Origin of the sequence: Paenibacillus ihumii (assembly GCF_001403875.1) — a bacterium.
Taxonomy (GTDB): Bacteria; Bacillota; Bacilli; order Paenibacillales; family Paenibacillaceae; genus Fontibacillus; species Fontibacillus ihumii.
In genome coordinates, this window is sequence record NZ_LN884299.1 from 1,502,501 (window position 1) to 1,559,479 (window position 56,979).

The 56,979-nt window shown below is 49.4% G+C and carries 54 protein-coding genes and 4 pseudogenes (2 of these 58 only partly in view); 37 read left to right on the top strand and 21 right to left on the bottom strand.

Annotated features, from left to right (window positions below; genetic code table 11):
- The 4 genes from pknB to spoVM form a co-directional block, all read left to right on the top strand.
- Positions 1-610 carry the 3' portion of a Stk1 family PASTA domain-containing Ser/Thr kinase gene (gene pknB, locus BN2762_RS14185; RefSeq protein ID WP_055107593.1) on the top strand. Its footprint begins 1,550 nt before the window's first position, so 610 of the gene's 2,160 nt are visible here — the last part of the coding sequence; the start codon falls outside the window, past its left edge; it ends in the stop codon at positions 608-610.
- 49 nt (positions 611-659) lie between these two features.
- Positions 660-1,568, top strand: coding sequence for a ribosome small subunit-dependent GTPase A (gene rsgA, locus BN2762_RS14190; RefSeq protein ID WP_055107594.1), 909 nt, complete (start codon positions 660-662; stop codon positions 1,566-1,568).
- Positions 1,569-1,572: 4 nt separating this feature from the next.
- Positions 1,573-2,241: a ribulose-phosphate 3-epimerase gene (gene rpe / locus BN2762_RS14195; RefSeq protein ID WP_055107595.1), complete on the top strand. Its 669-nt coding sequence runs from the start codon at positions 1,573-1,575 to the stop codon at positions 2,239-2,241.
- Positions 2,242-2,404: 163 nt separating this feature from the next.
- Positions 2,405-2,485, top strand: a complete 81-nt coding sequence (gene spoVM / locus BN2762_RS14200; protein ID WP_055107596.1) for a stage V sporulation protein SpoVM — start codon at positions 2,405-2,407, stop codon at positions 2,483-2,485.
- Between the two features lie 393 nt (positions 2,486-2,878).
- Here spoVM and rpmB read toward each other — a convergent pair whose 3' ends face one another.
- On the bottom strand, positions 2,879-3,067 hold the full coding sequence (gene rpmB / locus BN2762_RS14205; RefSeq protein ID WP_019639081.1) for a 50S ribosomal protein L28: 189 nt from the start codon (positions 3,065-3,067) through the stop codon (positions 2,879-2,881).
- A 191-nt stretch (positions 3,068-3,258) separates the two neighbouring features.
- Between rpmB and BN2762_RS14210 the strand changes: the two genes are divergently transcribed.
- The 8 genes from BN2762_RS14210 (at position 3,259) to BN2762_RS14245 (ending at position 12,294) form a co-directional block, all read left to right on the top strand.
- Positions 3,259-3,618 carry an Asp23/Gls24 family envelope stress response protein gene (locus BN2762_RS14210; protein WP_055107597.1) on the top strand — a complete coding sequence of 120 codons (360 nt, stop codon included), beginning with the start codon at positions 3,259-3,261 and terminating at the stop codon, positions 3,616-3,618.
- A 15-nt stretch (positions 3,619-3,633) separates the two neighbouring features.
- On the top strand, positions 3,634-5,400 hold the full coding sequence (locus BN2762_RS14215; protein ID WP_055107598.1) for a DAK2 domain-containing protein: 1,767 nt from the start codon (positions 3,634-3,636) through the stop codon (positions 5,398-5,400).
- Between the two features lie 44 nt (positions 5,401-5,444).
- Positions 5,445-6,314: a DegV family protein gene (locus BN2762_RS14220; protein WP_055107599.1), complete on the top strand. Its 870-nt coding sequence runs from the start codon at positions 5,445-5,447 to the stop codon at positions 6,312-6,314.
- A 13-nt stretch (positions 6,315-6,327) separates the two neighbouring features.
- On the top strand, positions 6,328-8,379 hold the full coding sequence (gene recG, locus BN2762_RS14225; protein WP_055107600.1) for an ATP-dependent DNA helicase RecG: 2,052 nt from the start codon (positions 6,328-6,330) through the stop codon (positions 8,377-8,379).
- Positions 8,380-8,590: 211 nt separating this feature from the next.
- Complete coding sequence (gene murQ, locus BN2762_RS14230) at positions 8,591-9,484, top strand: N-acetylmuramic acid 6-phosphate etherase (RefSeq protein ID WP_055107601.1); 894 nt, start codon at positions 8,591-8,593, stop codon at positions 9,482-9,484.
- Positions 9,485-9,549: 65 nt separating this feature from the next.
- Positions 9,550-11,031 carry a PTS transporter subunit EIIC gene (locus BN2762_RS14235; protein ID WP_083484933.1) on the top strand — a complete coding sequence of 494 codons (1,482 nt, stop codon included), beginning with the start codon at positions 9,550-9,552 and terminating at the stop codon, positions 11,029-11,031.
- 27 nt (positions 11,032-11,058) lie between these two features.
- Positions 11,059-11,904, top strand: coding sequence for a MurR/RpiR family transcriptional regulator (locus tag BN2762_RS14240; protein WP_055107602.1), 846 nt, complete (start codon positions 11,059-11,061; stop codon positions 11,902-11,904).
- A gap of 102 nt (positions 11,905-12,006) precedes the next feature.
- A complete protein-coding gene (locus BN2762_RS14245) occupies positions 12,007-12,294 on the top strand; it encodes a stage VI sporulation protein F (protein ID WP_055107603.1) in 288 nt (95 codons plus the stop codon).
- 150 nt (positions 12,295-12,444) lie between these two features.
- On the opposite strand, the gene BN2762_RS14250 is transcribed toward BN2762_RS14245, so the two are convergent.
- The 3 genes and pseudogenes from BN2762_RS14250 to BN2762_RS14260 all read right to left on the bottom strand — a co-directional run.
- Positions 12,445-13,128: a succinylglutamate desuccinylase/aspartoacylase family protein gene (locus tag BN2762_RS14250; RefSeq protein ID WP_055107604.1), complete on the bottom strand. Its 684-nt coding sequence runs from the start codon at positions 13,126-13,128 to the stop codon at positions 12,445-12,447.
- Positions 13,129-13,244: 116 nt separating this feature from the next.
- Positions 13,245-13,748: a YhjD family protein gene (locus tag BN2762_RS27300; protein WP_055107605.1), complete on the bottom strand. Its 504-nt coding sequence runs from the start codon at positions 13,746-13,748 to the stop codon at positions 13,245-13,247.
- Positions 13,745-14,170, bottom strand: a pseudogene (locus BN2762_RS14260) (DinB/UmuC family translesion DNA polymerase); the annotation flags it as partial. The pseudogene BN2762_RS14260 and the gene BN2762_RS27300, both read right to left, overlap by 4 nt.
- 204 nt (positions 14,171-14,374) lie before the next feature.
- Here BN2762_RS14260 and BN2762_RS14265 point away from each other — a divergent pair.
- From BN2762_RS14265 to BN2762_RS14280, 4 genes are read left to right on the top strand one after another with little or no spacing between them, the layout of a single operon-like run.
- Entirely contained in the window at positions 14,375-15,634 is a 1,260-nt protein-coding gene (locus BN2762_RS14265; protein ID WP_055107607.1) for a site-specific integrase, read from the top strand.
- A gap of 20 nt (positions 15,635-15,654) precedes the next feature.
- A complete protein-coding gene (locus BN2762_RS14270) occupies positions 15,655-18,147 on the top strand; it encodes a helix-turn-helix domain-containing protein (RefSeq protein ID WP_055107608.1) in 2,493 nt (830 codons plus the stop codon).
- Entirely contained in the window at positions 18,147-19,778 is a 1,632-nt protein-coding gene (locus tag BN2762_RS14275; RefSeq protein ID WP_055107609.1) for a site-specific integrase, read from the top strand. Before BN2762_RS14270 ends, BN2762_RS14275 begins: the two co-directional genes overlap by 1 nt.
- Positions 19,775-20,359, top strand: a complete 585-nt coding sequence (locus BN2762_RS14280) for a hypothetical protein (RefSeq protein WP_055107610.1) — start codon at positions 19,775-19,777, stop codon at positions 20,357-20,359. Before BN2762_RS14275 ends, BN2762_RS14280 begins: the two co-directional genes overlap by 4 nt.
- Before the next feature lie 729 nt (positions 20,360-21,088).
- Here BN2762_RS14280 and BN2762_RS14285 read toward each other — a convergent pair.
- Entirely contained in the window at positions 21,089-21,358 is a 270-nt protein-coding gene (locus tag BN2762_RS14285) for a hypothetical protein (protein ID WP_055107611.1), read from the bottom strand.
- A 304-nt stretch (positions 21,359-21,662) separates the two neighbouring features.
- Here BN2762_RS14285 and BN2762_RS27770 point away from each other — a divergent pair.
- The 4 genes and pseudogenes from BN2762_RS27770 to BN2762_RS26130 form a co-directional block, all read left to right on the top strand.
- Positions 21,663-21,995: pseudogene (locus BN2762_RS27770) on the top strand (transposase); the annotation flags it as partial.
- A gap of 19 nt (positions 21,996-22,014) precedes the next feature.
- Positions 22,015-22,386: a hypothetical protein gene (locus BN2762_RS14290; protein ID WP_055107612.1), complete on the top strand. Its 372-nt coding sequence runs from the start codon at positions 22,015-22,017 to the stop codon at positions 22,384-22,386.
- A gap of 21 nt (positions 22,387-22,407) precedes the next feature.
- The gene (locus BN2762_RS14295) at positions 22,408-22,608 is read left to right on the top strand and encodes a hypothetical protein (protein WP_055107613.1); all 201 of its coding nucleotides are present in this window, start codon (positions 22,408-22,410) and stop codon (positions 22,606-22,608) included.
- Between the two features lie 56 nt (positions 22,609-22,664).
- Positions 22,665-22,922, top strand: a complete 258-nt coding sequence (locus BN2762_RS26130; protein ID WP_262362847.1) for a zinc-binding dehydrogenase — start codon at positions 22,665-22,667, stop codon at positions 22,920-22,922.
- Here BN2762_RS26130 and BN2762_RS27775 read toward each other — a convergent pair.
- From BN2762_RS27775 to BN2762_RS27780, 3 genes and pseudogenes are all read right to left on the bottom strand, one after another.
- Entirely contained in the window at positions 22,912-23,109 is a 198-nt protein-coding gene (locus BN2762_RS27775) for a hypothetical protein (protein ID WP_055107614.1), read from the bottom strand. The two genes, BN2762_RS26130 and BN2762_RS27775, sit on opposite strands and share 11 nt — an antisense overlap.
- Before the next feature lie 29 nt (positions 23,110-23,138).
- Complete coding sequence (locus tag BN2762_RS27305) at positions 23,139-23,300, bottom strand: hypothetical protein (protein ID WP_187386527.1); 162 nt, start codon at positions 23,298-23,300, stop codon at positions 23,139-23,141.
- A 915-nt stretch (positions 23,301-24,215) separates the two neighbouring features.
- Positions 24,216-24,455, bottom strand: a pseudogene (locus BN2762_RS27780) (group II intron reverse transcriptase/maturase); the annotation flags it as partial.
- 41 nt (positions 24,456-24,496) lie between these two features.
- Between BN2762_RS27780 and BN2762_RS14305 the strand changes: the two are divergent.
- The 3 genes from BN2762_RS14305 (at position 24,497) to BN2762_RS14315 (ending at position 26,498) form a co-directional block, all read left to right on the top strand.
- A complete protein-coding gene (locus BN2762_RS14305) occupies positions 24,497-25,024 on the top strand; it encodes an ExeA family protein (RefSeq protein WP_262362848.1) in 528 nt (175 codons plus the stop codon).
- Positions 25,025-25,113: 89 nt separating this feature from the next.
- Entirely contained in the window at positions 25,114-25,449 is a 336-nt protein-coding gene (locus BN2762_RS14310; protein WP_055107615.1) for a helix-turn-helix domain-containing protein, read from the top strand.
- Entirely contained in the window at positions 25,446-26,498 is a 1,053-nt protein-coding gene (locus BN2762_RS14315) for a DNA cytosine methyltransferase (RefSeq protein WP_055107616.1), read from the top strand. The genes BN2762_RS14310 and BN2762_RS14315 overlap by 4 nt, the downstream gene beginning before the upstream one ends.
- A 49-nt stretch (positions 26,499-26,547) precedes the next feature.
- On the opposite strand, the gene BN2762_RS14320 is transcribed toward BN2762_RS14315, so the two are convergent.
- From BN2762_RS14320 to BN2762_RS14330, 3 genes are read right to left on the bottom strand one after another with little or no spacing between them, the layout of a single operon-like run.
- Positions 26,548-27,504, bottom strand: a complete 957-nt coding sequence (locus BN2762_RS14320) for a restriction endonuclease PLD domain-containing protein (protein WP_055107617.1) — start codon at positions 27,502-27,504, stop codon at positions 26,548-26,550.
- A gap of 15 nt (positions 27,505-27,519) precedes the next feature.
- Positions 27,520-29,379: a Z1 domain-containing protein gene (locus BN2762_RS14325; protein WP_055107618.1), complete on the bottom strand. Its 1,860-nt coding sequence runs from the start codon at positions 29,377-29,379 to the stop codon at positions 27,520-27,522.
- Positions 29,380-29,390: 11 nt separating this feature from the next.
- Positions 29,391-30,542: a restriction endonuclease PLD domain-containing protein gene (locus BN2762_RS14330; protein WP_055107619.1), complete on the bottom strand. Its 1,152-nt coding sequence runs from the start codon at positions 30,540-30,542 to the stop codon at positions 29,391-29,393.
- Between the two features lie 516 nt (positions 30,543-31,058).
- On the opposite strand from BN2762_RS14330, the gene BN2762_RS14335 reads away from it, so the two are divergent.
- The gene (locus tag BN2762_RS14335) at positions 31,059-31,478 is read left to right on the top strand and encodes a very short patch repair endonuclease (RefSeq protein WP_055107620.1); all 420 of its coding nucleotides are present in this window, start codon (positions 31,059-31,061) and stop codon (positions 31,476-31,478) included.
- A 598-nt stretch (positions 31,479-32,076) separates the two neighbouring features.
- Here BN2762_RS14335 and BN2762_RS14340 read toward each other — a convergent pair.
- From BN2762_RS14340 to BN2762_RS14360, 5 genes and pseudogenes are all read right to left on the bottom strand, one after another.
- A complete protein-coding gene (locus BN2762_RS14340; RefSeq protein ID WP_055107621.1) occupies positions 32,077-32,412 on the bottom strand; it encodes a YolD-like family protein in 336 nt (111 codons plus the stop codon).
- Positions 32,409-33,653, bottom strand: a complete 1,245-nt coding sequence (locus BN2762_RS14345) for a DNA polymerase IV (protein ID WP_055107622.1) — start codon at positions 33,651-33,653, stop codon at positions 32,409-32,411. Before BN2762_RS14345 ends, BN2762_RS14340 begins: the two co-directional genes overlap by 4 nt.
- Positions 33,650-34,027 carry a YhjD family protein gene (locus BN2762_RS14350; protein ID WP_055107623.1) on the bottom strand — a complete coding sequence of 126 codons (378 nt, stop codon included), beginning with the start codon at positions 34,025-34,027 and terminating at the stop codon, positions 33,650-33,652. The genes BN2762_RS14345 and BN2762_RS14350 overlap by 4 nt, the downstream gene beginning before the upstream one ends.
- Positions 34,028-34,165: 138 nt before the next feature.
- Positions 34,166-35,059: pseudogene (locus BN2762_RS14355) on the bottom strand (DNA polymerase IV); the annotation flags it as partial.
- Positions 35,056-35,427, bottom strand: coding sequence for a YhjD family protein (locus BN2762_RS14360; protein WP_055107625.1), 372 nt, complete (start codon positions 35,425-35,427; stop codon positions 35,056-35,058). The gene BN2762_RS14360 and the pseudogene BN2762_RS14355, both read right to left, overlap by 4 nt.
- Positions 35,428-36,157: 730 nt before the next feature.
- Between BN2762_RS14360 and BN2762_RS14365 the strand changes: the two genes are divergently transcribed.
- The 7 genes from BN2762_RS14365 (at position 36,158) to BN2762_RS14395 (ending at position 46,435) form a co-directional block, all read left to right on the top strand.
- The gene (locus BN2762_RS14365) at positions 36,158-38,389 is read left to right on the top strand and encodes a hypothetical protein (protein ID WP_055107626.1); all 2,232 of its coding nucleotides are present in this window, start codon (positions 36,158-36,160) and stop codon (positions 38,387-38,389) included.
- 36 nt (positions 38,390-38,425) lie between these two features.
- The gene (locus BN2762_RS14370; RefSeq protein WP_055107627.1) at positions 38,426-39,619 is read left to right on the top strand and encodes a HEAT repeat domain-containing protein; all 1,194 of its coding nucleotides are present in this window, start codon (positions 38,426-38,428) and stop codon (positions 39,617-39,619) included.
- Between the two features lie 43 nt (positions 39,620-39,662).
- Complete coding sequence (locus BN2762_RS14375) at positions 39,663-41,039, top strand: glycosyltransferase family 2 protein (protein WP_187386601.1); 1,377 nt, start codon at positions 39,663-39,665, stop codon at positions 41,037-41,039.
- A gap of 105 nt (positions 41,040-41,144) precedes the next feature.
- Positions 41,145-41,954, top strand: coding sequence for a response regulator transcription factor (locus BN2762_RS14380; RefSeq protein ID WP_055107628.1), 810 nt, complete (start codon positions 41,145-41,147; stop codon positions 41,952-41,954).
- Positions 41,955-42,000: 46 nt separating this feature from the next.
- Entirely contained in the window at positions 42,001-43,362 is a 1,362-nt protein-coding gene (locus tag BN2762_RS14385) for a nucleotide sugar dehydrogenase (RefSeq protein WP_055107629.1), read from the top strand.
- Between the two features lie 257 nt (positions 43,363-43,619).
- Complete coding sequence (locus tag BN2762_RS14390) at positions 43,620-44,579, top strand: hypothetical protein (protein ID WP_055107630.1); 960 nt, start codon at positions 43,620-43,622, stop codon at positions 44,577-44,579.
- 1,352 nt (positions 44,580-45,931) lie between these two features.
- Positions 45,932-46,435 (top strand): Crp/Fnr family transcriptional regulator, encoded by a 504-nt coding sequence (locus BN2762_RS14395; RefSeq protein ID WP_055107631.1) that lies wholly within the window; start codon positions 45,932-45,934, stop codon positions 46,433-46,435.
- A 99-nt stretch (positions 46,436-46,534) separates the two neighbouring features.
- Here BN2762_RS14395 and hmpA read toward each other — a convergent pair whose 3' ends face one another.
- The gene (hmpA, locus tag BN2762_RS14400; protein WP_055107632.1) at positions 46,535-47,737 is read right to left on the bottom strand and encodes an NO-inducible flavohemoprotein; all 1,203 of its coding nucleotides are present in this window, start codon (positions 47,735-47,737) and stop codon (positions 46,535-46,537) included.
- Between the two features lie 458 nt (positions 47,738-48,195).
- Here hmpA and BN2762_RS14405 point away from each other — a divergent pair, with 458 nt between their 5' ends.
- Positions 48,196-48,861, top strand: a complete 666-nt coding sequence (locus BN2762_RS14405; protein ID WP_055107633.1) for a YitT family protein — start codon at positions 48,196-48,198, stop codon at positions 48,859-48,861.
- Between the two features lie 95 nt (positions 48,862-48,956).
- Here BN2762_RS14405 and BN2762_RS27310 read toward each other — a convergent pair whose 3' ends face one another.
- The 3 genes from BN2762_RS27310 to BN2762_RS14415 all read right to left on the bottom strand — a co-directional run bounded on the left by BN2762_RS27310 (position 48,957) and on the right by BN2762_RS14415 (position 50,870).
- Positions 48,957-49,130: a DUF2188 domain-containing protein gene (locus tag BN2762_RS27310; protein ID WP_187386528.1), complete on the bottom strand. Its 174-nt coding sequence runs from the start codon at positions 49,128-49,130 to the stop codon at positions 48,957-48,959.
- Positions 49,131-49,236: 106 nt separating this feature from the next.
- Positions 49,237-50,232 (bottom strand): peptide-methionine (S)-S-oxide reductase MsrA, encoded by a 996-nt coding sequence (gene msrA / locus BN2762_RS14410; protein WP_055107634.1) that lies wholly within the window; start codon positions 50,230-50,232, stop codon positions 49,237-49,239.
- A gap of 32 nt (positions 50,233-50,264) precedes the next feature.
- Positions 50,265-50,870 carry a TVP38/TMEM64 family protein gene (locus tag BN2762_RS14415; protein WP_055107635.1) on the bottom strand — a complete coding sequence of 202 codons (606 nt, stop codon included), beginning with the start codon at positions 50,868-50,870 and terminating at the stop codon, positions 50,265-50,267.
- A gap of 468 nt (positions 50,871-51,338) precedes the next feature.
- Here BN2762_RS14415 and BN2762_RS14420 point away from each other — a divergent pair, with 468 nt between their 5' ends.
- On the top strand, positions 51,339-52,046 hold the full coding sequence (locus BN2762_RS14420; protein WP_055107636.1) for a TerC family protein: 708 nt from the start codon (positions 51,339-51,341) through the stop codon (positions 52,044-52,046).
- Between the two features lie 49 nt (positions 52,047-52,095).
- On the opposite strand, the gene BN2762_RS14425 is transcribed toward BN2762_RS14420, so the two are convergent.
- Complete coding sequence (locus BN2762_RS14425; RefSeq protein WP_055107637.1) at positions 52,096-52,914, bottom strand: AraC family transcriptional regulator; 819 nt, start codon at positions 52,912-52,914, stop codon at positions 52,096-52,098.
- A 147-nt stretch (positions 52,915-53,061) separates the two neighbouring features.
- On the opposite strand from BN2762_RS14425, the gene BN2762_RS14430 reads away from it, so the two are divergent.
- The 4 genes in view from BN2762_RS14430 to BN2762_RS14445 are tightly spaced (at most 46 nt apart) and all read left to right on the top strand, a layout consistent with a single transcriptional unit that may run on beyond the window.
- Positions 53,062-54,171 carry a Gfo/Idh/MocA family protein gene (locus BN2762_RS14430; RefSeq protein ID WP_055107638.1) on the top strand — a complete coding sequence of 370 codons (1,110 nt, stop codon included), beginning with the start codon at positions 53,062-53,064 and terminating at the stop codon, positions 54,169-54,171.
- 46 nt (positions 54,172-54,217) lie between these two features.
- Positions 54,218-54,988 (top strand): sugar phosphate isomerase/epimerase family protein, encoded by a 771-nt coding sequence (locus tag BN2762_RS14435; protein WP_055107639.1) that lies wholly within the window; start codon positions 54,218-54,220, stop codon positions 54,986-54,988.
- Positions 54,981-56,063: a Gfo/Idh/MocA family protein gene (locus BN2762_RS14440; RefSeq protein ID WP_055107640.1), complete on the top strand. Its 1,083-nt coding sequence runs from the start codon at positions 54,981-54,983 to the stop codon at positions 56,061-56,063. The genes BN2762_RS14435 and BN2762_RS14440 overlap by 8 nt, the downstream gene beginning before the upstream one ends.
- A gap of 27 nt (positions 56,064-56,090) precedes the next feature.
- Positions 56,091-56,979, top strand: the 5' portion of a protein-coding gene (locus BN2762_RS14445; protein WP_055107641.1) for a sugar phosphate isomerase/epimerase family protein. Its footprint extends 80 nt past the window's final position; the window shows 889 of its 969 coding nt (coding positions 1-889); the start codon lies at positions 56,091-56,093; its stop codon lies beyond the right edge, outside the window.

Sequence of the window (56,979 nt, forward strand, 5' to 3'; positions counted from 1 at the left end):
AGCGGAAGCCGTACTCAAGGAGCTTGGGCTGAAGCTGGCCAAGGACGGCATTAAAACCGAGCCGAGCTTCGAGAGGCCAGCCGGGGAAGTCATTGGGCAGTGGCCGTTCGCTCCGAACAGCCTGGCTACGCCGGGAACGGAAATGGTGCTGACGGTCAGCTCGGGTTATCCTCCGGAAGCCATTACCTACAACTTTGAAGTGCCGGCCGCTCCTGTAGAGGAAGGCAAGAACAGCAAAATCCGCATCGTGTACGGAGATGCACGGGGCGATAATAGGGAATGGGGCACGAAAACGATCAATACGACCCAAACCTTCACCGTAGAACTCGTATTAGCTCCGAACAAGAACGGGGCGGTGTCCGTCATTCGTGACGGCGAGCTGTTTGATACCTATCTTGTTTCGTATATCGATGCCAAGCAGGGAACGGTTCCTGTTCCTCAGCTGCCGGGCGGCCAATACGAAGAGAACTCTTATAATGAATGGGACGAGGGCGAGACAGAGCTCCCGGAGACGGGGCGGATCGACCAGGGATCCGTAGCCCAGGCCGTTAAGGGAAATCCGGCCAAAGGCAAGGGAAATGGAAAAGGCAGAGGGAATAAGGAACACTAGCAGCGTGAATTAGTAATAGACAGAAAGAAACGAAAGTGAGGCCGGCACCATGCCTGAAGGTTTGATTGTTAAGGCATTAAGCGGATACTACTATGTAAAGCCACTAGCCTCGGCAGAGGAGAATGTTCTCCAATGCCGGGGCCGCGGCATTTTCAAGAAGAAAGGGATCACTCCGCTTGTAGGGGACCGGGTTCTGTATACCCCTACCGAGAATGGAGAAGGCACGGTCGATGAAATATTGCCTCGCGTCACGGAGCTGATCCGCCCGCCGATGGCCAATGCCCGTCATGCGGTCCTGCTGTTCTCCGTGAAGGAGCCGGATTTGAACCTGCAACTGCTGGACAAGTTCCTGGTACATATCGAGCATGCGGGACTTCGTCCGCTCATTTGTCTGACCAAGGAAGATTTATTGAATGGGGACAGCCATGGACAGGATCGTGATTTGACAAGACAGGTGCGCGAGCTTTACGAGAAGGTAGGCTATGAAGTCATCGTGACGAGCTCCTTGACCGGAGCCGGTACGGATCAAGTGAAGGAGCGGCTGGCAGGGCAAATCAGCGTGTTTGCCGGGCAATCCGGCGTAGGCAAATCCTCCCTGCTGAATGCCATGCTGCCGGGCTTGTCGCTGGAGACGAGCGAGATCAGCCTGAAGCTGGGCCGCGGCCGCCATACGACGCGTCATGTTGAGCTGATCGAGCTGGATAACGGCGGCTACGTCGCAGATACTCCCGGATTCAGCCAGCTGGATTTCCTGGAGCTGGGCGTGGAGGAGCTGTCCTCCTGTTTTATTGAATTCGCGGAATACGCGGAGCAATGCAAATTCCGGGGCTGCAGCCATTTGCACGAGCCGGGCTGCCAGGTCAGGGGAGCCGTGGAGGAAGGCCGTATTGTCGCCAGCCGCTATAAGCATTACGTGCAATTCTATGAAGAAATGAAAGATAAAAAACGGAGGTACTAGCTTCATGAGAAAAATCAACATAGCACCGTCTATTTTGTCTGCGGATTTTGGGAAACTGGCTCAAGAGGTTGCGGAGGTAGAGCAAAGCGGCGCTGACTGGCTTCACGTCGATGTTATGGACGGCCATTTCGTGCCTAATATTACTTTCGGGCCATTGGTACTGGATGCCGTAGCTCCCCATACGAAGCTGTTCCTTGACGTCCACTTAATGATTGAGCATCCGGAGCGGTATATCGCTGCGTTCGCGAAGGCGGGAGCAAGCCTGATCACGGTTCACGCCGAGGCCTGCGTGCATTTGCACAGCGTAATTCAACAGATCAAGAGCCTGGGCGTCAAGGCTGGGGTCGCGATCAATCCGGCTACACCGGCGCTGGCGGTTCGCGAGGTCATCGAGGATCTCGATCTGGTTCTCGTCATGACGGTCAATCCAGGGTTCGGGGGACAAGCCTTCATACCGGGAACGGTTCGCAAAATTTCACAAATTGCTGAATGGAGGGAGCAGCTGGGGTTAACGCAGCTTCATATCGAAGTAGACGGCGGAATTACCGCCGCTACAGCGCCGACCGTGGTGGAAGCCGGGGCGGATGTACTTGTTGCCGGAAGCGCGGTATTCGGGCGCGAGGACCGGGCAGCTGCTATTTCCGAAATTCGCGGCAGCGTGAATCGTATCTAGCGAATCGTTCTGTCCGTTGGTATAGGGATGGGCTGTGCCGCATACAATGGGTTACATGAGCAGGGTTCTCATGTAGCCTTTTTTTTTGTGTCTCCATACACGGGAAGCAGATGGGGAACATAGACTATGGGTGAAGGCATGAGAACGATGGGGAGGGTGAAGGATGAAATTTTATACATTCAAGCTGCCTAAGTTTTTGGGCGGATTCGTCAAAGCGGTTTTGAACACGTTTCAGAAAAATTAGGGGAGGGACCTTGCGTCTAAGCTGAAAGTGGGGAGGCGCAGGCCCGCTCCCGCCACTCTACGCCGCTTTCTAGCCCGGGCGGAGCTGGGGGCAGGCATAAGCCAAACGTGAATTGTTACACTTCCTAACATGCAGATTGCGTTCAGCAGCAGTTTTCCTCGTGATTATAGAATGGCTCAGCATCGCTGAAAATATATGAATTCTATAGTCTTTAGAAAATGTCGGCCTTTAGAAAATGTCGGCGCATTTTCTAGGGAGCTAGCCGTATTCAGCGGCAGTTTTGCTTGCGATTATAGAATCGTTCAGCTGCCCTGAGAGCGCATGAATTCTATAATCAACAAAAAAAGCACCTCGAATGACAAGGTGCTTTTTGTCTATATGCTTATTCCAACCCTACGCGCGGGTTACTTTACCGGATTTCAAAGCCCGGGTGCTAACGTATACGCGCTTCGGTTTACCGTCTACAAGAATACGGACTTTTTGTACGTTCACGCCCCAAGTACGCTTCGTGTGATTGTTTGCATGGGATACATTGTTCCCTGTGCTTGGGCTCTTGCCTGTCACATAACATTTGCGAGACATTCATTACACCTCCTAATTCCAACCTCTTAAAACAACACTTATCTATAATATCACAGTAAAAAAAGCGGCGTCAACCAGTGTCTAAACTTTATTTCTGGCCTCATTGCTCTTCTTTTATTTATTTCTCTTTCTTCTTATAGTACAATGTTGATTAGTCCATAATAATTTTAGGGGGAGGAGTAGGTGCGGACGTGGCTATAGAACTAAATACGGAGTATGGAGCAATACATATATCCGATGAAGCCATAGCGGTCATCGCCGGATCTGCCGCCATGGAATGTTATGGATTGGTAGGCATGGCAAGCCGCAAACAGTTCAAGGATGGCTTCGCCGAATTGATTGGGCGGGAGAACCTGGCCCGTGGTGTGGAAGTGAACCTGGAGAATAATCAATTGTCGATTCATCTTTATATTATAGTTAGTTATGGCACAAAAATTTCCGAGGTCGCACACAACATACAACAGAAGGTAAAATATGTACTAACCGAAGTCGTTGGACTTGAAGTTGCGTATGTCAACATCTCGGTACAAGGCGTACGTGTATCAAGCTAGGAAGGGGAATTTTCATTGAGTAAGCGTTCTCTGAATGGAACAGATTTTACCGCCATGGTACTGGCCGGGGCGGAAAGGCTTCACCAGCATGCTGAGCATGTCAACTCCCTCAACGTGTTTCCGGTTCCCGATGGAGATACCGGGACAAACATGAATTTGACGATGACTGCAGGCGTGACCGAACTGAAAAACAATGGCACTGGAGGCGTAGGCAGCCGGGCAGGCGTACTGTCCAAGGGCTTGCTGATGGGTGCTCGCGGCAACTCAGGCGTTATTCTATCCCAGTTATTCCGCGGCTTTGCCCGTTATGCGGCTTCTTATGAAGAGCTGAATACGATCCATTTTGCCGCTGCGCTGCAGAGCGGGGTGGATACGGCCTATAAAGCTGTCGTCAAGCCGGTAGAGGGCACGATCCTTACCGTCGCCAAGGAAGCGGCCAAGCATGCCGTATTCTATGCCAGACGGACGACGGATGTGACGGAGCTGATGACGGAGGTGCTGGCCAAGGCCAAGGAGGCGCTTGCCCATACGCCGGAGCTGCTGCCCGTTTTGAAGCAGGTCGGTGTCGTGGATTCCGGCGGACAAGGACTCGTATATATTTATGAAGGATTTTTGCAGGTGTTGACGAACGGCACGATACCGGCGGAAGCTCCCGTCAAGGGACAAGCCGCAGCCGCCGTTCAACCGGCTTCCACGCTTCCCCGGGTTGCACCGGATGCCCCGCTCTCCGCTCAAGCCAAGCTGGAGACGGAGGATATCGAGTTTTTGTACGACATGGAGTTTTTCATCAATCGTACGCTTGGTGAAGCCAGACATACGCCATTCGACGAAGATTATTTTCGGGAAGCGCTGTCAATAAATGGGGATTCCATTATCGTGATCGCGGATGATGAGGTCATCAAGGTACATGTGCATTCCAAAGCGCCGGGCGAGGTGTTGAATCTGGCTCTGCGTTACGGCGAGATTACACAAATTCAAATTTTAAATATGCGCGAGCAGCATCGTGACCTGCTGTCGGCAGGAATGGATGCGGCTGTGATGCCGGAATTGTTTGCCGACCTCCCGGCAGAAAGCCTGCGCGAGGCGGAACGCGCGGAGATGCCAGCGGATGAGCTGGCGCCTTACGGCTTCATTGCCGTGGCTTCGGGACAGGGCATTTCCGATATCTTTACCAGCCTCGGCGTTGATGTCGTTCTCGCCGGAGGCCAGACGATGAATCCGAGTACGGAGGACTTCGTCAAGGCGATTCATTCGATTTCGGCCCAGCATGTATTTATTCTGCCGAACAATTCGAATATTGTGCTTGCCGCACAGCAAGCGCGCGACCTTCTGGAGGGAGAGCGCGAGGTTACGGTCATTCCCAGCAAGAGCATTCCGCAGGGGATCGCCGCTGCATTCGCATTCCAGGAGGAAGAGAGCGTTGAGTCAAACAGCGACAGCATGATCAATGCCGTGCAGCATGTGAAGACGGGGCAGGTGACGTACGCTGTCCGTGACACGGTGTTCGACGATCTGGAAATTACGGCTGGACATTATATCGGAATCGCTGATTCCAAGATAGTGTCAACCGAGGAAGGGCTGCTGGACACATGCCAGGGTCTGCTCTCTAGAATGCTGGAGGGCGGCGACGAGATCGTGACGATTCTTGCCGGCGAGGAATCCGCTCCTGAGATGACGAAAGAACTGGCAGCTTGGATCCATGAGACTTATCCGGACGCCGAAGTGGAGATCCACAACGGCGGCCAGCCGATATATTATTATTTATTCTCCGTGGAATCCTAGGCTGCGCCTGGAAGAAACGGGACAGTTGAAAGGATGGGGATCCCATGGCCAAGGTTGTCATCGTTGCGGATAGTACGGCTGACGTGCCGAAATCCACGGTAGAGGAATACGGCATCCACATCGTGCCGATGCGTCTTGCGTTTGGCGAGGAATCTTTTCTGGAGGGCATCGACATCACGGCGGCGGAATTTTACGATAAGCTGACGAAATCGCGTGAGCTGCCGAAGAGCTCCCAGACGTCTCCGTCACAGTATGCCGAGGTCTACCGCAATTTGCTGGAGGCGAATCCCGGCTCGCCGATCGTATCGATCCATATTTCTTCCGGCATGAGCGGAACCTATCAGTCGGCCCTGCTGGCGAAGACGATGCTGGAGGAAGAGACGGGCCAAGAGCTCGACATCACGGTTATTGATTCCTTATGCGCCTCCTACGGGTTTGGTCTTCAGGTGGTCGAAGCCGCAAGGCTGGCCCGCAAAGGAGCCTCCGTCGAGGAAATCAAAGCAGAGGTAGAGCGCCTCGGGCGCAGCCGCAGGCTGTATTTCCTGGTCGATACGCTGGAGTATCTGCAGAAGGGCGGGCGGATCGGCAAAGCGGCGGCTATTCTGGGTACGCTGCTGAACATCAAGCCGATTCTGTCGGTGGATCAGGAAGGCATCATTTACGCGGTGGATAAGGCGAGAGGCCGGAAGAAGGCGGTATCGCGGGTAATCGAGCTGTTCGTAAACGATTTTGGCAATCAGAAGGATTTGAATGTTGCGGTTTGCGACGGCGTGAACCCGGAGCTTGCGCAGGAGTTCGTGGATTTGCTGTCCCAGCATTTCACGCTGCATGAGGTGGTTCGTACGGACATCGGCGCAGTCGTAGGCTCACATACCGGCCCGGGAGTGGTAGCTATTTTCGTGTGGCCGGCTTAAGCGAGGGATTGGAATGAATTTGGATTTGAATGAAATTCCAGTAAAGCAGGTTAACGGCGTGAGTGCTCTCAAAGAAGGAGAGCTTCACGCCTTTGGCATCTTTACGGTAAATGATTTAATGGAATATTATCCGTTTCGGTACGAGGATTACCGCCTGCGCTCGTTAGCGGAGGTGAAGGACGGCGACCGGATTACTGTCCAAGCCAAGATCATGGGAGTGCCTGTATTGCAGCGCTACGGCCGGAAATCGAGGCTGACGTGCAAAATGGTTGCCGAGGATTGGATGTTCACGGCCACCTGGTTTAACCGCCACTTTTTGAAGGATCAGCTGACGGCAGGGCGGGAAATCGTGCTGACGGGCAAATGGGATCAGCGGCGCAGCCAGCTGACGGTGTCGGAATCGGAATTTCCCGATCGCGGCACGCTGCGCAGCGGGAGCCTGCAGCCGGTATATTCGGTAGGCGGGAAAATTACGCAGACCTGGATGCGCAAGACGATCGGACAGGCTCTGCAGCAATACGGGGAGATGATCCCGGAAATTCTGCCGCCGGAGCTCCTGCAGAAGTATTCGCTGATGGCGAGGCGGCAGGCGATTTGGCGCATTCATCAGCCGCAGGACAGCGATGAGGGACAGCAAGCGCGGCGCCGGATGGTCTATGAGGAGCTGTTCCTGTTCCAGCTGAAGCTGCAGGCCTACCGGGCGATGAATCACGAGCGGATGGACGGGGTCAAGCACGAGGTTGATAATGCGACAATCCGCGAGTTCGTGCGCAGTCTCCCCTTCGAGCTGACGGATGCGCAGAAGAAGGTGGAGCTGGAAATATTGCAGGACATGCGCTCGCCATTCTGCATGAATCGCCTGCTTCAGGGAGACGTAGGCTCCGGCAAGACCGTTGTGGCGGCGATCGCGCTCTATGCGGCCGTTAAATCGGGACATCAGGGCGCGTTCATGGTACCGACGGAAATCTTGGCGGAGCAGCATATGCGCTCATTGTCCCGGCTGTTCGAGCCGTTCGGGATTACCGTAGGCCTGCTTACAGGCAGTGTAACCGGGCGCAAGCGCAAGGATTTGATCGCCTCGATGCAGATGGGGCTGACGGATATCGTTGTCGGTACCCATGCGCTTATTCAGGAGGATGTGTTCTTCCGCTCGCTCAGTCTCGTCGTGACCGATGAGCAGCACCGGTTCGGCGTAAACCAGCGCAGCATCCTGCGGCGCAAGGGCTTCAATCCGGACGTGCTGACGATGACGGCAACGCCGATTCCCCGGACGCTCGCGATTACAGCCTTCGGGGATATGGACGTATCCACGCTCTCGGAGCGGCCGAAGGGGCGCAAGCCGATCTCGACTTACTGGGTGAAGCATCATATGATGGATCGGGTGCTGGGGTTCATCCAGCGCGAGGTGTCTGCAGGAAGACAGGCTTACCTCATCTGCCCGCTGATTGAGGAATCCGATAAGCTGGATGTGCAGAATGCAATTGATCTGCATGTGTCGATGCAGCAGGCGTTCCCGCATTTCAAGGTAGGGCTGCTGCACGGGCGGATGACCGCAGCCGAGAAGGATGAGGTCATGCGCTCGTTCTACGAGAATGAAGTGCAGCTGCTCGTTTCGACGACCGTCGTGGAGGTCGGGGTGGACGTGCCGAACGCGACGCTGATGATCGTGATGGACGCGGACCGCTTCGGGCTGTCACAGCTTCACCAGCTGCGCGGCCGGGTTGGCCGGGGGGAGCACGCTTCGTACTGCGTGCTCATCGCCGAGCCGAAGTCGGAGGTCGGTCAGGAGCGGATGAAGGTCATGACCGAGACGGACGACGGCTTCGAAGTGGCCCGACGGGATCTGGAGCTGCGCGGTCCCGGGGATTTCTTCGGCACCAAGCAGAGCGGGGTGCCGGAATTCCGAATCGCGGACATGGTCAGCGATTTTGCAGTGCTGGAGGCGGCGCGGGACGATGCCGCCCGCTTGGTCGGCGACGCGTCCTTCTGGACGTCGCCGCAGTATGAGCCGCTGCGCGGATACCTGCAGCGGGAGCAGGTGTTCCAAGGCGAGCTGATCGATTGATTGAAGCAAAAAGTGAATAGACAATGCAAGAAATGCCTTTCGTAAGCTCAAGCTAGTTTACGGAGGGCTTTTTTTGTTGCTGATAACGATAAAAAGAGCCTTGGTTTTAAAATAAAATTTTATGTAATTTAATATATATTGAAATTTAATATCAAAGGCTATATAATGAGATTATAGGAAGCGATTTCAAATACACCAAGGAGGTTGTCCTATGTTAGATAAATTAACCACAGAGACCCGAAATGAACGAACCATGCATTTAGATCGCATGAATATAGAAGAGCTGCTGACCGTCATGAACGAGGAGGATGCCAAAGTGGCCGGGGCGGTCAAGCAGCAAATTCCCCGGATCGCTGAAGCGGTTCAGGCGATTACGAAGGCGCTGCGCAGCGGCGGACGGCTCATTTATATGGGGGCAGGCACGAGCGGGAGAATCGGACTATTGGATGCGGTGGAATGTCCGCCGACCTTCGGGACTCCTCCGGAGCAGGTTATAGGCTTGATTGCCGGGGGAAGCAGCGCCTTTGTTAAGGCGGTAGAGGGGGCGGAGGACCTGAAGGAGCTGGGCGCTGACGACTTACAGGAGCTTAGGCTTACAGGCAATGATGCTGTAGTGGGCCTGGCTGCCAGCGGCCGCACGCCTTATGTGATCGGCGGCCTGGAGTACGCCAGATCGGTTGGCGCTGTGACGATCAGCGTAAGCTGCAATAAAGGCGCGGAGATTAGCGCAAAAGCGGACATCGCGATTGAGGTCGAGAACGGCCCGGAAGTACTGACCGGCTCTACCCGCCTTAAAGCGGGAACGTCCCAGAAGCTTATTTGCAATATGCTGTCCACGGCTTCCATGATCGGGCTCGGCAAGGTATACGGCAATTTGATGGTGGATGTGCAGCCGACGAATGAGAAGCTGATTGAACGCGCCAAGCGCATCGTGATGGAAGCGTCGTCATGCGATTTAGCTACGGCCGAGAAGACGCTAAGTCTGACCGGGAACAAGCCGAAGCCGGCGATTCTGATGATATTGACAGGCTGCTCCTATCCGGAGGCGCTGGAGAAGCTGGAGCGGACGAAAGGCTTCATCGGGCCGGCGGTAGACGGGCAGTAAGCAGATAGAGAGCAAGCAAGGGAGTATGCATTCAAAGCTTTAGCATAAAAGGGAGGTTTAAGCAGATGACTCAGATGAAGAAGTATGCAGCAATGGCGGAAGGAATTATGGATCGGATCGGCGGAGCCGGCAATGTGCAGCAATTTACGAATTGTATGACCCGGCTCCGCATCAGCGTGAAGGACCACAGTCGGATTGATGAAGAAGCTCTGAAGCAGGTGGATGGCGTATTGGGGGTAGTCGACGATGAGACCTACCAAATCATCCTTGGCCCGGGGGTCGTCAATAAAGTGGCCGAGCAATTCGGCGAACTCCTTCAACAAGCGGGACAGTCGGGCCCAGGCAAGGACGAAGCGCTTGCAGCCGCAAATTCCGGCGCCGGCAATTATTCCGTAGGCAAGAGCGATGATGTTAAGGCTGCTCTGAAAAAGAAAAACAATACGCCATTCAAAAATTTCCTGCGCAAAATCGGCAGCATTTTCATTCCGCTCATTCCCGCCCTGGTCGGGGCCGGGATTATCAACGGCATCGCCGGCCTGATGAACAATTTGATCACATCGGGGAACGAAGCGTCCTGGCTCCTGACGCTGCAGCCGATTCTCGGAGTCATCGGCTCGGCCTTCTTCGGCTTCTTGACGATCTTCGCCGGCATTAATGCCGCGAAGGAGTTTGGCGGAACACCGTCGCTGGGCGGGGCGGTCGCCGCTATTATCGTCGCTCCGGCCGTTGCGAAGATTACGTACACGTACCCGTTCTTTGGCGAGATCAGTCTGAACGCGGGACAGGGCGGGATCATCGGCGCCATTCTGGCAGCGGGGCTGGTCACCGTCGTGGAAAGATTTATCCGTAAGCGGGTTCCCGCTTCCATCGATATTATTGTTACCCCGACGCTGTCCCTGCTCCTGGTCGGACTGCTGACCGTCTTCTTCCTCATGCCGGTAACAGGCATTATCTCACAGGGCATCGGTACGGTGACGACATGGCTGCTGGCTCATGGCGGTCCGCTGTCGGGCTTTGTATTGGCCTCGCTGTTTCTGCCGCTTGTTATGTTTGGATTGCACCAGGCGCTTATTCCGATTCATGCTGAGTTGATCAATCAGGTTGGCTACACGGCATTGCTTCCTATATTGGCGATGGCCGGGGCAGGCCAGGTCGGTTCGGCCATTGCAATCTATATTAAGCTGAAGCATAACGCCAAGTTGCGGAATTTGATCAAGGGGGCGCTTCCCGTCGGATTCCTCGGCATCGGAGAGCCGCTCATTTACGGCGTCAGCCTTCCGCTTGGCCGCCCGTTCATTACCGCCTGCCTTGGCGGGGGCTTTGGCGGAGCGCTGCTGGGACTGTTCGCCATGTCGGAACGGTTCGTCGGCTCGGTGGCGATCGGCCCCTCCGGCCTTGTTCTTATTCCGCTCATGCAAGGGCCGATGGATTTCGGAATGACGGTGCTGGTCTATTTGGCCGGGCTGCTTATATCCTACACCGCGGGATTCCTGCTCACTTATTTCTTTGGTTTTACAAAGCAGATGCTTGTAGAGCATAATAAGTAAGAGATATATGGACAGGGGAGATGACGAGTGACGGGAAGTATCGTAGTGCAAATAGAGGCGGTTCTGCCGCAGCTGCCGGAATCTGAGCGAAAGGCGGCCCAGTACATTTTGGAGGCGCCCGAGCAGGTCTCCAGGCTGAGCATCCACGCGATGGCGGAAAAAGCGGGCACGAGCGCAGCGGCGATCACCCGTCTGTGCCGCTCCCTCGGCCTAAGCGGATTTCCGGATTTGAAGGTGCGGCTCTCGGTAGACAACGCTAAGCCGCAGAAGCCGGGCTATTATGATATTGAGCGCGGCGAGACGGTGCATAATGTCATTCAGAAAACCGTGGCCAACAGCCTGCAGGCTATTCAGGACACAGTGCTGCATTTGCAGCCGGAGCAGATTGAGGAAGTCGTCGGACTCTTCCGCAAGGCCCCCGTCATTTATATGTACGGGGTCGGAGCCTCCGGCATCGTCGCGGCGGATGCCGCCCAGAAATGGCTGCGCCTTGGCAAGCAGGCCTCTGCGCTGCAGGACGGGCATTTGCTTGCTGCTGCGCTGGCCAGCGCCCCTGCCGATGCGCTGTTTATGGGCGTATCTTACAGCGGCAATACCAAGGAGGTCGTTCAGCTGTTCCGGGTAGCAAAGCAGCATGGCGTGCGCAGCATCGGCATATCCCGGTTCGGCAGCCATAAAGTGTCGGAGCTAGCCGATACGATGCTGTATACGCCGCTTGCTCCCGAAGCGACGCTGCGCAGCGGAGCTACCGGCTCCAGGCTCGCACAGCTTGTAGTGATCGACATTCTGTTCTTCGCGTATGCTTCCATGCAGTACGAGGAGACGATTGCCAAGCTGGGACGGACGCATGAGGCGATATCTTTTCTGAAATAGCATTTTGCGGTTATTTTATTTTCAGCCTTATTTGTGGCAACTGTACATCCTATCCGTCATATATTAGTGGGGATTAGCGTGCGACGGGAGGTGTGTCCAGTTTTGAGTTATCAGCAATATGGCATCAGTCCGCAGCTGGTAGAGCGAGTCAAGCTGAAAATGAAAAATCCGGCCGTCAAGGATCGCATCAAGTCCCTGGTCGACGGCCTCACCAAAGCGGATTTGCAGGATCGCGGGAAGGTTCGGCGGCTGGTAAAATCGGCAGCTGCGATATTGCATGAGCGATTGACGAGCGTACAGGAGGAGCAGATCGTCCAGTTCGTCATTGCCCAGAAGATCGATCCGCGCAATACGCTTCATTTGATCAAGCTGTGGGGCATGTTCAGGTAAAAAAGGAAAAGGTTAAAATTTAAAGGTAAAAGGTAAAAAAGGACTATTTGGCCAATAGGCCCGTTAGCTGCAAAAACCGTTCGCCCGCAAGGGAGGAACGGTTTTTTGCTTAGGATGATTAGAACGAATTTATAGAATCACCGCTTGGCGCTAGCCCTTCGTTACCCCGGCTTCGCTAAGAAAGCTGCGTACGATATCGATTTGGTACTGCACCCGGGTCGAGAAGGGCAGGCTCCAGCCGGTTTCCACAGTGACCGCGCGTGCCCCCAAAATACGTGCCGCGGCAGTGCGGGAAGATCCGGGAAGCTCATGCAGCCGAAGATGGAAGGAATGGGATTTGACCCGAAGGGTACGGTTGATTCCCCGAATAATTTTGCGGGCAGCCGGTACCGAGCGGCTGCCCGGATTCGTGATCAGCGTTTGGCCCAGCACCTTGGAGCTCTGCTGCGATAAGCCGTTCGCTTCATGCAGATCCAGGTACCAGGAAGGATGATAGCGTTCGGCCACCTCAAACAGCGCTGCGGACAGCGGATGCTTCGCCGTCTGCCCTGTCCTCCGGGGGAAGGTGCGGTTCAAGTCCGGCACACCGCGAATGCGCTGGCGATAGGCCTTCTTGTTGACGATGGGAACGATGATCAGGCTGCCTTTGCGAATCCGGAGCTGATCCTTGCGAATCATCGCTACGAGCTTGCGGGCCGCCTGAATGCTGCCGGTCTCTTTGCCGTGTATGCCGGCGACGATCATGACGGTCGGGCCTGGGCGGGCGCTTGCTGCGACATAATAAGAGGTAGAGTAGGGAGTGCCCGGCGACAGCGTATATTTCTGTACCAGCATCATGCTCACCTCCACTTCTGCTTGCGAGCTTATAGTGCATGTATCTTATAAATATGCACGGGAGAGGAGGAGCAACTGGACAGGTACCCTTGCGGGCCGCCCGGAAAATGCCCGGATTAGCGGTTTTTGGTACCGCGCAGAACCGCAGTCAAATGATTTGCGTATTGGTTGATCGCCAGGCTGACCTGGGACTTAAGGAATGCCTTGGTCATGGTAAGCTCATCTTCCGTGCCGCGGCAGGAGAAGCGATAACGGATGTCCAGACCGTCCATCGACGGCTCGAAAATGCGAATCCCTTGCATCAGAAGCGACTTGCGGCAGCGCTGGATATCTTCGCGGATATGATGGGCCAGCACCTGCGTTGCAGCGGCATAGAGAGATTTAAAGGTCTGGGAGGACATTTCAACCTCCCTGTTCTTCTTCTCGACGATGTCGAGAGCTACAGGCAGCACGATGTATTTCCTGATCACTTCGATATCCTTGGCTGTCGGGGGCGATGCGGTGCGGGAGACTGCGCTTCCTGCCGCTTCCCGGCCGGCTGATACGGATTGCTCCTTATGCTGCGGAAGCATCATCCGGCTTGATTCCCAGAGGCCGTTGCCTGTGAGCTTCTTACTCATTTATAGTGCCCTCCAATCTTTCGTGCCCGTTCCCTGGCCTGCCCTGATCCCGTCAATGAGGAGGCCCTCATGATGGCGGCGCTGCCGTAGCGGTCTTTAATTTGATCGGTAACCTTATCCAGAGCCCGAAGCTTCACCTGATCCTCGAAGAGGGTCAGCTGATAGCCGTGATCGGCGGCAAGATTGCCGAGCGTAATGCCCAGCCGGCGCACCGGCAGGGTGTTCCAGTGACGGTAAAACAGCTTCTTGGCCGCTTCATATACGGTATTCGTGTGATGCGTCGGATCGGCTATCTTCATTTGCCGGGAGAAGCCGATCCGTGCATCATAGGGGCTGCACAGGCAGCTGACGGTGACCACCTGCCCCATATAGCCCTTGCGCCGGCAGTCCCGGCAGACCTCCTCCGCGAGCTCCAGCAGTATCTATAAAACTCTGAGCATAATTGTATGTGTGCATTAATAAACAGTATAAACCCTTGATTTATTTAGGGTTTATACTGTTATTTCGTATTTTCTTTATGAGCATTATTGATGTCTTAACACGATAACATGGATATGGTAACATTTTTACTATCACGATAATCTATGAGCATAATTGTAAGCTGAAATAGATTCGGGGGTTATAAAATGGACCATAGTGGTTCAATCGTGCCTTTCTCAAGAAGAATTGATGAGTTGCGTTTTGGTGTGCAGAGTGTAGGAATTGAGTTGTGGAAAGGGCATCGTGATAGTGAGCCTGTCGTTAACAGGCATGCTGTGATCGTTTTGCAAAATAAAATGAACGGCAGACTATCTGTTCATCCTCTTACGGAATTTATTTTTCATTATTGGAAATACAGAGCTTACAATTCTCAGAGACTACATGCTAATTACCTCTGCGCATTCTTAAATTACATACTTATTGAAAATCGTATGAAATACAAACTTACTTCATTAAAAGAACTACGCTTTTCTCATGCCACAGAGTTCTTGAACAATTTGACGAGAAAAGAAAAATCAAGAATGACGGTTAGAAAGGCGGAAAGAACCTTAACTCTATTCTTTGAGTTCTTAGCGAAGAAAAAACTGTTGGAGCATGTTGACGAAAGTGCCTTTAAAAAGAAGATCCTTTACGGTAAATCGAATCAAAAATATACGGTTTCCCCATTCAAAGGAGTCATTATGCCGAGAAATAGGCAAGGCCATATAGCTCATGATTTACCTGAACGATATATTTTGCCTTTGATCGAGTTGGCTGTGAAGATCGCGAATCCCATTGCTTTGGGGATTTATATGCAGTGCTTTGGTGGAATTAGACAAGGTGAGCTTGTGAACATTCGAAGATCCGATGTAAATTCTATCGGTTCTTTCGGAGAGTTTGGTTTAGTGGTTCGCCTACAAAAAAGAAACTTGAGAACAGATATTAAAGATAGTGCCGGTGCAAGTGGCGTTAAAAAACCAAGAAGACAAATCGTTTTTCCAATTCAAGACTGGCTACAACAGTTGTATCGAAACCACATTGAAAATTATACTCCTGTGGATGGATCTGATGCGTTATTTGTAAATCGGGATGGCAAAGCCATGTCGGGACAAAGTTACAGGGCATACTTCAGTAAATTAAAAAGAGAGTTTTTGAAGCAACTAAGGAATTCTTCAAATCCGGATGATCTGATTTACGCTATCAAATTGAAAGAATATAAATGGTCCACTCATCTAGGCAGAGGCATATTTACAAATCTTTTAGCAGAAGAAGCTGATAACCCATACGATATTGCTTTGCCAAGAGGTGACTCCAATCTTGCATCATCTCTTGTTTATCAAGGAAATACGGAACGAATGAGAAAAAAACTTGAGGACCGCATGCAACATTTATATAAGGATTACTTACCAAATTTAATTAAAAAATGAATTTTTGGAGAATAAGAAACATGTCGTATTTGAATCCAGCCGAAGCTGCAGAAAAATTAGAAATAGGCTATAAAAGCTTACTACGCTTGTTGAAAAGTGGGGTGCTTACCGGCGCAATAAAAGTACATCGTTCGTGGCAAATCCCTCTCAAAGCCATAGAGGAATACAAGGCATCGTTAAACATTCCTGAGGGATATCTAACTATTGCTGAAATAGCCGAACAACTTAATCTTACCGAACTCTGGGTTGGCAGACTAATTAAGAGAGGGACATTTGCTGGAGCAAAGAAACATAGAGGTTCTTGGATAGTGCCTTCCATCTCTGTAGAGGAGTATATTCAGTCTTCCTCCTCCCCTGAAGGATTCCTTTCATTCCGGGAAGCCGCTGAATATTTATCCGTAGGTGAGTCATGGATCAGAAAATTAGTGTTAAGAGAAATTTTATCGGGCGTGGAAGTCATCAATGGCGTCCGTTACATCCGAAAGGAGTGCATTGACGAATATTTAAAATCGATATCGCCGCCAGAAGGATACGTCTCCGTTGCTCAAGCTGCACAAGAACTATCTCTTAGCAAAACAGCCGTTAATTCCTTGGCAAAAGAAGGGGCATTTCCCGGTGCAAAAAAACAAAAAATACCGTATCATCACGCAGGATGGGTTATTCCAGTTGAGTCCTTAAGGGAATATAAGGAGTCTCGTTCCTTTCCGAGCAATTATATTTCTGGAACAGATATTGCTGCGCAGTTAGAGGTTAGCAAAGCCTGGATTACTAAATTAATCCGAACAGGCGTGATACCTAAAGGTATAAAACACAACAACGAGTGGATTGTTCCAACCGATGAGGCGAACAGGTTTATTGAAAGAGAACGAAAAAGACAACAATCGACACCGCTTGAGTTATTTGAATTTCGGTTGGCTGAACTGGATGTACCGGATACTTTACAAAAAACAGTTGCGCTCTACCGTGAATTTGTAACGTTAAAAATCAATAGCAGCCAAGGCAACAGCCATACGATTCACAATCAAGCCTTAGAGTATATCAGCACATTAAAGCGATTATTCCGTTTGCTAAATACTGAAGTATTCTTAATGGATGCGGAACAATTAGAAATTATCTTTCGAAGTGCAGAAATGGGGATTCGGGATAAACGTACTTTCATTTACTTTTTGGAGTTTTGCACTGGCAAAGGGTTATGTTCATACTCGAAAAGTTATGCAGTCACTCCCCTTCCTGTTGAAGAAAGGGAGATGTACAGTCCGGAACAATTTTTAGCTTATTACAATTATGTTCGGGATGTCGACATTCACATTGAGCAGGCCATCCAAAGTAGGGATTATGCTGTAACATGGCTATATGTCTTAATGCATGTCATTGATGCATGGAGACCATCAGACATTGTTAAGATGCCGAATATTGCGCTGGAGGCCTGCAATTTGCAGACTTTTGACCAACTCAGGGAAACGAAAATCACTCAAGAGCAAGCGCAAGCAGTCATTAATCATCTGTATAAACGGGTGGAACGAATGTATATTAGCAAGACCGGTGCTCTGGGGCATTTCCTCGTCAATCAGGATATGATTGTCCCCACTGCTACCGTTCTTGTGATCACGGAAATTCATCGTAGAATTGAAAATGATAAGCAACTAGTCAGACTTGGCCGAAGAAGATTCACCCATTTTGAAAAAGAAATCCATTTTCGGTTATTTTTCGATAAGCGTCCGGATCTTGTTGATTTCCAAAGTCGGAAAATGAATAGGACTCTCTTAACTTATTTCTTTTACAGTGTCGTAGAGGGAAAAGGGAATGCCGATATCGCTTACGAACTGTCTCAACGGATTAGAGGACATACCGATAAAAATTCGACTGCAACATACATTCAAGCAGTAAACAAAGATGGTTCTATAGAACGTGTAAGTCTGAATTTGTTTAACCGGGGGCATTTTGGATGGCTATACCATCTTCTTATTCGTCTCTCTATGCCAAACACGCCGCAGCTGGAGTTAGAGCAAAGCACCGTGTTGATCGAACAATTTCGAAATGATTTTAGTCCTTACCAACTGGAACAACTTAGCTATTTCCTAATCCGGCAGCAACAAAGCAAACAATCTTTGGCTTTGCGACTATCCAATCTTACGGAAAAAGACTTGAACACATTGTTATTTAAAATTTATAAGGGTGAGATGCCCGCCAAGTTGCAGCATGTACAATGCTTGACATACCCAAATTGCACTTCCCCAACTGCTATAAGTTGCCTACATTGTGAAAATGCGATACCAAAAGTTTATATCCTGATTTCGATCCAACATGAACTTGAGCGTTTAATTTCATCGATTCAAAATACCAAATATCCCGCTGTACGTGTCAGGGACCGCAAGTTTTTGTTTCAAATTCTGGATCTGTTAAGTCAGGCAGTGCAGCAATTTGGCAGATCCTATGTTCAAACTTTTATTGATCTTAACAATCTAAAGGAAAAGATGATTGCTATTCAAAATTTACTTAGTGAGGAAGTTTAATGGCTAAATTCCACTCGGCATTACACAGAAGAAAAACCATAGAGGAACTAAGTGATCGAACTATCTTGGAAAGTATTGAGCTGATCACCTTTAGTCGAAATGATCTTCACGAATACAAAGAAATGTTTAGAGAATTGCAACAGAAAGGAGTTATTGTTACAGGAGCTTTTGAAGGCGACTTATGGTCCACCCAAGGTGAATCTAGCAAAATTCTTTTCCGCTTTGATTGCGAACTCTATGGCGAGGTCAACTTGGCTTTAAAATGCTATACAGTACAAAAAATATATAATGGCATTAAAGCACAAACCGTTCGGCTAAATGTAGCAAAAATAAAAGAAGCCATACGAATTACCCGGGGGTTTCGACCGGATTATTTATCACATTTAGAAGATGCGTTCAACCGTTTCGGGATGCATAAACAGTTTACCATGGCCACCAGTATAAGGGAATTTCTCGCTTATTATAATCACCCATATTCGGATGCGTATAGCGATTTGTGTTCAATTTTTAATACGAAAGTCTCGAATGTACGCGAATTGCCCAATTTTCATGATATCCTGCTTTTCGATCATGCTTTAGATGAATATTTTAATACCTGTACTACTGACGAAGAAAAATTGAAATTTTATCCACTCTTGTTATGGTGGAGAATCACCCGTATCATTCCCATGCGCCCCGTCGAATTTTATTCATTACGCCGGGATTGCACGTTCAAAGATAATGAGGATAGATATTGGATGGTTTTGCCGAGAAAAAAGAAGAAATCTACCCTTCCGGGAAAACTCGAGATAACGGATACTGTCCAGATAAATCAAGAAGTCTTTGAATTTATTGAGGATTATAAACAACTTACATCAGCTTACGATTCTGAATCCTACTATTTGATCTCGTATAAGGCATATCGGAAATACGTAAAAATAAAAACGAAGGAAAAAGCGCGAGAAAAGATGGGCGCTTTCCAATTTATCAATATCATTGATCGATTTTACGATGAAATCGTTACTCCGAAGTACGGTGATTTAGAAAGAATAAAGCCTGGCGATACCAGGCACTTTGCCTTTTGCAACATGATGTTGCAAGGGTTTAATATGCTAACTATTGCCCGTATAGGCGGGCATAACCAACTGGAAACCCAATTGCATTATCATAAACATTTGGATCACTTCGCTTCATCTTTCGTCCATCACGCGGCGCAGATGCTTCGAATGAACCGTAAGAAATTAATGCGGTCAAATTGGGATGTTGGCACTCAAGCTATAATTGCTAAAAGTAGAATCTACCGACTTGATGATTTTCAAGAGACATACAAAGTGGAAAACGGCTATTGTACGGATCACCCATCGCGTTGTCAGGTCGGGGATTGCCGTTTTTGCGAATATTATCTTTTCTCGCCAGATGACGAACAAAAGGGATTGGCATGGCTGAAAGATTGTTCTAATTTGCTGGAAACCAGAATTAAGGAACAATTGGAGCTCATTCGATATGTCACAAAATCAATGAATTACGATTGTACAACGTTGACTTATCAGCAAACGGGCCAAGAAAAGCTATCCTCAGCCTGCAATGAACTGAGGAGATTGATGGATCAAAAAGCAATGGTCGATTCTCACCTTCTGGAGGATGAATTGTGAAAAAGGGAGCACCGCCAAAATATACAGATAAGCAATTAAAAGACATCCTATTAAAATATATCTCAAAGAATCCAGGGAAGAAGATTAATCCTTCCATCTTGGAAAGAGAGACCGGGATAAATCGATTTATTTGGACACGAAGAATGTCAGAGCAAATCGCGAAGCTCAACGAGCCAGTGCAGCAGGGGGTAGCAGGAACTGATGGTGCACTTCCCTTACCAAATGTTGTTGAGCTTGTTGAAACATACTGGAACAATAAAACGGGTTTGATTAACGCATTAGCTCACTATAATGAGATGCTCAATGCCTTGCATCAAAAGGCTAAGAAATATGACACAATTCTTCAGGAAAACCAAGACTTAGTTGCTAAATTGTCGTTAAAAGAAGAGCAGATTAAAACGCTCAAGAACGAGATTAAATTACTAAAAAAACAATATCTCGAAGTAGCGGTCAAAAGCACATATAAGACCTTCCAAGAGGAAGAAGGGCTTGAAAAAATCATATCCATAAATAAAAAAACTGAGGATCGAGCCTTAAAAGCGGATATTGTGAAGATGTATCCCGAGTTATTTGATAATTGATGTGAGGCCAGCATATTCTGCCCTCTGCGGTATTCAAAAACTTATGATATAATTGATATTGTGACTAAGCGTGGTCACTGGACAAGCGATCCTCGAGACGGCGGTCAAACCTTTATCTCGACGGATCGCTTGTTTTGTTATAACTGGTGGATTGCGCTGTTTGGGATATTCAATACGCTTCACTGTAGACAACGGTCTACTCAAAATATTGATGGTCTACCGTGGTTTTTATGGTTGACCAAAGTTGACCCAGTTGAGGCAGCACAGCGCCGCGTTTCCTTTCGGCGTATAGGCTCGATGATTCATGAATCTGAATTCTGATGATTCTTTTTGAAAATTTCTCATAGATGGTCGTTTCTCAGAGGAATAGCTGAAGATTAGAGACTGTAGATCTGAGATATTTGATGATAAATGAAATAATAGCCCGGCAATACTTAATAGATACTGCATCGGGCAATCAGAACAAGTTTTCTTTTCTGCATTCTTGTTTTGCCATCACCAAAATAATGTCCTTTCACCCCCGATATGTATTACCAGTATCCCGGCGTTCTTTACAAATTTTATTTTTTCATCTGAGGACATTTTAAATATGTTGCTCAGGGTATCCAACCTTATCGATTTCCTAAGAGCTTCGTAAAAACCGTTCGTTACTTACCATAGTTCTAAACTTGTGATATAACACACTCGTTATGTGCAGTCATTTCATTTCGTCAGATCGTCTTGATTCCATCATTTTTTCCTTTTCAATCGATCGCGTAAATGTCCGACATAAATTGAATTTGGATCGTTCGGATTATACTTGCGATTCATTGCACGTTCAAACTCATCGATTAACATTGCAAAATCATGTACATTCGGTTCAAGCCCAAAGGCACGCTTCATATCACGGTAATGACGAAAAAAAACGTCCGTTGCCTGTTCACCTGAGTAACCTAATCGCTGAAGCTCACAAATCACCGCTTGAGCATAATGTCTATTCATCTCGCGACGGCTCGTCATCCCCCATCCTCCCTTTGGACTCCGCTACTTAACCTAATTATAATCAAATTAAAGCGAACCTCGAGTAAGGTTAACACCCTCTCGAGGATCGCTCTTTTGGTAAGGTTCGCTTGTTTCACTCGAAACATCCATATTATAGCATGTCTTTTTAGAAAATACACCTACCACCTATTATACTCCAATACGGATGGAAAAAAGCCGTGTATTAGAGCAACTGAAATGTTATAGTCCATAGTAGTGGTGAAAAAATGCTCCGGGCTTCTTGACAAGGGAAGCCACGGTATGAATTCTACTAAAGTGAAGTGACGTACTGGCCTACATGGCTTTTCCTGGGGAGCATTGGCGGCAAATTCATTCTGCCAGCCCATTAGAGCGTTTAAGTCGCGAAATCCGCCGACATTCAAACGTAGCAGGAATCTTTCCAAATGGGAATCTGTTATCCGACTAATTGGTTCCATCTTAATCGAGTAGCAAGATGAATGGAGCGTGGAACATCGCACGTCGGTATTTCAGTCTCGAATCCATGGAGAAAATCGTTAAAGGAGAGCACATCCACCACGTTTTTGCAGAAGTAAATCCGGGTCATGCAACAGAAATTCATTTTACACCACTTGGCGGGACACTACCAAATATTTAGGTAACGGGGGCGAATAAACATGTCATTATTAAATGACGGTGAGAAAGTCGCTTTTTTAATTGAAATTTTAAATCGCCATATTCAAAAGCTCCCATGCGGTGATACCTTTAGAAATTATCTTGAATCCATATGTGGCGTTTTAAAGCACGATGATTTGTTTATCCAGAAAGCTGCGATTGCTAATAGTGAATTGTTTATAGAGGCTCTTTCTAATATTTTGAGCAACCAGATTACTATTAAACAGGCGATAGGTGCGTTAATAGCTGCATTCGATAAAGTTGGATATGTTGATTCAATGGACGTAGCAGCGATCATTCTTGAGTTTGAACAGCTTCTGAATCAAATGTCCATAGAAGAAGCTGAAAATTTATACAACAAGCATTGGAAGTAAATGAAATAGGAGTTGATACGTATGGAAGAAGAACAATCGTTTATTTATCTCATTGATTATTTAGGATCATATTTGTCGGAACTAGAATTGGAACTTCAGAATAATCCTGATGATCTCTTTCTTCAAGGAAAAATAAAGGGTATTCAACTTTCCTTAAAATATATAAGAATGCACGAGTATAAGCGAAATGCCGGCCACTATATTGACATCGAGATTGATTAATCCTATGTGTTTGACCTACGGTCACGATCATCGGCAAAAAATATGACATAACCGTTCTGAAGCGGGGCGGGATTCTTGTCTCTCTGACGCAGCCTCCGTCCCAGGAGAACGCTCAAAAGCATGGCGTTACCGCAAAATTCAACACCAAGTTCCCGACTTACAAGAATCTCCAGACCATCGCGCAATTGATTGCTGACGGCACGATCAAAGCGGAGATCGATTCCATATTCCCGTTAAGCCAATCAAACAAAGCACTGGAGAAAAGCGAAAGCCAACATGGTCGCGGAAGAATTTTGTTTCATATCAACGCTTGAATGTCCTGTGACTCCAAGACCCCTTAATCCAGGGGTCTTTCCATTTCTCCTCATCGTCGGAAAATTCGGTCGCCTCCTGCTCATCAGGAATCGTAAAGAGTTGCTTCGGTGCGTGTTCCATCGTCTTTTCTTGGAAGGATTCGACATATTCCACCATGGCAGAAAGGATGAGGGCGGTGGCGGCCATCGTTTGGGGACTGTGCGAGGCAGCGGTGTTTATCGCTGGACGGCGGCGGCTAACGCGATCGGCGTGCGACTCGGGCGATGGTAGAAGCTCATGTGCCCCGGCGTATGGCCGGGCGTGGGGATCACGTCGATGCCGCCGCCGAACGACAGCGTCTGAATCGACAGGTACCGCGGGCGTTTGTTCCAGCGCATGGCGGAACGCCTGCTCCGTCTCATCCAGCAGGCTGCCTGGCAGCGAGCGCGCCTGTTCGAAGAAAATAAAGTGTTAGACTGAGGTTGTTGATTTGACACCGTAATAGAGTTAAAACGTTCAGAAAATCACCACAACCAAATAACCTGTTTATTGCATGTTGTTGTTCTGTGATAATGTCAAGTTCAGACGCTGTAACATGGAATGGTTAGGGATCCTTTATTAATTGCCGCTGTTCGACGGCAAATCAAAAATCAACCCATTCACACACAAAGAAACCCAAGACTTATTTTTTGAGCAGATCTTCGCTTTATGAAAACGATGGATCGGTTCCATCGCTCGGATCATCCTAGTGATTATAGCAGTTTTAAACGTAACCGCTATTTGAGGTAGACGACGGTATACTCATAACTATTGTTGGTTTACCGTGGTTTTCAGGTTGACCAAGTAGACATAGTGGTCGAAATTCGAGGCCGATATGCCACTTATAATGATAAAGAATCCGATCAAACTCCATTTGTATGCCCGCCTCTCAAAGTCAGCCTCGTTCCGCTTACGCTAAAATTGCCCCCCTCGCATATTTTATATATTGGTTTGTAACATTTTTAGGACAAGACAAGGATCTTTCGAGATCAAGGTTTAGCCGTCTTCTCGAAGATCGCTTGTATCCAGTGACCACGCTTATTCACAATCATACTATACCAAAATCGCAATTTCAGTAAATTTCCAGGTGTATCTTCCTCATAATTTTCTGTGTCTCAACAAAGCTTATCGCTGCGCCCTGACGCATTACATGTGGTTTATCGAAGTTTTCTTTAAAACCGGCACTTTGTCCTTTCAACCCCGATACCTGGATCGATCGCAAATGCATTGGAGAAGCTCAAAGCGTCCTTTCGCCCCCGATTCATGAATCATTAGCTATACCAGGAGAAGTGCGGGTCAAAGATCGGATTCACTTGCAGAAGCGCTTGCTGGAGCAGTCGGTCCATCACGGTCGGGATACCAAGCAGCCGCACGCCGCCTCCGGGTTTGGGGATTTCCACACGTTTGACCGGTGAGGGTCTGTACGTTCCCGCAAGGAGCGGTTTTCACCGCTTCCCAGTGTAAGCTTGTAACTCCGTTATCGTTACGCCGTCCACCCCGGGGGCCGACGAGTGAGCTGTACGAATCCTAGATCCTGGGGGAGACGCTCGGTCGTCTGGAGTACGCCGCTCACAGGCAGTGGTTCGCAGTCGTGACCGGCGATTGCGGAACCGGGAAGACAACGACAATTCGGCGTTTTGCGGATACGCTCGATGCCGCGAAGTTCAAGATGCTGTATCTGTCAGACTCTAAGCTGACGCCCAGGCATTTCTACAAGGGATTACTCGAACAACTCGGTTGCGAGTCGAAGTTTTATCGGGGGGACGCCAAGAGACAGTTGCATCGGGAGATTGAGTTAATGCGCGGGATTCATGGCCTGCAGCCCGTCGTCGTCGTGGACGAAGCGCACCTGCTTGACCGAGAGATGCTAGAAGAGGTACGATTCCTGCTCAACTTTAAGATGAATGCTCAAAGCCCGATGGCGCTAATTCTTGTCGGACAAAGAGAGTTGTGGGAGCGACTTGCATGGATATTCGCTCCAATCCTCTTGTTTACACTTAGGAAATCTTTCACCCTAAAGATGACGCCCATGCTGGGCGTACAGCGAATACACGCCGATACAACGCGGCTGGCACTGAGTTGACTATGATAAAGCTGCATTAACGCAGCAATTATTTGATATTTTCTTGCTTTATCGCAGCATGAGTGTTATTGTATTGAAGAGGTGAGAGTATGTCCGTGTTAGGCGACCGATTGAAAGAAAGTCGCGAAAAATGCGGCTTGAGTCTAAAAAAGGTAAATCAAATTACCGGCATAACAGATTCGAGACTCAGCAAGATGGAAAGAGGGCAAATTAATTGCACTCCTGATGATTTAAAAAAACTTGCCCGATTATACAATATTCAATTGATACCGCTTTATGTCCTGGCCGGTTATTTGACTGAAGAGGACATTAGAGAATATCAATTTGTGTTTCGAGGTGTTTCATCTCTTGACGACGAGGAAAAGCAACTCATTCAAACACAGATCGATATTTTCAACAAAAAAGGGAAGGTTGAGCAGATATGATATTTAGACTTGGGGAATTGTTTTGTGGTCCTGGCGGCATCGCCTGGGGAGCCATAAATGCACGGATAGATAATGACGCTTTTAGAATTGTACATCAGTGGGCAAATGACTATGATGCAGATACCTGTGAAACGTACAGATATAATATTTGCCCAGATGCACCTAATACTGTATACCATGAGGATATACGAAAACTCGATATGTCTAAATTAGCTCCAATTGATGCATTAGCGTTTGGATTCCCTTGCAATGATTACAGTGTTGTTGGTGAACAAAAAGGTATGGATGGTGTCTACGGCCCCTTATATTCCTATGGAGTCAAAGCTTTAAAGATTTTTAAACCACAGTGGTTTTTGGCGGAAAATGTAGGCGGACTTAGAAATGCAAATGATGGTAAGGCCTTCACAATGATCCTCAAAGAATTAAGAGAAGCCGGCTATACAATAACACCTCATCTGTATAAATTTGAAGAATATGGAATACCTCAGGCAAGGCATCGTATAATTATTGTTGGCATCCGGAACGATATCAACGTTGAATTCAAAGTTCCGTCAACAGCGCCTTATGCCCATATTGATAACACTTGCAGAAACGCAATAGAAAATCCTCCTATTCCAGAGGATGCGTATAACCACGAATTGACGAAACAATCTGCTACCGTTGTTAGAAGATTGCAACATATTCTCCCTGGGCAAAACGCATTCACAGCAGATCTTCCAGAAGATTTGCGGCTAAATGTTACAGGTGCAAAAATAAGCCAAATCTATAAGAGACTTGATCCAACAAAGCCTTCCTATACAGTTACAGGGAGCGGCGGAGGCGGAACGCACATCTATCATTGGGAAGAGCCGCGGGCATTGACCAATAGAGAGCGTGCGAGATTACAGACATTCCCTGATAACTATAGATTCCTGGGAAGTAAGGAAAGTGTGCGCAAACAAATCGGTATGGCAGTACCTTGTCAAGGTGCGAAAATTATTTTCGAAGCAATCTTAAAATGCTTTGCTGGAATTGAATATGAAAGTGTTGCCCCAAGTATTAAAGAGTAAAAAATCAAGTTGCTTTGTTGTTGTTTCTCCAACAAAGCAACTGATTTTTTTACACATGGAAATCCATATAGTACTGCTCATCATCAATTTTATAAAAGGTAACATCCGTTCTTCCATATTTCAACAAATCTTGCTTCGTGACGAATGCTCCATTCGCCAGACCCAAACGTTTTCGGAAATATTCTCCAAGTTGAGCATTGCTAAGAGGAGTTGTAATTGCCTTATTATTCTGTTGCTCTACCCTTAAAATGAGCGTATGACCGTCATCTGTAACTACAGTAAAATGCTGTTTATTAAGCGGAAAGAACCCCGTCCTTGCAATATGTGCAGGAAGACGTATGTAAGCTTGGTTTTTATTTCGGCCTTTACGCTGCCCCCAATTTAGTCCGGACTTTTCTCCAATATCCCCCTTACTCGTAAGAAGAGATAGTGATGCTGAGACAATCCCTTCTCCAGCCAGTTTGATTATGGGCTTGTTTTCAGCATCTAATATTTGATGTGTTGGACGTAGAACGATATGGTCTTCGACCTCTGAGTGGTTACAATAAATGGATTTCGCCTCAACTTCCTCAAAAAATCGATAGGCTTCATCCGGATCACAGTATTCCATGATCTCTTTTCGCGATGAAACAAATGCGTTTTGTATGAAATCTGCAGAACCTGTATAAGCCAGCATTGGCGTTCCGCTCTTTAGCCAAATGTATAGATTCGCATGGACTGGCGGATTTTCGCATACATAACTGCAAGTAAAACTCTCCACAACATTCAGATATTGCCTGCCATGGAGTTCTTTAAATCCTTCATGTATAGGAACACTAAGCCCGTCATAAGGAACCATTCCGATTACCAATGAAATATTGACAGAAGGCATATTCTGTTCTTGGAAACTCTTTATTAACCAGGACGCCATATTAGGAGTAGCATATCCACTTAATATCAGCAAAGTATCTGCTCCTTGAAGGGGAGGAGCAAACAAGACTCTATGCGCTATATTATTAGTGAACATACATGACTTGCCCTCCTACACTTCAGAATTATCTTCAACTACATCATAATATATGATACCGTGAGGAAGTTTAATATTAGGTACCCAAAGAGCTTTTCCGCCCCATCCCTTAGTTCCAGTGACTTGATACATAGTGAGGACGATTTTATCTATGAATGCGCCTCCCAATTTCCAATCATTAGGAGACAATAATGCGCCTGTTCCCTGCGCCACATTCCTTTCTCTACGAACTATTAAAATACCCTGACCAGCAGGTTGCTCAGAAAGAATAGCATCAATTACAGAGAGGAACGCACTCAATTTGAAGTCTGGACTCGGTACAATATGCGTCAATATCTCCTTAATCAATCTCAGATTTACTTGATAGTATGGTTCATCATCGGAGAAATGTTCTAACAGCTTTGAAATATCCTCGATTGTATCATTATCTGGATAAAACGGGAAATAGTTTGTTCCTCCCGAGATAACTCCCACGTGTTTATTATCAAGCACATTCTTTCTGGTTGGATTAATTCCATCAGGATAGTAGATTTTTATTTTTTCTATCCCTTGCTCTATCTGAGCGATGATGGAATTGTTAGTGGCATTGATATCCGAAAACAATTTATAAAGATGTTCTTCTATAAATATCTTCATCATGCCGGGATCTCTGTCATAACCGAACATTCGACTATGTTGCCACATAGTGTCAGCCTGCGGATTCTTACTTGTTCTTGTGTAATAAATTGTTTGCAAGCCTGGGAAAGTGACACCTCGGCCAAGGGTATTCCCGCCGATGATAAAATTACAACCTCGTTCATATTCAACACTTTCAACATCTGTTTTGCCGTTCATCACAAGGATTTTTATACCGTTATTTTTCACCAAGTCCTTGGCAATCTTGCAGATATTGTCGAACGGAAGTTTTTCGCTTTTCTTGGGTTCTAGTGTTGCATACTGAACTTCCAATTCTGCAATAAAATCATCATCGATATGTTCTGCACACCATCTTAGTTCTTTTATTACTTCGTCTGCAAAACGCTGATGGACAGCTTGACGTACACTTGGATGTAAAAGACAATTTGACACTTTTCCGCCGGTTCCAATTATCTGCGCAGAAACAGCAAGATGGCGTGTAACAACATTTCGTGTTGGCCGCTTAATGTTTTCAAGAAAATCAATACAATCAGGTTTCTTTCCGCTAGTCGGAAAGAAAAAATCCCCGCCTAGATAACCATCTCCAGGCTGGAAGTAATATGAAAAATAAGGATGCCAGCCTGAAGCAAGTGTCTGCAATAAGATAGCTTGCGGAGTAGCAGTAACCTGCAGATACAAACTGCTAGATGCGCCATTCTTTATAGAATCCAAATACCTATTAATCGACGACTGGCCATTGCGGTTTACAAGCGTGTTCAATGAAGCGGCATCTGCCTCATCGTCAACAATAAAGAGCGGATTACCCTTCATAAAGCCCGTAGAGTTAAATACATTCGCCCATAGCCTCAGCACTCTGGCATTTTTTTTGAGAACAACAATCGCTGGTTTGACAAGGCTATTCTCAATAAACAACCCTGAATCGTTTTCGCCGCAAATACAAAATCCGTCCAAATCGTCTCTGACACGTTTCAAGGTTTGTTGTTGCAAAACAACATTATCTGTTGTAAGCAAGACAAATGCCGGGAAACCAAGGTCCGCCGCTTTGCACATGATGCCAAACATTTGGCCCGTTTTTCCTGATTGTACATTGCCAAACAATAAACCAATCTCATGGCTTGTAAATGAGAAATTGCGAATATGTTGATTGCCAATATCTTCAGCAGTTCTAGCTATGGACTCCGCCAATTTTGCATTGCCTCGGTTCGTGATCTTTTGAAGGTATGTTTTTAAATAACGCATCGTCGCACCTCTCACTCATTCAAAGCCATTGTTTCAAACGATAACATCCACACATCAAGCTCGGATCCGTCTTCATCCAAAGCTTTTTGGTCAGTTTTTGAAAGCACAAGGCTATCGCAACCGTACTCTCGTAACATTTCTTTCGTAATCATTCCCTTTCGATCTGTATCTGCTTGGGTATCGTTAACAGGTGTTACAAGTCCTGCAGCAGCAAGTCTGCCTTTAATCCAACGGCCAAGTATGAGTTCATCTCCGACGGCGCTGAACTGTTTATTGCCATCACTCGTAGTATGCGCCTTAAACCAATAGCCATCGTCGGTAACGACAAAAAATGCCTTGTTCTTTTCCGGGTATCCTGGGGCGCGAGTTATTTCTTTACTCACGGTTAACTGAGTCTCGTACCAATCACGGGATTTTCTCTTGCTTCGCGGTGCTGCATAGCAAACATTAATATTTGATTTCGTATAATGCTTCCCATCATCCATATGCCGCTCATCATAAGCAGGAACTTTTAACGGCAGTACAAAGGAAACTCCTGTTTTATGCTTTTCATAAAGCTGTACAGCTGTTGGAGGAAGTTGAGTTACTGTATCGATGCCGCTAAGTGATGTATTTACTTCCCTTATTAGTGACATTCCTTTAATATGGTCAATATTAGAAGAGCAATTATCTTCTTTAAGCCTTTCAATAAACTCCGCGATTTTTCTGCATTCGGCAGAATCGTCAGTAAACGAAGAGATTTCATACTGTCGGCGATTACTGGCCTCCAGTTTAATCGCTCCTAAGTTTGCAGAACCAATAATCGCGGAAAAAGGCTTTCCATCATGATAAAAGCAGTATAACTTGCCGTGATACTTAAATGCTTTTACAATCCTTATTTCGCCAATACCAGCCTCTTGCCATTTCCTGTTCAGTTTAAGCGCGCAATTATATGATCCTTCCGGCATTCCTTCTATGAAGTACATACCAATAGTAAGGCATATACTCGATACATTGTGTTTTTCAACCAGAAGGTCAAGTTCTTCTAAAGCTGCGCGTGATACATAACCAACCGCAATATCCACACGATCTGATTTTGCAATTTGCTCATGAAAACAGTCAATAAATGTATCTTGACCTTCGGTTGTACCAAGGGGCAAAATATTTGAGTATAACAGTTTCATTAAGATACTCCATCTCCTTACATCGATTTGTCTTTTTGTAATCTCTGTTTCCTCACCAGCATCGCAATTAACAGCCCACAATATACTAAGCAGGATCTCGGTTATAATATATTTGTCTGGTAGATTTTATGCAATTGCCATCTTATCAGTAACTGCCGGGCTATTTTCCTGCAATGCCAAAAAAAGGGTTCTCTGCTCAAGGTAACACCTAGATTTATGAACAAAGCAATGCGCAGTATATCTCGTGATTGTTGTTTACATGCCATTACTGTTAACAGATTTATTCATTATCTTGTAGCTGATTTCGACAAACAGGGCCAAAAGTCCTTGTGGACAAAGCAATGGGAGAATATCGGCTTTCGATTCCCAGTTCTATTTAAAGCCCGCATCACAAGTAATACAGATTCAATTAAATTTCTAATATTTATCATAACAGAAAACAGCACTCTGCATTTCAGATAGATCAAATGCTCCGATTCTTGAGGGTCATAGTATGAAGCAATCTTGGAGGATTCTATGGTGGATATGTTTACAAAAGATCAGCGTTCGAAGAATATGAGGGCAATACGTTCCTCAGGGTCTTCGTTGGAAAGCAAGGTTACAAAAGAATTATGGAAAAAAGGGGTCAGATTCAGAAAAAACGTTAGAAAACTTGTTGGCATTCCCGATATCGCCATCCAAAAGTACAAAATAGTTATTTTCATTGATTCTTGTTTTTGGCACTCATGTCCAATACACGGAAATAAGCCGAGCTCCAATAAAGAGTACTGGGAGAAAAAACTGCAGAGGAATGTTGATAGGGATAATGAAGTTAACCAATACTATTCTAAGTTAGGATGGAAGGTATTACGGATCTGGGAACACGAAGTTAAGCATGACTTTGAGGGTACGATAGAGAAAATAGTAAATTGGGTTAACGTGTCTAAATCAGAATAACAAAGCCGCCTGCAAATACATGGGCGGCCTATTCGGGGATTCAATCATATTTTTGGTCATATTTTACGGTCTTGCATTTCGAGCATTCAACTGTACATTTCCGTTCATAATTTAACTTTTCTATGGAGGTTAAGCCTTCTGGATAACGTTCAACTTCTTTTACGAACATTACGCCTCCGCATAAACATTTGAACATCTAATCCTTCATTCCTTTTAGCTTGTTTTAGTGTTTGATTTATCATTCGACATTATCAAATAAAAACCTTCTTTTACCTGCAGATTCCTGTTTCCAATTATCAGCACTCACTTATTTTGTCGTGCAGAAATCACCGCCAACGGCGTGATCGGCGAGTGTCAACAAGGCCACAAGAATGAGAACCAGTTACCTTCGAGGCGAGTGCAGGAGCTCCAGAATAACATCCGCATCAAATTGCCGAAACGTCGAAACTGGCGCAATCTACATCTCCTGCGTATGCACGCCGGAGATAACGTAGCCTCGCGGCGTGGCTTCGCTTTCCTCGAGCAGGAAAATCAGTTGTTCCACGCTGCGTGTCGGTCGCTCGCGGCGAAGTGAAATGGTATGGTGTTTCTCTACGAATTATTTCAACACAGCATCAATAATATCCACTACTTGTACCCATACAAAATCATTTCTTTGAGTAAGTCTGACGCTTTTTTGTTGCTGATCAATTCTTGTTATTATTCCTGTTAATTTTGAGACATCAAATTCCTTGAATAATACCAATTCCACTTCTTTTTTGGAATGCATCGATTCAGCGAGGAGCATGGATATCCGTTCCATCTCCTGATCATCTAATTGTGGCCGCGAGTTCTTTCGCAAATTCTGCTGGTGCATGATGTAAGCCTCCTTGTGTTCCGGAAGCATCATTCTGGACGATTCGAACAGACCATTTCCTTGCAGTTTTTTACTCATTTATAATGTCCTCCAATTTTTTGCGCTCGATCCCGCGCTTGGCCCGAAGCTTTTAAAGAAGAGGCCCTCATGATCGCGGTGCTTCCGTATTTCTCTTTAATACGGTCAGTGGTTCTTTCCAACGCTAACTTTACTTCGCGGTTATTGAATAAAGTAAGCTGATATTCCTGATCGCTTACCAATTGACTTAAAGTGACCCCAATTTTTCGAATGGGCAACCCATCCCAATGTCGTTTAAATAGTTTTTTCGCTGCATGGAAAACCTCATCCGTGAGATTCGTCGGGTCGGGTAATTTCATTTGTCTGTAGAAGCCGGAAGGGTGATCAAAATCGGCTCCTTGACAACCTACCGAGACTACCGAGCCCATATAGCCTTTCGTTCGGGTTCGTTGACATACTAACTCCGAGAGTTCTAACAGGGGTACCATGATGTCGTCAAACTCCCGATAATCGAATGGAAGGGTCATCTGATGGCCGATTGCTTTTTGCAAATCGTGTGTACTTGGAGTTACCGGGGAATTATCCTTGCCGTTGGCAATGAGCCACAGAACTTCGCCATTCACTCCCCACTTGGATCTTAATTTTGCCAGGGGAGTCTGAGCCAACTGGCCAATTGTATATATCCCCATGCTCGTTAAATGCCGGCACATCCGGGAGCCCACCATAAACATCTGATGAATCGGCAAAGGCCAAAGCACTTCTTGCAGATCTTCCACAGGCAAGTGGAAAATACCCGAAGAATTACGTTTGGCGAAATTATCGCATGCCATTTTGGAGAGTACCTTATTTTCACTAATTCCAATGCGTACACGAACGCCCGTTTCTTTCATGACTTTATCCTGAATGCTCTTAGCAATCTCATGAGGATCGCCAAAAAGCTGTAAACTTCCCGTGACATCCAAATACTGTTCATCTATGCTGTACGGCTCTACCAAGTCAGTGTAGGATTGATAAATTTCTGTAATTTGCAAGGATACCCTGATGTATTCCTCCATACGAGGACGAATGACCACTAGATCAGGACATTTTGCAAGTGCCTCTCCAAGCCTTTCTGCAGTAGTAATACCATGTTGCTTTGCAAGGGGACACGCGGCGAGGATGATCCCGGAGCGACGGGCTGGGTCTCCTGCAACAACAACAGGTTGATCTTCATACTCGGGATGGGCGGCTTTTTCAACACTTGCGTAAAATGATTGACAATCCGCCAACATTACGATTCGACCTTTGTTATCGCTTTTCATAGGCTACTCCTTAAGTCGACGTTCAGATATTTACTCAAATATTTATTAAGCTCCGCTTTTACCAAACCCCAAAGCATAGAGAACCTATGTTGATAGCCCCTGCACAAATAACGGGCCTCAATGCACAATTCGGTTCGCTGTTGCTCGTACACCTTTATTCCTCTGCCGCGCATTTTTTTCCGAAGCAACGTAACGTCTGCAGTGATTAAATCTTGCGCAGATCGTAAGGCTCTTACATATACAACGTCCATCTTTAGCTTTACTGTCCCTAATGCTTTAATATCCCTTTCCAACACATCCAAAAGAATAGGGAGTAAAATGTATTCTTTGACCAATTGGAGGTCTCCTTCAGTCTCCAAGGGCGCTTGTGTCATACAATCAGCCTCCCGCCTAACTCTTCATTCGACACCTTCCCGCAAAATTGAGCATAAATAGACAGAATTATGCTCAATTTTTATTTATGCTCAATACTAAACTGCCCGAAAAAACTGTTTTTTTCAGGCGATTAAAGGCTTTTTAGCTTTATGCACACATATTTTTATATTGATACCCAAAAAAATGGTGTCGATTTCGCCCGGCTCGGCATAATCTCTCGGCAGCGTCATCATATGGCTGACCGACTTCGGCGCAGCATCGAAGGTGCGCGGCGTCACCGGGGAATCATCCAGCCCGTTGGCCGTCCGCCACATCACCTCCGCCTGAATGTCGCTCTGCTTGCCGAAGCGGGCCCGGAATTTCTCCTTCAGCACCGGCAGCGGCGTCCGGGCAATGTCGCCGATCTGGTACATGCCCAGCCGGGTGAAGTGGGCGGCCATCCGGGAGCCGACCCCGAACATTTTGGGAATCGGCTGCGGCCAGAGCGCTGCAGGCACGTTGGCGCTGGGCAGGACGTACAGCCCGCTCTCATTCTTCTTCGCCCAAATGTCCGTAGCCAGCTTGGCAAGCATTTTGTTGGAGCTGATGCCGATACGGATCCATACCCCGGTCTGGGCCAGCACTTTCTGCTGGATGGATCTGGCCATGGCGATCGGATCTCCCTGGAACAGGTGCAGGCTGCCCGATACGTCGAGAAATTGCTCGTCGATCGAGAAAACCTCAACCAGGTCCGTGTATTCCCGGTAGATGTCCGTAATCATCAGGGATACATCGATGTAATGCTGCATCCGGGGACGCATGACGACGAGCTCGGGGCATTTCCGCAGGGCCTCGCCCAAACGTTCCGCCGTCGTTACCCCAAAGCTCTTGGCGATCGGGCATGCTGCCAGGATGATCCCGGAGCGGCGGGCCGGGTCTCCGGCCACGGCTACCGGCTTGTTCTTGCATCCCGGATGATCCGCCTTCTCAATGCTGGCATAGAAGCTCTGGCAGTCTGCCAAAAAAATCGTCCTTTCGCGCATATGCTTCATCTCGGCGCCTCCCATAGCCTCATCAGAAGAATCATCAGCTCCGCCTTCACCAGGCTTCTCAGCATCTTGAAATGATGGATATAGCCCCGAACCTTGTACTCCACCTCGACGCCCAGCGCATTCATCGTCGTATTCAGCACTTGAATGCCCCGCTGGCGCATTTGGCTTCGGAGGGTCTTCAGCTCGAGATGAATGCTGCTTTCAATTTTTTTGAGGTGAAAAATAACGAGATTATAAATCAGTTTATTCTGGTACAGGCTGAGTTCCTCGATATCCCTTGCCAGCATATCCAGCAATACAGGCAGCAAGGTGTATTCTTTGATGATTTGAAGATCCTTATCTGTCTTGATTGTTGAGTTATTCATCATATTACACCACCGCAATGCGAACGTATATTCGTTAATATATTATACACCGAACGTAAGTTCGTTATGCAAGTGAATTTTATGGAAAAAGGACGATCCGGAATAGTTCCTTAATATTATAACAATTACATTTAATGGTTCTTATTGCGGAGATTGCAAGTAAGCAAGAAGTCATCTTCAGGCCCTTGCAGTCCTACCCGAAATAAACGAACAAAGCCTGGAAGCAACCAATGATCCTATTCTAGGACCAGCGTAGGTTTTTTGATGAACTGGGATAATTTGGCAAAACGCCTGAAAACCGCATTGTTAAGCGATTTTTTGGCGAGACTTTGGTATCATTTTTGTAACCTTTATGGAAGCAGGTGTAAAAACAGAGCGAAACTTCGAAATAAGCAGCGCGTCTAATTAGGAGCGAACAGCAGGAGCACTGCGTTCTATGAAAACAGCAGCTTGGAAACATAGCATCGTGTTGCTTCGTTTTTCAAGTCGTTTTCACAGGGGCGAGAGCTGAAGTAATTTAAAGGCGATAATGGGATAAACCGGGAAAATGGAGCTAGATGACTTCGATTACACCGGGAAGGGCCCAGATTCAAAACGCTTCTATTAGCCTAGTTACTTTATTAGACTACTTGGTTAATGATAGAGGTAATACGAGAGGAGTGGAGGTGTGAGGGGACCGTACTGGTAAGATCGCCTGCATACAAAAAAATAGCGAGGTGACAAGAGCAACCCGATGACAACGTTAGCGCGAAAAAGGTTAATTATTTTATTTGTGCTTGGCGGTCTTGTAATCGCCGGGGCAATTTACCTCATCATCAGGAGCCTGCCTCCGTCCCATACGACCTACGAAGCTTCGGACGGCGCAAAAATCAAGTTCCAGACCTCGGGGGACCGGTTTATGGAATACAAGAGCGAGGGGAAGTGGCAGGAGATTTTCGTAAAAGGCGTCAACTTGGGAGCTACGGTTCCTGGTCATTTTCCAGGGGAATTCCCGATTACGGAGAAGGATTATATGCGCTGGTTCGAGCAAATCCAGGACATGGGGGCCAACGTAATTCGTATTTATACCGTGCACAATCCGGTGTTCTATAAGTCCTTGGTCAAATACAACCGCGATAAGGGAGACAATCCGCTGTACTTCATTCAGGGCATCTGGTCGCCTGAGGAGCAATTGATCCAGCAAAGGGATGCGTATAACCCGGAAATCAAGAAACAATTTCACAAGGAAGTTGAAAAAGCGGTAAAAGCGGTGTACGGAGATTTGAAAATACCGGTGGAGCCGGGAGCTTCGGGGGGAAAGTACAGAGCGAATGCAGGGCCTTATTTGATGGCCTGGCATATCGGCACGGAGTGGGATCCCGAGATGGTGGACAATACGAATGCCAAACACGCCTCCATAAAGCCCTACAAGGGCAGGTATTTCTCGGCGCTGGATGAGGCCAGCCCGTTCGAGAGCTGGCTCGCCGAACTGATCGATCAAACGGCCGAGCTGGAAGCCGCCTATGGCTGGCAGCACCCGATGACCTTTACGAACTGGGTTACAACGGATGTGCTTGAGCATCCTGGCGAGCCTTTGTTCGAGGAGGATCTGGTCAGCGTGGACGCTATGCACATCAAGCCGGTGGACTGGGAGGCCGGGTATTTCGCAGCCTATCACGTGTATCCGTATTATCCGGATTTCTTTCATCTCGATAAGACGCTGGAAACGATTCCCGACGGAAAAGGCGGGTTTAATACGTATAAAGCTTATTTGCGGCAGTTAAAAGAGCATCACAAGGATATTCCCATCATGGTGACGGAGTACGGCGTGCCTTCGTCTGTGGGCGTGTCGCATATTGGCCCTGGCGGACGGAATCAGGGCGGCCACAGCGAGGCTGAAAAGGCCGAAATCGACGTATCCTTGACGAAAGACATTTATGACGAGGGCTATGCCGGCGCCATATTATTCATGTGGCAGGATGAGTGGTTTAAGAAGACGTGGAATACGATGCGCTTTGAAATTCCCGAGGATCGCCGTTCCTATTGGCTGAACGTTCTGACGAACGAGAAGTTCTTCGGCCTCGTATCTATGGGACCGGGCAAGGAGGAAGTTCTTATCATTGACGGCAAGCTGGACGATTGGGATGCTCTGCCGGAAAATGAGGTTCAGTCGTGGGACAAGCCTGCTCCCGGTATTGAACGCCTCCGCGTGACGCATGATGAGGCCTATGTGTATGTAGGACTTACATTGACCGAGGATTTTGATCCAGAAGCCCGGCAAATTTACCTGGGGACGCATACGCAGCCCGGAGGAGATCAGCCGGCCGCAGAGCTGCCCGGCATTAAGCTGAGCGACGGGCTGGAAAATCTGGTCGTCATCGGACGAGACGAGGAGACGGAAGTAAGAACGGCTCCGAGCTATGATTTTCATTATCGTCTCTATGGACCGGACGGCTATCAGATGCTGGATGATCTGGACGGGAAGCAGAGATCCCAGTTCCAGCCATGGAAAATGGCGGTCAGTTTGCTGATGACGCCGCCGGATACCCGGACACATCATCCATTCCAAGAAATGACGGTCGGTGGCCTGGTGCGAGGGACATCAGATCGAAACGATAAGGATTTTAATTCCCTGACTTCATGGCAATACAGCGGCAGGGAAGTAGAGCTGCGCATCCCCTGGATGCTGCTCGGCTTTGCGGATCCAAGCTCCCTGCAGGCTATTGATTACAGTCCGCTAAAGAGCGGCCGCAGCCGTATGTTTACAACGGCGCAAATCGATGGAATCACTTTCTTGCCTTGGATGAAGGACCGCCGCAGCCAGGAGGTGTTCGGTCCGGGCAGCGATGGACCCGTCAATCTTGAGGAACAGCCGAAATATACTTGGTCGCCTTGGGAAACTGTGAACTACACCGAGAATTTAAAATCCGGCTACTACGCGTTGAAGGAGTTTTACGAAAGCTTGCCGGAACATCAGCCTGAATAGTCCGGTGCTTGGTATATAGAAGGAGGAATGTTCTTTATGTATACGCATCTTACCACGGCCATCTATTTTATTTACGTATGCCTTGGACTGATCGGGAGCGGAATCGTGCTCTTGTTTGCCATGAAGTTCAATCATTTGCACAAAATGAAGAAGAGCCGGCAATACTTGCAGAAGCACCATGATTATTTTAAATTTATTCAATCTCATATGAACGGAAATTCGGAGCTGCCTCTGCCGCCGGGCAAGCTCAAAGAGCTCGAAGGCCGGGTTATCCAGCAGAAATTCATCGAATGGATTGACCAGTTCAAGGGCGAGTTCCGCGAGAAGCTGATCAAGCTGTGTCATGACGCAGGCTTCGTCCGCAAGGATATCAAGCTGCTGGACAGCTTATTCTACGGACGGCGGATTGCAGCGGCTTACCGCCTCGGGGGGATGCGGGCGGCTGAGGCGGTCCCCCGGCTGCTGCAGATGCTGAAGAGCGAGCGCTATACCCCGCTTACGATCGTCGTAGCCCGGGCGGTGGCCAAGAGTGCGGATAATGAGGAGCAGCTGAAGGAAATGCTGCAGCACCTGCTTCGCCACGGCAAGCCGATTCATCATATGGCTGCGGACATCGTGATGGAGACCCGGCTCGATGCCAGCCGCCTGCTGCTAAAGCTGCTGGACGATGAGAATCAGGATCTAGTAAAAGTAGCTCTCGTGGCGATGTGGGGCCAGGCGATTCCAGAGGTGGTTCCTTCCCTGGATCGTCTGGTCGGCGCCGAGCAGACGGATGTCCGCGCCGAGGCCGTCAAGCTCTATTTAAGCTCCAATCCGGTGCTTAAGGATGACACCATCAAGAATCTGATGGCTGATAAAGATTGGGAGGTGCGCGCCACCGTGGCGAAGTCTCTCGGCTCCCTGCATGCTGCCGGCAGCATACCGCTCCTGCGCAGTGCACTGAAGGATCCGAACTGGTGGGTGAGGAACAACAGCGCCGAGAGCTTGGCCAAGCTGGGAGAAACGGGCTTTGAGGTTCTCTGCCAGATCGCCATGAACGGTACCGGCGTTGAGCGGGAGACCGCGATGTATCATATCGAAAGAGCGATGCTGCAGGATCAAGAGCACCACAAAATAGACCAAATGGTCGCCTATAACAAAAAAAAGCTGCTGTACGAACGGTATTTCGGCACCACCGAGCGAAGACCGGTTCGTCAGATCGCGGCGGTCGGAGGCGATTACACTGCTTAGAGACATCTTGCTAATCTACGGACTGTTTGCCATCTATTACGTAATGACGGTAAATACGATTTATTTTTCGATTATGGCTTTTTCGTTTCGCAATATTTTAACGATTTTCCGAAGGTCGGCTTATTCGAAGTACAACACGCTCTCCGGCTCGGAACTGGTGCCTTCGGTATCCCTGCTCGTGCCGGCCTTTAACGAGGAGCTCACGGTCATCGAGAACGTAAAATGCTTGCTGACCTTGAATTATCCGACTTATGAAGTGATCGTCATTAACGATGGCTCCAGCGATAATACGCTGGGGGTGCTGCGGGAGGAATTTGGCCTGGAGCCGCTGCCGAATCCGGAAATACGGAATTCGATCGACTGCCAGCCGATTAATGCTGTTTATTATAATCCTCAGTATCCGCATCTGTATGTAATCGATAAGCCGAACGGCGGGAAGGCGGATTCCCTGAATGCGGGTATCAACCTGTCCCATTATCCGCTCATCTCGTCCATCGATGCCGATTCTCTGCTGGAGAAGGATGCCCTGATCCGCATGGCCCGGATGTACATGGAGAACCCGGAAGAGACGGTGGCGATCGGCGGGGACGTGCGGATTGCCAACGGCTGTCTGATCGAGAACGGCGCGGTCAAGGAAGTATCGCTGCCGCGCAAAATGTGGCCGATGTTCCAGGCGGTGGAATATTTGAAGGCGTTTCTGGGCGGACGCATTGGCTGGAGCTCGATCAACGGATTGATTATTGTGTCCGGAGCGTTCGGATTATTCCGCAAAGACTATGTCATCGCCGTTGGGGGATATCGAGGAGGCTACCCCGGCGAAGACATGAACATCATCATCAAGCTGCATCGCTACATGCTGGAGAACAAGCTGAAATACCGGGTAGCCTTCTGTCCGGAAGCGGTATGCTGGACGCAAGCCCCCGATACCTACCGTATTTTGTCCAATCAGAGGAAGCGCTGGGGGCGCGGTAACCTGAAGAACATGATTGAGAACTACGACATGGCCTTTAACCCGAAATACAAGGTGATGGGGCTGCTGACGATGCCCTATAACATTATTTTCGAAGCGCTGAATCCGTATTTCAAGATCACGGGGCTGCTCGCATTGCTCGGATATACGCTGATGGACATGACGCACTGGAGAATCCTCGTCGTGTTCGGGCTGATTAATATTTTAAGCGGTTATTTGCTCAGCGTCGGCGCCTTGATTCTGGAGGAGCTTGCGTTCAAGAGGTTTACAAAGGTATCCGACCTGGCCCGTCTGCTGCTCTTCTCAGCATTGAAATTTGTCGGATATGCCCAGCTTGGCGGACTGTGGCGGATTCAGGGGCATATTCAATTTCTGCGCAATAACAATTCCTGGGGAACGATGACCCGGACGAGCTGGAAGGAAGAGAGCAAAGCAGCCAAGACGGCTTAAGCCCTCAAGGCTCCGGGGATTTCCGGAAGGGAGTTGATAGCCGACTGCAATAGCTCTGAGGCGAAGAGCCGGATGATTAATATATGAAGAAAGGCGGGAATTCAGATGCCGAATACGGCAGCATTGCAAACCAAAATCGAGCAAACTAGTCTATACTCAACGATCGAGCATTATGTGAAAGAGTTCGCCCAGGAGGTGAACGGAGTTCTCTTTATTTACTCTGCGGATGCTCCGTCTTATTTGGAAAAGCAAATTCGCGGAATATTGGAATCCCAGCCTGGCGTGTCTTTTGAGCTCTGGAGCGGAAGCGAGCCTGGCAGCTATGCTGTTCTGCTGCCCGGGCAGCCGCTCGACGCCGTGCACTTTCAAGGCTTGCTGCTGAAGCAGCGGATCCACGACATCATCGGGGAGCTGGATCTGCATATGACCTTATCGAGCTTTCCCGAGCAAGGCGAGTTAAGTGAGCAGGTGTTAAAGCAAATGGAGGAATCGACAAAACTGAGCCCTTCAGGGGATATCCATATTTTCTCTAGACGGGAGCTGCGTTCGTCACAGAGCCGCATTCTAATCGTCGAGGGGGATCCGACGGTACGCGAATTCCTGCAAATCAGGCTGCAGATGCAAGGGTACGAGACAGCCGTAGCGGATAACGGGATTTCCGCGCTGGAGCTTATCGAGAGCTGGAATCCCCATTTGGTGCTGACTGAGCTCAATCTGTACGGGATCGACGGCCTGCCCTATATCCACCATATTCAACAGCTCAACGTCAAGAAAGCGCCCAAAATCGTAGTCTTGACCGAGCAGCGGGTGGAGCAGACGATCAGCCTATGCTTCCAAAGCGGAGTAGATGATTATATTACGAAGCCTTTCTCGCCCGTCGAGCTGGACGCACGGATTCGGCGCTGCATTTATTAAATAGAATTGACACCGATACTAGATAAATAACTGGAGGTTGAAACCTGTGAATAAACAATACCGTGATTTATTGGAAGCTATCGAGTCGAAGGAAGCCGTGCTGTGTGTCGTCGGCCTGGGATATGTAGGCCTTCCGCTGGCCGTGGAAATGGTCAAGCAAGGATTCAAGGTCGTAGGTATTGATCTGGATTCCAGAAAGATCGAACAAATTTACCGCGGGGAATCTTATATTCACGATATCTCCTCCACTACGCTCAGCGAAGTCGTACAAACGGGACGTTTTCAGCCGACAACCGATTATGCAGCTCTACAGAACGTGGATGCGATCAGCATCTGTGTGCCGACACCGCTTAGCGAAAACCAAGACCCTGACACATCCTATATCGTCACTGTAGTTGAGAACATTAAACGCTATATGAAGAAGGGCATCCTGATTACCCTGGAAAGCACGACCTATCCGGGTACGACGGAAGAGCTGATCCAGCGCGAACTGGAGAGCCTTGGACACGTGGTTGGAGAGGATTTCTTCCTCTGCTTCTCGCCGGAGCGGGTAGACCCGTCCAATAAAAATTTCAATACATTCAATACGCCAAAGGTTATCGGCGGAACGACGGAGGCATGCCTTGCGCTCGGCGTAGCCGTATACAGCAGATATGTCGAGACGGTTGTACCCGTGTCGTCGCCGAAGGTAGCTGAAATGTCCAAGCTTCTTGAAAATACATTCCGCAGTGTGAACATTGCCTTCGTGAATGAGATGGCAATGATGTGTGACCGGATGGGCATCGATGTCTGGGAGGTCATTGATGCTGCGAAGACGAAGCCATTCGGCTTCATGCCGTTCTACCCGGGTCCAGGAATCGGCGGACATTGCATTCCGCTTGACCCGATGTACCTGTCATGGAAAGCAAAAGGATTCCGTTTCTACAGCCAGTTCATTGAGCTCGCGCAATCGACGAACGACAATATGCCATATTATGTGGTGAACAAAACATCGAAAATTTTGAATGAGTATGCTAAATCCATTAAAAAATCGAACATCCTTATTCTCGGCATGGCTTATAAACCGGATATCAGTGATCTCCGGGAGTCGCCGGGTCTTGAAGTATATGAGTTGTATAAAGATAGCGGTGCGGCGGTGGATTATTATGATCCGTTCGCCACGAGCTTTAAGGACAAAGCCGGAGTCACCGTTCATAGCGTGGAGTACGATCTGGAGAAATTCAAAGCCTACGATTGCATGGTTCTGGTAACAAATCACTCGAATCTCGATTACAGCGCCATTGCGTCGCTTGGCGTTCCGATTCTGGATACGCGCAACGCATTCAAAGAATTCAAGCTGCCTCACGTTTACAAAATCGGTCATTCCGTGCAGCATGTGGGCGAGCAGGAGGCGTTGATCGTAGGATAGGATAAGCCCAGTTTTTTGGATATGACAAGTCCAGTTATGTATAGAACGGGACTAGCTTTTAGATATGACGAGTCCAGTTATGGATAGAACGAGATCAGCTTTTGGATATGACGAGTCAAGTTTTTTGGTAGAACAAGACCAGTTTCTGGATATGGCGAGTCCAGCTATTGGATTTAACAAGACAAGATGAAGATGGGACCAGACGCTAAATACACAGAATAGCGGCTTAGCCGTGAATTTCAGGAGTGGAGGCGGAGATGAAAATAAACTCTTTATTAAGACGGTACAGAGGGCTCGCGATAGCAGTAGCATCAGGATCAGCTGTCCTACTTGCTGCCTTGTTTGTTGTTCTACTCCGTCCTTCCGTCCCGGAAGCGAAGGCGACTTGGCTCTGGGACGCCAAGCTTGTGGAGAACCATACGGAAGAGATTATTGAATTTGCCAAGGAGCAGGGGGTAACGACCCTCTTTCTGCAAATCGGAAGCGAGGTTAGCGATGCCTCGTACCGCCGGTTTGTGGCAGCTGCCTCGGAGGCCAAGCTGGAGGTTCACGCTCTTAACGGTCATCCGGAATGGGCGCTGCGCGAGGAACGCAAGGAAGCGAACCGCTTCCTCAACTGGGTCAAGCAGTACAATGACGAATCCAGGCCAGAGGAGCGGTTTGCAGGCGTACAGCTCGACGTAGAGCCTTATCTGCTGAAGCGGTGGAGCACAGATCGGGATTTGATGGTAGAGCAGTGGATGGAGAGCGTCCGGGTCTGGGCTGAGCTCGCTGAGCGTAATCAGCTCCAGATCGGGGCTGCGCTCCCGTTCTGGCTCAATGGCATCGAGCATGAGGAGCTTGGAGAAGGCCGTGATTTGCGGCAGTGGATGATTGATAAGTTCGATTATGTGGCGCTTATGGCTTATCGCAACGCGGCCGACGCCATTTACGAGGTATCGCGCGCGACGCTGGAGGAAGCCGACGTACAGAGCAAACGGGTCTGGGTAGGCGTTGAGCTGACGAAGAGCGAGGAAGGGCCGGGAGTTTCCTTCTACGAAGAGCCCTTGTCGTCTATTACGAGAGAATTGGACAAGCTGGTGACGCTGGTCGGCAAGCATTCCTCGTTTGAAGGCGTAGCCGTGCACAGCTATGAATCCTGGCGGAACAAGCAGGAGACGAAGGTCGCGCAAAAAACGGATGATGCGAATGCGCTTGCTGAAGACGCATCGCCATAAACGGAGATGTGCCCGATGAAGACGTACAGCCATAAAAGGATAATACGCCGCTGAAGACTCGTCGCCATATACGAATGTACGCCCGCTGAAGGCTCGTCGCCATATACGAATGTACGCCCGCTGAAGGCTCGTCGCCATATACGAATGTACGCCCGCTGAAGGCTCGTCGCCATATACGAATGTACGCCCGCTGAAGGCTCGTCGCCATATATGGATGTACGCTCGCTGAAGACTCGTCGCTCTAATTACGAAGCATAGTAAGAGGCTGTCCCAAGAGTAAACTTTAAAACACCCTCACCAGCAACATAGGATAGTATTCGTAAAGAACCAAGGAGCTAAGCGGTTGTTCTCGCTTAGCTCTTTGGTTTTTGTTATCGACGGCACTTCTCTCAAGCAGATTGTAGGCAAGGGAAACACCCGACCTCCAGACTTACTTTTTTGGTAAGCCTCACAGCAGGAACCTTCGAAGCTCCGGTTGTCTTCATAGCGCCAAACACAGGCTCCGGCTCAATCATGCACCTTACGGCTGCGCTGACGCTGCGGGGAGTCAGCGCAACTTTTAAAGGCTGGAGCGCCGGGGCGCTGCATGAAAACTTTTTATGTATAGTTGGTGTGACCAAGCACGTTTTTTACCGTCGGTTGCGATGATGTGACCAGGCCGCCGGTTGCGATGGTGCGACCAAGCACGCTTTCTACCGCCGGTTGCAAAGGATGTGACCAAACATGCTCCCCACCCCCTTTACGTCGAGCACGAAATCGCGGATTTCACATTCTAAATGGATTTATAGTAGTTAGTTTCCGCGGTAAAGAATGGAAAGCAGATTTAAATGGATTTCATGTCGTTAGAATAAGGGAATTGCCTATCATGGGCGGGATTCTTGATTTTAGGTGCATGAAATCCATCTAATCTATTGAACTATTCGCTCAGAGCATAATTAGATACATGAATTCCATTTAGCGTTAAGAGTTCATAGCCTATATAACATAAGCCAAACAAGAATGGGCTTCTAGTGTCCCGAGTTCGACATCTTATGTTAGAGTTCAAAAGCTTATGTCAGAGTTCGACAGCTAATAATAGCTTATACAAGATAGAAAGAACGGGGCAGGCAAGGGGGAAATTGATTCCGCAATAATTGTCCCGCAATAATTGATCCCGCAGAAACGGATTCCGGCAAACCGATTCCGGCAAACCGATAGCTAGACGGATAGCTATCTAAAAGAAAGGGGGCCCCCCTCAGTCATCTAGATGACTGAGGGGACAGCCCCTTCTGTCTAGAAGGGCTACGTGCCCGGGTATTTTTTTTGTTATAATTGGGCTGCGAGAGTTTAAACCAACGATTGGAGCGATTTCGATGATTTTGCATAAAGGAGAGATCTTATTTCGCCAGGGTGATGACGGAAAGTTTCTCTACCATATAAAGAGCGGACTTTTCAAGGTAACGCGGCTTCATGAGAACGGAAATGTAGTTCTGTTCAATATACTATATCCCGGGGAAACGGTGCCGCATCATTCGCTGATCTCCCCCAAGGAAATCCATGGCACGGCAATAGCACTTATTCGCAGCGAAGTAGAGATTATCTCGGCCCAGGAGTGGTACCGCGAGCTGGAAGAGAATCCGCAGAAGCCGCTGGAAGTCGCACGGCTGCTTCAGGAGAAGGTCCGCTTTATGCAGGAGCGTATTGATCACCTTACGGTAGGCACCCCCTCCGAGCGGCTGGAGCTTCTCCAGAAATGGCTCAGCCATCATGCAAACGGCGTGCCTTTGACGGACTACCTGACACAGGAGGAGATCGGCCAACTGATCGGGATCCGGCGCGAAACGGTCAATCGGCTTCTGCGCGGTCAGCATTCGTAAGTCGCCTGAAGGCAGGGCACACCGAACAAGAAGGTCTCACCGAACAACCGGACACAGAAAGGCCTCACCGGACATTGCCGGGCTAAGCTTGCGATAGAGCTAGCTGTCCAGGCTGCCGGCCGGACCGAAGAATTCATAATGGATATTCGCTTCAGGCACATTCATTTCATGCAAGGCTTGATTAATCGTCCGCATGAACGGCACCGGCCCGCAGAAATAGAAGTCGGACGCCGAAGGCGCAACCGCCGAGAGCCAAGCGGTGTCGATATAGCCGCATTTATCGCATTTGTCTTCATCGGCTGCCGCCTCGTAAACCGTGTAGCATTTCAGGCGAGGAGATTTGGCGGCGAGCTCTCCTACATATTCCTTCATAATGTGGTACTCCTTGCTGCGAGCAGCGTGGATATAGACGATGTCGCGCTCGGAATGCTGCAGCAGCGTTTCCAGCATGCTGATCATCGGCGTGAGGCCTACACCGCCGCTAATAAGAGTGACGGGCGTCTTGAGGCTTTGATCCAGCGTAAATACGCCTGCCGGTGCGCTAAGCTCAAGAATGCCGCCTTCTTGGACGTGCTCATGCAAATAGGTGGACACGATGCCTGCAGGCCGATCGGCACCGCCATCCTCGCGCTTGACGGTAATGCGGTAGTATTCAGCTCCGGGAGCCGTGGACAGGCTGTAATGGCGAAGGTGAGTGAACTCCTGGCCCTCCGGTTTGACCCTTACGGTAATGTATTGGCCGGGCTCGTAAGAAGCGATCGCCTTGCCGTCCTCCGGAACGAGGTAGTAGGAGGCCGCCTCCGGGGTTTCCTGTATCCTCCGTTGGACAACAAAGCGGCGGAAGCCGCGCCATCCCCCGGGCTGCTGCTCGGACTCCTTGTACATGTCTGCTTCAACGCTGATAAACACATCTGCAATGACCCCGTAAGCCTTGCCCCACGCTTCGATGATCTCCTCGGTAGCCGCATCGCCCAGTACGGATTTGATCGCGGCCAGCAGGTTCTCTCCAACGATTGGATAATGCTCCGGAAGAATGCCCAGCGCGCGATGCTTATGGGCGATGCCGCGAACGACAGGCAGGATTCGTTCGAGGGCATCGATATTCGCGGCAGCGGCGTATACCGCATTGGCCAGCGCCGTCGGCTGCTTGCCCTGGCGCTGGTTCGCATGGTTGAAAACATTCAGCAGCTCAGGGTGGTTTCTGAACATCGTCTCGTAAAATGTGCGGGTTATCGTCTCCCCATGAACCTCCAGCACGGGCACAGTGGATTTAATCACTTCAATTGTCCGGGAATCTAGCATAACAGTACCCTCTTTCCAATTGTATTGTCGTTTCAAACTTCCTTCCCAGTATAGAGCGGCATTTAGGGTGGAAAGGTGATTTTCGTCACAGGAAAATGTCCTAAAATGTGAACGAATCGCCAAATGCAATGATTTTCGTCACAGGAAGGAGAGGAAGAAACATTATTCCTGAGGCAAGCTGTTTAGTCATCATTGCTGCTGTGTTATAATATAAATAGGTACAAAACCAAAAAAGAAAGGATCAGGATACCATGGGTTCCCGAAGGACGAAATCCCTAAGGACGATTTGGAAACGTTGTGATCTCTCTTACACTTAGCTTCTTTTCGTAGTGGACGCCGGTGAAGACCAACCACCCTACGAAGGAAGCGTGGAATAATGCGAAGGATGAGCTCCTCAACAACCTTCTTCGTAGGGTGCTGCCGCAAGGTAGACCAAACTACGATAAGAGGGATTGGAAATGGGGAAAAGAGTAAACTGGCAAGCCTTCGGCTTGCAGGTGACAATGCTGCTGTTGGGTACGTTTTTATTAGCTTTTACGTATTATCATATTAATTTTCAGAATGGCTTGGCCGAAGGCGGATTCGTGGGCCTGGCGCTGCTGGGCAAATATTTGTTTGATTGGCCGCCCGCCTTGAGCATGATCCTGCTGGATATTCCGGTACTGGTCGCTGCCGTGTTCCTGAAAGGACGCAAGTTCATTGCAAATACGTTATTTGCATCACTGGCATTCTCGGCATTCTATGAGCTGTGCGAGCAGTTCTCGCCGCTGACCTTGAATTTGCAGGGCAATCTGCCCATGGCTGCGCTTCTGTCAGGCGTGTTCACGGGAATCGGCGCGGGGGTCGTGCTGCGCGTAGGCGGAGCCACAGGCGGGGACGACATGCTGTCGCTGATGATCAGCGAACGATCCGGCCTGAAGATCGGGACGGTCTTCATCCTGATGGATGCCCTCGTACTGGGCATATCTTTAATATATTTGCCATTCACGGAAACGGTATTCACGATCATGGCCGTGCTGATTGCCGGCAAGACGATCACCTGGACCGTAAATTGCGGGAAGCAGGATGCTGCCCCGGCTCTCCGTGTGCCATATGCAGTCAAAGAGAAAACAGCTCGGGCCTGACGGCTCGGCTGTTTTTTTTGTGCCCGGAAGGGGACTGATAAATCAGCAGCCCCGAAAGCGTTAGATCGCTGATCGGGGCTGCTGGCATCATGTATTTAGGGCTGGCTGTCGTCCGGGTGGTTGTCATTCCATTCATGTGCTTTGGCCGTAGCGATGGCGATGGCCTTGCCCTCCTCAAGCAGGGCATTGGCGATCTCGATCGCTTTGCTGCGTACGCGCGCATTCAGATTTTTCATGGATACCGGGTAATTCTGCTCGTCCCAAGGCATGGATGATCTCCTCCTTGTAAGGGTAATAGATCTCTGCTAAGGTAATAAATCTCCCTTGTATTCTCTTATTCATTACCCTGAGCAAGGTGCTCGTTAACGCAATCCGTTATTCATCGTCCTTAGCCGGGCTGGGCTCTTCGAATAAGTAGCGGTATTCCCCGTAGCCTTCCTTCTCAAGATCCTCCTTGGCGACGAATCGCAATGCCGCCGAATTGATGCAATAGCGCAGTCCGGTTGGCCCCGGACCGTTATCGAACACATGCCCGAGATGGGAGTCGCCCTCGCGGCTGCGGACCTCGGTGCGGATCATGCAGTGGCTCGTATCCAGCTTCTCCTTGATGCTGTATGATCGCAAAGGGCGCGTGAAGCTCGGCCAGCCGCAGCCGGCATCGTATTTATCCTTGGAGCTGAACAGCGGCTCGCCGGATACGATATCCACATAAATTCCTTCGCCCTCGTGATCCCAGTATTCGCCGGTGAAGGGTCTTTCCGTGCCGTTGTTCTGCGTCACCTCGTACTGGATCGGCGTCAGCCGCCGTTTCAGCTCCTCCTTATCGGCCGGGCCGGACCAATGGCGCTCGATGAAGTCCTCCCGCCCCGAGCCCTGCCGGTATCTTCGGTAATGGGCGGGGTTCTTCCTGTGGTACTGCTGATGATATTCCTCAGCCGGGTAGAACGGCGCAGCCGGGAGAATAGCCGTCACGATCGGACTAGCGAATCTGCCGCTCTGCTCCAGCTCCAGCTTGGAAGCTTCCGCTTCCTTGCGCTGCTCCTCCGTATGGTAGAAAATCGCGGTTCGGTACGAATCCCCCCGGTCATGGAACTGACCGCCCTCATCGGTCGGGTCGATCTGCTGCCAGAACAGCTCCAGCAGCTTCCGGTACGGAAACACGGAGGAGTCAAAAGTAATCTGTACCGCTTCATAATGTCCGGTTTGATTGGAGCATACCTCTTCGTAGGTAGGATTTACCGTATGGCCGCCCGTATAGCCGGAGACGATACCGTAAATGCCGGGCAGCTCCTCGAAAGGCGAAACCATACACCAGAAGCAGCCACCGGCAAAAGTAGCCAGCTCTCTGTTTGACGTTGGTGTTGTACTCATCATGAACTCCTTTCGTTTCCTTTTAAATTGTATTATATCTTTTTTTGCCGAAATCCCCAAACCCATAGCACAAGCAGCAGAACCACAAAATAGGAAACAGCTATAATCGCGGCGAGCAGCGGCCGTTCCTCCACAGTTGAGCCTACGTAAGCGTAAATATAGACCGCAGGCAGCTTGCCGACAAGGGAGCCGAGAATAAAATGGAAAAAGGACAGGCCGGTAGCGCCCGCATAAATGTTCACTGCCGTCTGGGGCAGAATCGGGATCAAACGGCAAATGGCAATGGTACGGAAGGGCCGGTTGGCCGAGAATTGGGTCAGCCGTTCCAATCGCTCGTAGCGGGCCAGCCAGCGTTCGGCGGACTCCCGGAACAGCGCCGCTCCTCCATAGACGATGGCTCCGGCTAGCGTAGAGCCGATTAAGATAATCGTCCCGCCGCCCAAGGTACCCATCACGTAGCCGGCCGCAGCGACTACGATTTTATAGGGCATGACTGGGAACAGAGCAAGCAGCGTGGCAAGCGCCAGCAGCAGCCAGACCGGAGGCGTTCCTTGAATCCACGCCGCAAGCTCGTGGCGGTATATGAAAGTCAGCGCAAATAATGCGGCATAAAGTACGGCAGCAGACCATTTTTTCATGAGACGGCCCTCTCTTTCTTTTTGTATCATACCAGAGAAGCGGGCGGGTTAGAACAAGGGGCAGGCTTCATGCTTCACCTTATGATTAAAAATATACCTGTTTTGGCGGCGCGCATGATTTACTATACTCAATAGGAAAACGACTATATGTATGCACTCTTTCTTCATAGAAGCCCGCTGGTAGACGTTTTTCTCATAAACTATGGCGCTAGCTTTAAGAGCATGCTATAATGTTCACATTATTAGATGTATGGTTCCCAAAGGGGAGTAGCTGTAACAGTAAAGTCGTCATTACGGGATCAATGTCCCCGGCTTTATTGACAACATTTCTATGTTGTTGGCGAGACCTTTGCCCGAACGTGTATTGGGTGAAGGTTTTTTTGATGCTTAAAGCGTCGTGCCCGATACCGGCACGGCGTTTTTTTTGCTGGGACAAGTCATCGCTTAGACAAAGAAGGGAGAGGCAAAATGGACTTTACTTCGCTTGATTTCTGGACCGCGCTGATGTCCATCGTACTGATTGACCTTGTGCTTGCTGGCGATAACGCCATCGTGATCGGGCTGGCGGCACGCAACGTGCAGAAGGAGGACCAGAAGAAAGTCATCCTTTGGGGAACTGTGGGAGCGATTATCGTTCGCGTCATCATGACCCTGCTTGTATTGCAATTGCTCACCATTCCGGGGCTTCGCCTGATCGGCGGCCTGATGCTGCTGTATATTGCCTACAAGTTGCTGGTCGACGAGAAGGATCATGAAATCAATGCAGGCAGCCAAATGTGGGCGGCAATCCGGACGATCATCATCGCGGATACGATGATGGGACTGGACAACGTGCTGGCCGTCGCTGGCGCGGCGCATGGGGATTTCACACTGGTCGTCATCGGCCTGGCGATCTCCATTCCGATTATGGTCTGGGGAAGCACGCTGATTCTGAAGCTTACGGACCGCTTCCCGGTCGTCATCACGATCGGTGCCGCCGTGCTTGCATGGACAGCCGCCAAAATGCTCGTCCAGGAGCCGATGGTTGCAGCCTGGTTTGCCAACGCCTGGGTCAAATACGGATTTGAAATCATTTGCATCCTGATCATCGTAGCGCTGGGAACCTACGTGAAGAAGAACCAGGAGAAGAAGCGTCAAATCGAACAGACTCTGAAGCAGGGCAATTCTCCAGTATAACAAGCGAACGCCGCTTTGTCGTAGGACAAGGCGGCGTTTCTTCGTTTAATCAGCCGTTGCTGCGGGCCTTCTGGCGAAATTCCTTGGGCGACATGCCATAGCGCTTGCGAAAAATGCGGTGGAAGTAATTGTAATTCGGAAAGCCCGAACTTTCCGCGACATGCTCCAGGGATAAAGGGCTGTAAATGATGCGCTCGCGCGCCATATTCATGCGGATCTCCAGCGTATACTGAATAATGCTCGTGCCAAAGGCTTGCTTAAACAGGAATACCGCCCGCGAGACGCTGATGCCGACATGGGAAGCAGCGTCCTCCAGCTTGAAAGGGGAGGAGGCATTTTCCTCAATATAGTTTTTGATGCGGTGGGCAAGATAGGTCTGATGAGACGGAGCCTGATGCTCCTGCAGGTTGCGGTCGATATCCAGGCACAAAATTTTAAGGTAATACTCGGCGATTTCCGGGGAAGGATTGGAAATCCTGCGCTGCTCCAGCATGATCTGCCGAAAGGCTCCGACAAAGCCCTCGGACAGCGTCACTTTGAACTTTTGCGGCCGCTTCTTATGTTGCCACCATCGCTCCACCCACTCGCCAGCCAGGAAAATATGATAGTCGGCGCTGTCCACCGTATACTCTCCGGATGGATTCTGCTCGGCTTCGATTTTCAGCTCATAGGGCTCATCGGGAGCAAAGAGCAGCAGATCGCCGGCCTCCAGCAGCTCAAGCCGGCCGTTGATACGGCTTCGGCACCGGCCGGCTGTCTGGAGGCGAATCAGGAAATGACCCAATCCGTCATCATTGGACATATGGAACGGCTTGCGGTGAAGCGAGTAGCCTGCCGTCAGTATTTGCAAGTCATCATGAAGTCTCATACGTTGTCCTCCATTGCTTCATTAAAAATAATGAGCAGATTGTTCATGTCTCAATCATATTATTCATTTTAAATTGGAACCGAATTAATTACTATGTTAATAGAGTGACGGCAAAACAACAATAACGCTTCTGGGGGTAACTCTAACATGACAGCCATGAGCATTGGAATTATCGGATGTGGCAACATCAGCCCGGCCTATTTGAATTACTTGAAGGACAGCAGCGTCGTCCAGGTGACGGCACTTGCCGATTTGCTGCCGGAGAAGGCGAAGGATCGGGCTAAGGAATACGGTATTGAACGTGTATACACAGTAGAAGAAATGCTGCAGTCTCCGGATATTGACATTATTCTTAACCTCACGATCCCGGCCTCCCATGCCGCGATCAATATTGCCGCTCTGGATCACGGCAAGCATGTGTACGCAGAGAAGCCGCTGTCGATTTCGCTGGAGGATGCCAGACGCACGCTCGAGCTTGCTGAAGCCAAGCAGCTGAGGGTAGGCTGCGCTCCCGACACATTTCTGGGAACAGGACTGGAGACGAGCCGCAAGGCGATTCAGGAAGGGCGGATCGGGCGGCCGGTAGCGGCTGCGGCGTTCATGATGGGCGCGGGGCCGGAAGGGTGGCACCCGAATCCGGATTTCTTCTATGAAGAAGGCGGCGGGCCGATGTTCGATATGGGGCCTTACTATTTGACGGCGCTCGTCAATTTGCTCGGTCCGATTACTCGGATCAGCAGCTCGGCGCAAAGCTTGCTCCCAGAGCGTATTGTGAAATCCGGACCGCGGGCAGGCACCCGCATTCCCGTGCACACGCCGACGCATCTTAGCGGGACGCTTGACTTTGCGGACGGAGCGGTCGGCACCTTGATCACGAGCTTTGACATTCCCGGGGGCAGCACGCTGCCTCGCATTGAAATATACGGGACGGAGGGTTCTTTGCTCGTGCCCGATCCGAACTGCTTCGACGGTGAAGTGAAGCTTCGCAGGCATGATCAAGAGGATTGGAGCATCGTTCCGCCTGCTTTTGCGGGAAGAAGCGATAATGAGAGAGGCAAGGGGATTGAGGATATGGCCCGGGCCATTCTGGAGAACCGGGAGCATCGGGCCAGCGGCAAGCTGGCATACCATGTACTCGAAGCGATGCACGCATTCCTCGCTTCCTCCAGGGAAGGGAGACATATTCATCTGGACAGCGCCTCGTCGCTGCAGCTGGCATCAGCTTATCGCATAGCCGATCAAGCGCTGCTCGTATAGGATGGCCGGGGATTTTCAATTCATTTAATTTCTATGAGGTGAGGACATGGCACAATTAGGAATGCAGCTGTACACGGTTAGGGACCATTTGGAGAAGGATTTTGAAGGCACGCTGCGCAAGGTAGCCGGGCTCGGCTATCAAGGCGTTGAATTTGCCGGCTATTACGGACGCACGCCCGGGCAGGTAGCGGAAATATTGAAGGAGACGGGGCTGAAGGTCATCGGGGCCCATACGCCTTACGACCGCCTGCGCAATGCGCTTGACGAGGAAATAGCGTTCAACAAGGCGATTGGCAACCGTTATCTTATTTTCCCTTACCTGGCGGAGGATGAGCGCGACCGCTGGGCCGAGGTGATTGAGGATTTGCAAGCGATCGGCAAGCGCTCCGCCGCCTCTGGACTTACGCTTCTCTATCACAATCACGAGTTCGAGCTGACCGAAACGCTGGACGGCGAGCCGGTGCTGGATGCGATTTATGGGCGCGTCGCTCCCGAGCTGCTTCAGGTTGAACTGGACTCCTGCTGGGTATCCTATGCAGGCTTCGATCCGCTGGCGTACATAGCGAAGTACAGCGGCAGGATCCCTTTGCTGCACTTGAAGGATATGATCAAGAAAGAGGACGGTTCGGCGGAAACGGTTGAGCTGGGACGGGGAATCGTCGACATCAAGGCGATCGCGGATGCGGCTTGCGAGGACGGAGTCGAATGGATCATCGTGGAGCAGGACTACTGCGCGGGCGATTCGCTGGACAGTGTTGCGGCAAGCATGGAATGGATCAAAGGTTATGTTCAAGAGGGAGGAAAAATCAATGTCTAAAAAAACGTTAAAGGTAGCTATCGTCGGCTGTGGAGGAATCGCCAACGGCAAGCATTTGCCAAGCTTGGCGAAGCTGTCTGAGGTTCAGTTGGTCGCATTCTGCGATATTGTTGAAGAGCGGGCTCAAAAGGCTGCGGCGGAATACGGCGCGGAAGGCGCTAAGGTATTCACGGATTACCGCGAGCTGCTGAAGGAGGAGCTGGATGCGGTTCATGTCTGCACACCGAATGATTCGCACGCCGAGATTACGGTTGCTGCACTGGAGTCCGGCAAGCATGTCATGTGCGAGAAGCCGATGGCCAAGACGGCGGAGCAGGCGCGCCAAATGCTGGATGCTGCCAAGCGGACCGGGAAGAAGCTGAGCATTGCCTACCAGAACCGTTTCCGCAGCGACAGCTTGTATTTGAAGCAGCTGTGCGAGGACGGGGAGCTCGGCGATATTTACTTCGGGAAAGCGCTGGCTATTCGCCGCCGCGCTGTGCCGACATGGGGCGTGTTTCTGGATGAGGAGAAGCAGGGCGGGGGCCCGTTGATCGACATCGGCACGCATGCGCTTGATTTGACGCTGTGGCTGATGGACAACTACGAGCCGAAGAGCGTGACGGGCTCGGTATTCCACAAGCTGGGCAGCCGCGAAAATGCAGCGAATGCCTTCGGCCCATGGAATCCGGAGGAATTCAAGGTAGAGGATTCAGCGTTCGGCTTCATTACGATGAAGAACGGCGCCACGATCATGCTGGAGTCCAGCTGGGCGCTCAACGTGGTGGAGACGGGCGAAGCAAAGACGCTGCTCTGCGGCACGGAAGGCGGAGCAGATATGAAGGACGGCCTGCGGATCAACGGCGAGAAGCTGAGCAGGCTGTACGAGACGAAGATCGATCTCGGGGCCGGCGGCGTTGCATTCTTCGACGGCGAGGAAGAGAGCGATTCCGTCCGCGAGGCGAGAAACTGGGTCGAGGCAATTCTGGAGGATAAGGAGCCGCTCGTCAAGCCGGAGCAAGCGCTTGTTGTTACGGAGATTTTGGAGGCCATCTATACCTCCGCAAGAACCGGCAAGACGGTTTATTTTGACTAATTATAAAAAAATTAAGGAGGATCATCCATGAAACTAGGGGTATTTCTCGTTCTGTTTGGCGATCGTTCATTGGAGGAGGCATTAGATACAGCGGCGGCGCAGGGGCTGAAGGCCGTCGAAATCGGTACGGGCGGCAATCCCGGCAATGCCCACTGCAATCCGGATGTGCTGCTTGAAGACAAGGCGGCCCTGGAGCGCTTCAAGAAGGCGGTCGAATCGCGGGGAATGATCATCAGCGCATTGAGCTGCCACGGCAACCCGCTTCATCCGCAAAAGGCGATTGCCAAGGAGTTCCATGATGCGTTCGTCAAGACGGTACAGCTGGCGGAGCGGCTGGAGGTTCCGGTCGTCAATACGTTCTCCGGGTGCCCGGGCGACCATGAGGATGCAAAATATCCGAACTGGCCGGTAGCTCCATGGCCGAACGATTATCAGGAAATATTGGCCTGGCAATGGGAGAATAAGGTGATCCCTTACTGGACGGAGTGGGGAAAATACGCATCTGAGCGGAATGTGAAGATCGGCTTGGAGCTTCATGGCGGATTCTCTGTTCATACACCGGCCACTTTGCTGCGGCTGCGCGAGGCGGCAGGCGAGGTGATCGGCGCGAACCTGGATCCAAGCCATATGTGGTGGCAGGGCATCGATCCGGTGCAGGCGATTTCCATTCTGGGCCGGGCGGGAGCGATCCACCATTTCCATGCGAAGGACACCTCGGTTGATCCGATCAACGTCAACATGCACGGAATCACGGATATGCAGCCGTATACGGCGATGATGGACCGGGCGTGGCAGTTCCGGACGGTAGGATACGGGCATGACCTCAAGACATGGAGCGATATTGTCAGCGCTCTTCGCCTGGTCGGTTACGACTACGTCATCAGCATCGAGCACGAGGACGGATTGATGTCTGTCG

What these genes read in the sequence shown, in the direction of transcription:
- BN2762_RS14250 (WP_055107604.1), bottom strand. Translation starts at nt 13,128, where the DNA reads ATGCTGGTACAGAAATATACGCTGTCGCCGGGCACTCCCTACTCTACC.
- rpe (WP_055107595.1), top strand. Translation starts at nt 1,573, where the DNA reads ATGAGAAAAATCAACATAGCACCGTCTATTTTGTCTGCGGATTTTGGG.
- BN2762_RS14325 (WP_055107618.1), bottom strand. Translation starts at nt 29,379, where the DNA reads ATGCGTTATTTAAAAACATACCTTCAAAAGATCACGAACCGAGGCAAT.
- msrA (WP_055107634.1), bottom strand. Translation starts at nt 50,232, where the DNA reads ATGAGTACAACACCAACGTCAAACAGAGAGCTGGCTACTTTTGCCGGT.
- BN2762_RS27310 (WP_187386528.1), bottom strand. Translation starts at nt 49,130, where the DNA reads ATGCCTTGGGACGAGCAGAATTACCCGGTATCCATGAAAAATCTGAAT.
- BN2762_RS14395 (WP_055107631.1), top strand. Translation starts at nt 45,932, where the DNA reads ATGATTTTGCATAAAGGAGAGATCTTATTTCGCCAGGGTGATGACGGA.
- BN2762_RS14270 (WP_055107608.1), top strand. Translation starts at nt 15,655, where the DNA reads ATGTCGTATTTGAATCCAGCCGAAGCTGCAGAAAAATTAGAAATAGGC.
- BN2762_RS14415 (WP_055107635.1), bottom strand. Translation starts at nt 50,870, where the DNA reads ATGAAAAAATGGTCTGCTGCCGTACTTTATGCCGCATTATTTGCGCTG.
- BN2762_RS27305 (WP_187386527.1), bottom strand. Translation starts at nt 23,300, where the DNA reads ATGCGCTGGAACAAACGCCCGCGGTACCTGTCGATTCAGACGCTGTCG.
- recG (WP_055107600.1), top strand. Translation starts at nt 6,328, where the DNA reads ATGAATTTGGATTTGAATGAAATTCCAGTAAAGCAGGTTAACGGCGTG.
- BN2762_RS14420 (WP_055107636.1), top strand. Translation starts at nt 51,339, where the DNA reads ATGGACTTTACTTCGCTTGATTTCTGGACCGCGCTGATGTCCATCGTA.
- BN2762_RS14275 (WP_055107609.1), top strand. Translation starts at nt 18,147, where the DNA reads ATGGCTAAATTCCACTCGGCATTACACAGAAGAAAAACCATAGAGGAA.
- BN2762_RS27300 (WP_055107605.1), bottom strand. Translation starts at nt 13,748, where the DNA reads ATGAGTAAGAAGCTCACAGGCAACGGCCTCTGGGAATCAAGCCGGATG.
- BN2762_RS14285 (WP_055107611.1), bottom strand. Translation starts at nt 21,358, where the DNA reads ATGACGAGCCGTCGCGAGATGAATAGACATTATGCTCAAGCGGTGATT.
- BN2762_RS14380 (WP_055107628.1), top strand. Translation starts at nt 41,145, where the DNA reads ATGCCGAATACGGCAGCATTGCAAACCAAAATCGAGCAAACTAGTCTA.
- hmpA (WP_055107632.1), bottom strand. Translation starts at nt 47,737, where the DNA reads ATGCTAGATTCCCGGACAATTGAAGTGATTAAATCCACTGTGCCCGTG.
- murQ (WP_055107601.1), top strand. Translation starts at nt 8,591, where the DNA reads ATGTTAGATAAATTAACCACAGAGACCCGAAATGAACGAACCATGCAT.
- BN2762_RS14265 (WP_055107607.1), top strand. Translation starts at nt 14,375, where the DNA reads ATGGACCATAGTGGTTCAATCGTGCCTTTCTCAAGAAGAATTGATGAG.
- BN2762_RS14375 (WP_187386601.1), top strand. Translation starts at nt 39,663, where the DNA reads ATGACGGTAAATACGATTTATTTTTCGATTATGGCTTTTTCGTTTCGC.
- BN2762_RS14310 (WP_055107615.1), top strand. Translation starts at nt 25,114, where the DNA reads ATGTCCGTGTTAGGCGACCGATTGAAAGAAAGTCGCGAAAAATGCGGC.
- BN2762_RS14330 (WP_055107619.1), bottom strand. Translation starts at nt 30,542, where the DNA reads ATGAAACTGTTATACTCAAATATTTTGCCCCTTGGTACAACCGAAGGT.
- BN2762_RS14235 (WP_083484933.1), top strand. Translation starts at nt 9,550, where the DNA reads ATGACTCAGATGAAGAAGTATGCAGCAATGGCGGAAGGAATTATGGAT.
- BN2762_RS14350 (WP_055107623.1), bottom strand. Translation starts at nt 34,027, where the DNA reads ATGACACAAGCGCCCTTGGAGACTGAAGGAGACCTCCAATTGGTCAAA.
- rsgA (WP_055107594.1), top strand. Translation starts at nt 660, where the DNA reads ATGCCTGAAGGTTTGATTGTTAAGGCATTAAGCGGATACTACTATGTA.
- BN2762_RS14295 (WP_055107613.1), top strand. Translation starts at nt 22,408, where the DNA reads ATGGAAGAAGAACAATCGTTTATTTATCTCATTGATTATTTAGGATCA.
- BN2762_RS14290 (WP_055107612.1), top strand. Translation starts at nt 22,015, where the DNA reads ATGTCATTATTAAATGACGGTGAGAAAGTCGCTTTTTTAATTGAAATT.
- BN2762_RS14365 (WP_055107626.1), top strand. Translation starts at nt 36,158, where the DNA reads ATGACAACGTTAGCGCGAAAAAGGTTAATTATTTTATTTGTGCTTGGC.
- BN2762_RS27775 (WP_055107614.1), bottom strand. Translation starts at nt 23,109, where the DNA reads ATGGCCGCCACCGCCCTCATCCTTTCTGCCATGGTGGAATATGTCGAA.
- BN2762_RS14315 (WP_055107616.1), top strand. Translation starts at nt 25,446, where the DNA reads ATGATATTTAGACTTGGGGAATTGTTTTGTGGTCCTGGCGGCATCGCC.
- BN2762_RS14345 (WP_055107622.1), bottom strand. Translation starts at nt 33,653, where the DNA reads ATGAAAAGCGATAACAAAGGTCGAATCGTAATGTTGGCGGATTGTCAA.
- rpmB (WP_019639081.1), bottom strand. Translation starts at nt 3,067, where the DNA reads ATGTCTCGCAAATGTTATGTGACAGGCAAGAGCCCAAGCACAGGGAAC.
- BN2762_RS14220 (WP_055107599.1), top strand. Translation starts at nt 5,445, where the DNA reads ATGGCCAAGGTTGTCATCGTTGCGGATAGTACGGCTGACGTGCCGAAA.
- BN2762_RS14340 (WP_055107621.1), bottom strand. Translation starts at nt 32,412, where the DNA reads ATGAGTAAAAAACTGCAAGGAAATGGTCTGTTCGAATCGTCCAGAATG.
- BN2762_RS14370 (WP_055107627.1), top strand. Translation starts at nt 38,426, where the DNA reads ATGTATACGCATCTTACCACGGCCATCTATTTTATTTACGTATGCCTT.
- BN2762_RS14425 (WP_055107637.1), bottom strand. Translation starts at nt 52,914, where the DNA reads ATGAGACTTCATGATGACTTGCAAATACTGACGGCAGGCTACTCGCTT.
- BN2762_RS14335 (WP_055107620.1), top strand. Translation starts at nt 31,059, where the DNA reads ATGGTGGATATGTTTACAAAAGATCAGCGTTCGAAGAATATGAGGGCA.
- BN2762_RS14405 (WP_055107633.1), top strand. Translation starts at nt 48,196, where the DNA reads ATGGGGAAAAGAGTAAACTGGCAAGCCTTCGGCTTGCAGGTGACAATG.
- BN2762_RS14435 (WP_055107639.1), top strand. Translation starts at nt 54,218, where the DNA reads ATGGCACAATTAGGAATGCAGCTGTACACGGTTAGGGACCATTTGGAG.
- BN2762_RS14390 (WP_055107630.1), top strand. Translation starts at nt 43,620, where the DNA reads ATGAAAATAAACTCTTTATTAAGACGGTACAGAGGGCTCGCGATAGCA.
- BN2762_RS14440 (WP_055107640.1), top strand. Translation starts at nt 54,981, where the DNA reads ATGTCTAAAAAAACGTTAAAGGTAGCTATCGTCGGCTGTGGAGGAATC.
- spoVM (WP_055107596.1), top strand. Translation starts at nt 2,405, where the DNA reads ATGAAATTTTATACATTCAAGCTGCCTAAGTTTTTGGGCGGATTCGTC.
- BN2762_RS14430 (WP_055107638.1), top strand. Translation starts at nt 53,062, where the DNA reads ATGACAGCCATGAGCATTGGAATTATCGGATGTGGCAACATCAGCCCG.
- BN2762_RS14360 (WP_055107625.1), bottom strand. Translation starts at nt 35,427, where the DNA reads ATGATGAATAACTCAACAATCAAGACAGATAAGGATCTTCAAATCATC.
- BN2762_RS14320 (WP_055107617.1), bottom strand. Translation starts at nt 27,504, where the DNA reads ATGTTCACTAATAATATAGCGCATAGAGTCTTGTTTGCTCCTCCCCTT.